This is a genomic window from Hymenobacter segetis (assembly GCF_038448715.1).
Taxonomy (GTDB): Bacteria; Bacteroidota; Bacteroidia; order Cytophagales; family Hymenobacteraceae; genus Hymenobacter; species Hymenobacter segetis.
The window spans coordinates 225,691-270,429 of the sequence record NZ_JBCEVZ010000001.1; the positions used below are offsets into that span (position 1 = coordinate 225,691).

Consider the following 44,739-nt stretch of genomic DNA (forward strand, 5'->3'; position numbering starts at 1 on the left):
AATAGCGTGTAAACGAGGGTTATACGGAGCAATTTATCTCTGGGCCAACCCGACTTGGTTCGGCCGCAAGGATGATTTGTGGGTCCAATATAATCTATTTTAACTGCTACTTTGATGAAGTTGGCAAAAAATAACTGACCAGCTTAGCCCGCTGCTTTGCGCAGCCCCGGCCTGCTAGCGCTTTTTCACCGTCCGCCAAAGCCCTTATTCTTCGGCGTTCACCTTGGTGCGCAGGAAGCCCACCAGCACCTCCAGCCCGCGCTCAAAATGGCGGTTGTTGGGAATCACGATGTCGGCGTAGTGCTTGTAGGGCGCGATGAACTGCTCGTAGGTGGGCGCTACGTGGTGCGTGTAGCGGTAGAGCACGTCGGCTAGGTCGTAGCCCCGCTCGTCGCGGTCGCGGATGATGCGGCGGTGCAGCTTCACGTGCTCCTGGGCATCGATGTACACCTTCAGGTTGAGCAGCTTGGCTATTTCCTCGAAATGAAACACGAAAATGCCCTCCACCACCACAATGGGCGCGGGCCGGAACACCAGCTCCTGCGGCGTCACAGCCGCATTATTGAAGGTGTATTCCTTGCGGCGCACCTCGTGGCCCTGGCTGATGCTGAGCACGTCGGCGGCATAAGCGGCGGCGTCGATGCTGGCGGGCAGGTCAAAGTTTTCCACCCCCATGTCGTCGCGCAGCTGCTTTTCGCGCGGGTGGTAGTAATTGTCCTGCGAGATGAGGCAAATCTGTTCCTCCGGGAATGCTTCCAGCAGCCGGCGCAGGAAGGTGGTTTTGCCAGAAGCGCTGCCGCCGGTAATGCCAATTAAGTAGGGGGTCTGCATAGCAGGCAAAGGTAGTTTGGGGACGGGGAATATGAGATAGGGGAGATAGCAGGTGCTAAGACGAACGTCATGCAGAGCGTAGCGAAGCAACTTTACCGGGGCGAGTAATCCAATCGACAGGATTAGTGACTGCGGGCAAGATGCTTCGCTGCGCTCTGCATGACGTTCATGCCTGCGTGTTCCTATTCCTCATTCAAAAAAGCCACCAGCCCGGCCACGGCCCGCGCCCGGTGGCTGATGCGGTTTTTTTCGGTCCCGCTCATTTCGGCGAACGTGCGGCCATCGCCCTCAGTGGGCGCAAACACGGGGTCGTAGCCGAAGCCGCCGGTGCCCCGCCAGTCCTCCGTAATAAGGCCCGCCACTTCGCCCGCAAACTCGTGCATGGTACCATCGGCCCCGGCCAGCGCCACCACCGTGCGGAAGCGCGCCGACCGGTCGGGCTGGCCGGCCAGTTCCTGCAGCAGCTTGGTTACGTTGTCTTCGGCCAGGCGCTGGGGGCCAGCGTAGCGGGCCGAGTACACGCCCGGCTCGCCATTCAGCGCCGTCACTTCCAGCCCGGTGTCATCAGCGAAGCAGGCCACGCCGTAGTGCTGGCGCACGTATTCGGCTTTCTGGCGGGCGTTGCCTTCCAGGGTGTCCTGGGTTTCGGGCAACTCTTCTTGGCAGCCGATGTCGGCCAGGCTCAGCAGCTCAATGCTGGCCGGCAGCAGCGGGCGAATTTCATCGAGCTTGTGGGCATTATTGGAAGCGAAGCAGAGGCGCATTGCAGGAGATTCGTGAAACAAGACAGATGAATAGCAAAGCACAAAAGAACGTCATGCTGAGCTTGGCGAAGCATCTCTACCGCGCAATTAATCCTTCCGATTGGATTACTACTACGTTAGAGATGCTTCGACTTCGCTCAGCATGACGTTTTGAATTAGCCCGTTCTGATTAAGAAGCAACCTACCGGAACATCGACTTAATAGTGCCCCAGGAGCGCTGCACGGCGCTGGGCGTGCCGGCCAGCACGGTGAGGTAGCTTTGGTCGGCCCCGGGGCCGCGCACGGTGAGGCGGTAGGTGTAGGGGCCATTGCCGGCTGACGGCGGCGCGGGCGTGGTGCCGCCGGTGGTGCGGTACACGTTGGCGTCGAGGTACTGGTAGTGCCGCATGCCGGTGGCAGCGGTGGTATTTACTATAGTATAACTGGCTTCGGTGGCACCCTTGCGGGCCAGCTCGAAACCGGTGACGTCGGTTTCAGAATTCACTTCCCAGTCAATCCGCACGAGGGTGCCGGAGTAGGCGGCCGTGAAAACCGTGAGCGTGGCCGCGTACACTACGGCCGCGCTCCACAGCACCAGCAGCAGCGCTACGGGGCCGGAACGGCGCAACAGACGGCGAACGAGTACAGATTTCAGCACACGCAACGGGCCGGCCCCGAGTGTGGGCCGAATTCAAATGTACAACCTTTTCAGAAAGTCAACAAGCTCAGGCGCACGGGGTGGCGCGGCCGGCTGTGGCGAAAATATTGGACGCAGAGTTGGGTATTTCCGAGCTAAGCCGTACTTTTGCAGTCCCTTCCGCAAAATCGGCAGGGTTCAACCGGTAAAACCGACCTCTCGATATGAAAAAGGACACCCACCCCGAGTACCAGGAAGTCGTATTCCAGGACTCCTCTTCGGACTTTAAGTTCATCACCCGCTCGACGATGAAGCCGACCGACACCATCACGATGGAAGACGGCAAAACGTACCCGCTGGTGAAAATCGAAGTAAGCTCTGCTTCGCACCCCTTCTACACGGGCAAAAACATGTTCATCGATACGGCCGGCCGCGTGGAGAAATTCCGCAGCCGTTACGCCAAGAAGGAGCAGAACAGCGCCAACAAAGAATAGCTTTTATCAGCTGTTAGCTTCCAGCTAATAGCCGTTAGCTTTTTAAGAACTCCTTTCGGTTTCGCCGGAAGGAGTTTTTTATTGGCCCTCGGCCAAGCCGCTTGCCGTAAATTTGGGCCTGTTTCAAAAGAAGCTAACAGCTAACGGCTATTAGCGAATAGCTTAAGAAAAATGCACGTTCTCCTCTTCGACGACCCGGCCATTCGGCCGCACCTGCTGCCTTTCACCTTCACCCGGCCCGTGGGGGCGCTGCGCTGCGGCATCCTCACCATTGCTGAGAAGTGGCAGCGGCATCTGGCCGCGCCCACCGTGGGCTACCTCACGCAGCCGTACCTGCAAGCCAAGTTCCCGGTGTGCGCCGATGGCGTGGTGACCGGCCCGGCGCTGGTTATCAACGGCGCGGTGTGCCCCGATGCGGTGCTGGTGAAGCAGGTGCTGGCGCTGCAGCCCGGCCAAGGCCTGTATTGCGACGAGCTGCTGGTGGCGGCCCACCTCGCCGATGCCTCGCTGGTAGCCGAGCTGGTGCAGGATGGGTTGAAAGAAGAAAAGCAGGTGGCCGAGCCCGTGACGGTGATTGACCGGCCGTGGCAGCTGTTTCTGCGCAACGGCGTGGAAATTCGCCGCGACTTCGCGCTCCTCACCAAAGGCCGCACCTCGCAGCCGGTGAATGACGCGCACACCATTGTGTACGGGGCCGAAAATATTTTCATTGAAGAAGGCGTGAAAATCCGCGCCGCCATTCTCAACGCCGAGGACGGCCCGATTTACCTGGGCAAGAATTCGCAGGTACACGAGGGTGCTATCATCAAAGGGCCGCTGGCGCTGTGCGAGGGCTCGCACATCAACGCCGGAGCCAAAATGCGCGGCGACAACACCGTGGGGCCGTTCTCGAAAGTGGGGGGCGAAGTGGGCAACAGCATCCTGCTGGGCTACTCCAACAAGGGCCACGACGGCTACCTCGGCAACTCCGTCATCGGCGAGTGGTGCAACCTGGGGGCCGATACCAACACCTCAAACCTCAAAAACAACTACGCGCCCGTCAAAATCTGGAGCCACGCCGCCAAGCGCTTCGTGGACACCGGCCAAACCTTCTGCGGCCTGATGATGGGCGACCACAGCAAGTGCGGCATCAACACCATGTTCAACACCGGCACGGTGGTGGGCGTGGGGGCCAATATTTTCGGGGCCGGCTTCCCGCGCACCTTCATCCCGAGCTTCAGCTGGGGCGGTGCGGCGGGCTTCGAAACCTTCAAGCTGCCCAAAGTGAACGAGGTGGCTGAGCGCGTGATGGCCCGGCGTGGCCTGCCGTATGATGCGGTTGAGCAGGGGATTATGAAGGTAGTATTTGAGGCGACGGAAGAGGACCGGGTTTGGGAGAAAGCCAAAGCATGACCTTCGCTGATATCCCCAACCAGTCTGCCGTCAAAGCCCTGTTGCGCCAGTCGGTGCAGCGGCAGCACGTGGCGCACGCCCAGCTTTTCCGGGGGCAGGAGGGCGGTGCGGCACTGGCGCTGGCCCTCGCCTATGCCCAGTTTCTGAACTGCGAGGACCGCGCCGCCGATGCCGAGGATAGCTGCGGCCACTGCCCGGCCTGCACCAAAACGGCCAAGCTGGCGCACCCGGACCTGAACTTCATCGTGCCCGTAACCACCACCAAAACGGTGACCAAGGACGCGGTGAGCAGCAAGTTCATGGCCGAGTGGCGAGCATTCGTACTCGACAACCCCTATCAGGGCCTCAACGACTGGATGCAGCACATCGGGGCCGAAAACAAGCAGGGCAACATCAGCAAGGACGAAGCCGTGCAGATTCTGAAGCTGGTGAGCCTGAAGGCCTTCGAGGCCCGCTTCAAAATCGTGATTCTCTGGCTGCCCGAGCTCATGCACCCCGCCGCCGCCAACGCCGTGCTGAAACTGCTGGAAGAGCCGCCGCCCGCCACCATTTTCCTGCTCGTCAGCCACGCGCCCGAGCAGCTGCTGCCCACCATCATTAGCCGGGTGCAGCCAGTGGTGGTGCGCCCGTTTTCGGAGGACGACATCACCGCCTACCTGCGCGATGAATACCAGGTGCCCGAAGTGAAAGCCCGCCAGGTAGCCCAGCTGGCCGAAGGCAGCCTCGGCGCGGCCATCGCCAGCCGTGATGCCAACGCCGACCACGATTACTTCGAATTCTTCCGCGACTGGATGCGCCTGTGCTTCAGCTACGGCAGCAAGGCGGCCGATATTCTCAAGAAAAGCGAGGAATTCCAGAAGCTGGGCCGCGAAAACCAGAAGGAGTTGCTGAGCTACTCACTGGGTTTGGTGCGCAAGGTGCTGCTGTTCGGCATCGACCCAAAATTCGTCCCGCATCTGGCCAATGGTGAGCAGCAGTTCGTCACGGGCTTCGCCAAATTTGTGACCCCGCGCAACGCTGATTTATTAACCAAAGAGCTGACCGACGCCCACTACCACATCGAGCGCAATGCCAACGCCAAAATGGTGTTCGTGGATAGCTCGCTGCGGTTAGGCGGTTTTTTACGAGTTTGAGTGAATAAAACCACGGTCATGCTGAGCGCAGTCGAAGCATCTCTACCGCGCAACTAAATCAATTTTGGTGTAACGAAGCGGTAGAGATGCTTCGACTGCGCTCAGCATGACGTTCCAAATAACAACTGCCTGATTATGACCATTCGCCTCGCCACTCGCGCCAGCCGCCTTGCCCTTTGGCAGACGGAACACGTCGCCCACCTGCTGCAAAAGGCCGGTTTCGAAACCGAAATCGTGCCCATGCAAACCACCGGCGATGCTGTGCAGGACCGCAGCCTGGCCAAAATCGGCTCTAAAGGCGTGTTCACCGAAGAGCTGGAAGCCAGCCTGCTGCGCGGCGAAACCCACCTCGCCGTGCACTCGGCCAAGGACGTGCAAAGCAGTATTCCGCGCGAGCTGGAGCTGCTGGCCTTCCTAGAGCGCGAGCGGGTGAACGACGTGGTACTGAGTTTCGACGAAAAATTCTCGCTTGATAAGCCCGGCATCGTGCTGGGTACCAGTAGCACTCGCCGCAAGGCCCAGCTGCGCCGCTTCTACCCCAACGCCACCACTGCCGAAGCCCGTGGCAACCTCCAGACCCGTCTGCGCAAACTGGAAGAGGGCCAGTTTGATGCGCTGGTGCTGGCCTTCGCCGGCGTGCACCGCATGGGCTACGAGCACCTGGTGCGCCACACGCTGCCGGCCCACCAGTTTGTGCCCGCCACCGGCCAGGGCAGCATCGCCATCGAGTGCGCCGCCGACCTGGACGAAGCCCTGAAAGCCCGCCTCAAAGCCGCCCTCGACCACCCCGCCACCCACACCTGCCTGCTGGCCGAGCGCGCCTTTCTGCACACCATGGAGGGCGGGTGCAGCATTCCCTCCTTCGCCCTCGCTACCCTTGATGGCGGCCGCCTGCGCCTGCACGGCGGCCTCATCAGCCTCAACGGCGAGGAGTACGTGGAGGAAATCCAGACCGTCGAGACAGCCGCTGACGCCCGCGCTTTGGGCATATCGGTGGCCGATGCCGTGCTGGGGCGCGGCGGACGCGAAATCCTGGCCAGCATCCGCGAGCACCGCGGCTAAAGCGCTTGGTTGCGGCCTGCAAATCCATGTAGTTTTGGGGCATTGTTCCCGTTATTCCTGACGTTGTTCTTATGAAATCCTTTCTTTTTTCCTGGGCTGGCACCGTATTTCTGGCCCTGTTGTGGCTGACCTCTCCCACGTTCGCGGCGGATAAACCGGCCAAACATGCCAAGCATAAAAGCAAGGATGAGGTCGTGACCATCACCACGGCCCAGGGCGTTATTCGCCTGGTTTTGTTCGATGACACGCCCCTGCACAAAGCCAATTTTCTGAAGAAAGCCCAAAGCGGATTCTACAACGGCACCTCATTCCACCGCATCATCGAAGGGTTCATGATTCAGGGCGGCGATGCTAATTCCAAGGATGCCGACCCCGGCAACGACGGCCTCGGCCAGCCCAACGAAGGCACCATTCCCGCCGAGCTCGCGCCCGGCCACCAGCACAATTACGGCTCTGTGGCCGCCGCTCGCATGGGTGGCCCGGCCGGCACGCCCAGCAGCATCACCCAGTTTTATCTGGTTGAAAACCACGACGGCGCTCATTTTCTCGACGGCCAGTACACCGTTTTCGGCCAGGTAATCCAGGGCCTCGACGTGATTGATAAAATTGCCAAGCTCCCCAAAGACGGCCGCGACCATCCGCTGGGCGATGCCAAAATGACCATGAAAGTGGAGAAGATGAAACGCAAGAAAATCACGAAGGAATACGGCTACACCTATCCGTAACCGATTGCAAAGGCGCACTGCATGAAAATCCTTCTCACGGGTTCCAATGGCCTGCTCGGCCAGAAGCTGGTGGCCCTGTTGCGGCAGCAGCCTGATGTAGAGCTCGTGGCCACGTCGCGGGGAGTCAACAAGTTGGCCGGCCTCTACTCCGATGTTCGCTTCGTGCAGCTGGATGTGAGCGATGCCGCCCAGGTGCAGCAGGTGCTGGCCCGGGAGCAACCCACGCACCTCATCCATACCGCCGCCATGACCAATGTGGACGAGTGCGAACTCAACCGCGAAGCCTGCTGGCAGCACAACGTGACGGCCGTCGAAAACCTGGTGGCGGCCTGCGCCCGGCAGCATATCCACCTCACGCACCTCAGCACCGACTTCATTTTCAGCGGCGAAACCGGTCCATTGGCCGAGGACGCCGCTCCGGGGCCAGTCAATTTCTACGGCGAAAGCAAGCTGGCTGCCGAGCAGGCCGTGCAGGCCAGCGCCGGCCCCTGGGCCATTGCCCGCACCGTGCTGGTGTACGGCGTGGCCCACAACTACGGCCGCACCAACATCGTGCTCTGGGTGCGCGACTCGCTGCGCGCCGGCAAGCCCATCAAAGTAGTGGCCGACCAGTGGCGCACACCCACCCTGGCCGAGGACCTGGCCCAGGGCTGCTGGCTGCTGGCCCACCATAATGCTCAGGGAATCTACCACATCAGCGGCGCGGAAATGCTCACGCCCCACGCCATGGCCCTGCGCGTAGCCGAACATTTTGGCCTCGATGCAGGCCTGATTGAGCGGGTAGATGCCAGCACCTTCACACAGCCAGCCCGCCGGCCCGCCCGCACCGGCTTCCTCATCGACAAAGCCCGGCACGACCTCGGCTATCAGCCCCATACCTTCGCCGAAGGCATTGCCCTGGTGAGCGCCCAAAACGAAACCACCGCCAGCTAGCGCCCGGCTCGTTTAGCCAAGGGCTGATGGCTTGGGTATAGGACAAAAAAAACCCGCCGGGGCAGACGGCGGGTTGAAACTCAGCCGGGGTAGCCGGTGAGCGGTAGATACTGGATTATGGGTAGAATATTATACCAGATGCAACAGGGTAATTAAGAGCTGGAAATTAAAAGAGGGAAAGGCGGAATAGCAGCGAAAACGCAGGCCTAAGCCTGGGGCCATACTCCAACCAGAAGCCCTCCTACCAAAACAGCGGTGCGGCCCAGTAGCGCCGCTTCACCCAAAGCCCGGGGCACTACCATTCCGTCAGGGGTGACGAAATCGATGCCTACGGAAATGGGACGAGCGGCTTCTTTCGGGGCTTTCGGCCGGCGAGGAGTGCTTAATGACGGATAGATGAGCAGGTACATAAGGATATAGATAAAACGGTGGTAGAAAAAGAAGCGCTACCTGGGGAGAGCAACGAGGGTTTTTATTAAAAGCAATACAATGTTACGGCCACTACACTGCCGATAAAAGGACATAATGGCCCTGATTGTGACATCGAAAAAGTAGCGTGGTGGAATGATTTATATCAATTATTGATTGGTAAAATCATATATGAAATAAATAATCACAGGCTGATTTTATTATAAGCAACTGTTTATTAGCGTTGTGTAATTTTTTATGTTGAGCTATTATTATTATAAAAAAACCGAATTTGTGACATAGCATCAACTGCTCAACTTCTTCTGAAGCATTAAATAAATCCCACCTATACTTGCCAAAGGCTAAGTTCTTGGATTTAATAAGCGACTTAGGGTATTAAGGCTTAATATGCTCATGGTAAGCAGCAATGAAGGGAATAATAGAACCCACCAAGCGCTGGGCTCACTGCGCACGGTGGCGAGCAGCCGGCCCCAACTAGCTACCTCCGGGGGCAAGCCAATGCCCAGGAACGACAAGGTGCTTTCCAGGCCCAGCAGGCCCGCGATGCTCAGCGGCAAGGCGGTGCGAAGCGGGTGCAGGGCATGGGGCAAGGCGTGCCGAAACCACACTTGCCCCTCCGAAAGGCCGGCTGCCCGCGCAGCTTCTACAAACGGTAAGTGGCGGACGCGCAGCATCTGGGCCCGCACCAACCGGGCCATTGGGGGCCATGTAGTGAGCACCAGCACTGCCAGCAAGCCGGGGACCGAAAGCCCGATACTGGCCACCACGGCCACTACCACAATCAGGCGCGGAATGGTGTCGAGGGCCGTGGCCGTACCCATTACCAACGCATTGACCGGCAGGGGGCAAGTAGGCAGCGGGCGGCTTCGTGAAGTTGCACTTACCGCTAGGATTGCGCCAATAAGTATTAGCCCCATCCCCAGCGTTGGAATGGGCAGCTGCAAGCCCCACCACACGCTGCCCGCACCCATCAGCCAGTAGGACAAGGGGGCCCGGGCGGTATTTCCCCAAAAGCCGGCGGCGGCCCCGGCAAGGCCCCCAACGAGTGCCGCCAGCAGGGCGGCCGGCAATGTGAGCAGCACGGCCGTGCGGGTGCCATACACCAGAATGCTAAGCACATCGCGCCCCTGCGGGTCGGTGCCGAGCCAGTGGCGGGTGGCACTAAACGGTGGCACGGTCATGTGGGCCAAATCGGGGGTGCCGGGCGGGTAGGGCAGGGGCAGCAGGGGCACTGCTGCGGCCACCAGCACCAGCAGGCCCAGCCAGCCTAACGCCAGCCGCTGCGGCCAGGTGGGGCGAAAGGAGGTCAGGACTGCCAACGGATGCGGGGGTCGGCCCAAAAATAAGAAAGGTCGGCGAGGAGCAATGCCAACAGGCGAACCGCGCCGGTGAGCAGCACGCCGCCAATGAGCACGGGATAGTCGCGGGCGGCGGAGGCTTCGGCCAGCAGGCGGCCCATGCCGGGCAGGGCAAACACCACTTCCACCACCACGGCCCCGGCCACGAGGGCCGGTAGGAATTCGGCAATCTGGGCGAGGGTGGGAAGCAAGGCATTGCGCAGCGCGTGATGCCGGACCACGGCTGCTTCGGACAGGCCTTTGGCGCGGGCCGTGGTGGCGTAGGCGGTGCCCAACTCCTGCTGCAGGGCGGCGGTGAGCTGAAGCGTGAGCTCGGGCAAGGCCGTAATGACCAAGGCTAATACCGGGAGAATCAAATGCAGAAAAACATCGGCCAAATGCTGGCCGGGGCTCGTGCTCGTTTCATCTAGTTGGCCGAAGCCGTACGCGGGCAGCCAGTCCAGCACATCAGGATTGGCAAATACCAGCAACAGCACCAGGGCCACCACAAACAGTGGGAGGCCGTGTACCACAACCAACACTACGCGCACAGGACGCTGCCACCACCAAGACGTGGCCAGGCGCTGCGCCAGCGCCAGGGCAATCAGCACCGCGAGAACGGCCGCCGTGCCCGTGAGCGGCAGCGTGAAAGCTAGGGCATGGCGCAGACGTGCGGCCACGCCCTCGCCCGTCCGAAACGAGGTGCCCAAATCGCCGTGCGCCAGGGCCCGCAGCCACTGGTGGTACTGGTTGTGGAGGCCGTGCCAGTGCCAGGACTGCATTCCGGCAGGCGAAGCCGGCTCGTGGCTCACGTAAAAAACGGGTAAATCGAGGCCGAAGCGTTGGCGCAGAGCTTGCAGCGCAGCCTGCTGGCCTTGGGGTAGCAGGGCAGGGCTGGAGCCTGTCTGGCTGGTGGCATCGGGCAGGGATAGGCGCAGGGCGGTGTCGAGGTCGTGGCGGCTCAGTAGGAACACGGCCGAGGCCAGGGCCCAGATTGCGAGGAAAGTGCGGGCCAGACGTCGGAAGATAAAACGGGCCATGCGCTATGCCACACCAGAATTTAAGGTTCAACCACGATTTCGCGTGAGACGCAGTGGCTGGCTACGCAGGCATTGGAGCCGTAGCCGCGCATGCTGAAGCGCACCGAATACGTGCCGGGCCGACGGAAAACGTGCTGCGCCGTGCGGGCCTGCACGATAGTGCCATCGCGAAAATCCCAGACGAACTGCACGTTGCGACAGGTGAGGAGCTGGGCCTCGGGCGAATCGAAGGACACGGACTGGCCCACGCGCACGCGGGTGGCCGAGGCGGTGAAATCGACGATGTCCTGCTGCACGAGGTTGACGGGGATGTACTTCTGGCCGCGCCGGATTTCGCCGGTTTTGTCCACGATGACATCGAGCTCGACCACGTAGTTTTTGCGCTCTTTGTAGCAATGGCTCACCGTAGGGCCGGTGAGGGTGGTGCCGTCGCCCATATGCCACTGGTAGGTGAAGGGGCCGGCCGGCTCGTCGATGGACGGGCGGCCGTCGAGGTCGACGCACAACATGCGCGGCAGGGGCGGGCCGCAGCCTACGCTAGTGGTATCGCCGGCCTGCTGGGCCTGGGCGGCCAGACCCGCCAAGACGAACAGGGCCGCTAGTAGCGAGGATTTAATGGAAGAAAAAGCTACTGGAAAGCGCATATTAGAGGATTAGGCGAAGAAAACGGCGCGGCGGCTAGAATTTATTAAGGCGCTGCATGACCTCGCGCAGGTAGGTCTGGCCCACGGGAATGTGCTTGCCTTCCACGATGACCGAGTTGTCTTCGAGGGCCTGAATGCGGTTGAAATTGACGATGAAGGAGCGGTGCACACGCACGAAGCGGTTGCTGGGAAACTTCTCTTCCACCGCCTTCATGGTGCTATACACGATGAGCTTGCTCTGGCCCGTGACGATGTGCACGTAGTCGCCGAGGGCTTCCACGTAGCGCACTTCGTCGAAGCTGACGCGCACGAGCTTGTTGTCGACTTTCACGAAGGTGAAATCGGCGTCAGCGTCGGACGTTTCGATGGCATCGGGGCCGGCTGCGGCGGCGCGGCGCTCGGCCATTTCCAGGGCTTTTTGGGAAGCTTGCAGGAAACGGGCGTAGCTCACAGGCTTCACCAGGTAGTCGACCACGGCGTGCTCGAAAGCCTGCACCGCGTAGTCTTTGCTGCTGGTGATGAGCACGACTAAGGGCGGATTCTGGAGCATTCCCAGCAGTTCGATGCCGGAGAGCAGCGGCATTTCCACATCGAGAAACAGCAGGTCGACGGGCGCGGTGCGCAGGGACTCGGCGGCTTCGATGGGGTTGGTGAAGCTGCCGACAGCCGTCAGAAATGGCGTGTTGTTGATGCAATTGAGCACTATCTGAACCGACATTGGGTCGTCATCAACCACTAAGCAACGCAGATTAGAAACAGCCATAAGAAAGCGAAACGGTGGGAGTTTTGGTAACGAATGTAGGGCCCACGGTTCAGTTTTCAAGTTCCGGCCCGCTCCTCCAGCTGCGGGTACAGCTCGGCCAGCTGCTGGCGGATGGTGTCGAGCAGCGGCTCGCAGTAGGGCAGGGCCGGGTGGCGGGCGGCCCGTTCCAACTCGTCGAGCTGGGTGTGCAACACCGGCACACCAAAATAGGCCACTTGGCCCTTGAGCTTGTGGGCGGTGCTGGCCAGCGCGGCGGGGTCACTGGGGCAGGTGGCGGCCATTAATGCCTCCAAGGCCGGGGCTTCGGTGAGGAAGGTGGTGATGATTTGACGCAGGAAGCCTTCATTTCCGCCGGCCAGCTCTTCCAATAGGTGCCAGTCGGGCTTGAGCGTTGGTGGGTTGGTGGATTGGTGGGTTGGCGGGTTGGCGGGAATATGTTCTTCGTTGGAGGTGATGGCTGCTTCGGCACCGGCGGTGCCCCGGCCGGTGAAATGGGCAATGCGGGCGTAGAGCACGGCCGGCTCGAAGGGCTTGGCGAGGGTATCATTCATGCCGGCGGCCAGGGCCAGGGCGCGGTCTTCGGGCAGCACGGAGGCGGTGAGGCCGATGATGGGTAACTGGCCGGCATCGGGAAAGTGCTGGCGGATTTCGCGGGTGGCCCCATAGCCGTCAAGCTCGGGCATTTGCACATCCATCAGGATGGCGTCGAAGGGCTGGGTGGCGCCGGTGATGGCCTCCACGGCCAGGCGGCCGTTATCGGCGATGACGACCTGCACGTTCCAGGCTTCGAGGGTTTTGCGGGCCACGAGTTGGTTGAGGGCGTTGTCCTCTGCCACCAAGATGCGCAACGCCGGCTCGAAGGGCGTGAGCAGGCCAGCGTGGGCGTCGGGGCGGGCGGCGCTGGCATCGGCCACTTCGTAGGGCAGCTCGAAGAAAAACTCGGAGCCTTGGCCTTCCTCGCTGGTCACGCCGAGCTGGCCGCCGTGCAACTGCACGAGGTTGCGGGCAATGCTCAGGCCCAGGCCAGTGCCGCCAAACTCGCGGGTGGTGGAAGTGTTGGCCTGCGAAAAATCCTCGAAAATGGCCCCCAACTTGTCATTTGGGATGCCAATGCCGGTGTCACGCACGGCGAAGCGAACGAGGGCGTGGCCGGCTGGGTCGGGGGCTGAAACAGTTTCTACCGTAACCGTGACGCCGCCGGCGCGGGTGAATTTGATGGCATTACCCACCAGATTCACCAGCACCTGATTGAGGCGCACGGGGTCGCCGAGCACGGCGGCGGGCACGTTGTCGGCCACGTTTACGGCCAGAAAGAGGCCTTTGCTTTCAGTGGCAAACTTGAACATGGCCCCGAGGCGGCGCACGGCTTCGGGCAGGCGGAAGGGTACCTGCTCCAGCGTCAGCTTGCCGGCTTCCATCTTCGAGCTGTCGAGGATGTCGTTGATAATCACCAGCAGGTTTTGCGACGACGACTCGATGGCCGTGAGGTATTCGGCCTGCTCGGTGTTGGGACGGGTAGCTTGCAGCAGGTTGGTGAGGCCGATAACGGCGTTCATCGGCGTGCGGATTTCGTGGCTCATGTTGGCCAGAAACTGCGCCTTGGCCCGGCGCGAGGCCTCGGCCGCGTCGCGGGCCACCACCAAATCGGCGTTGATGTCTTCGATGTGGGCTTTCTGCTGGCGCAGCTCGGCGGTGCGCTCGCGCACAGTGCGCTCCAGCACAAACTGGGTGCGGCGCAGCGTGCGCTCGCGGAAGCGCACCAGCCCATAAGCCAACCCGGCCAGCGCCAGCAACGCAAACGTGCGGAACCACCAGGTACGCCACAGCGGCGTAGCCACGCCAAAAGTGGCGGCCACCACCGGGCTCCACGGCCCACTGTTGCCGCGCCGCACCCGCGTCTCAAACACATACTGGCCAGCATCGAGGCCCGGAAACTGGGCTTCGCCGGCAGTGCTGGGGCGGCTCCACTCATCGGAGAGGCCGCGCAGGCGGTGCTGGTAGGTGAGGACGGCACCGGCATTGAGGCTGATGCCCTGAAAGGTGAAATTGACGCGGTGGCGGGTGGCGGATAGCCAGCCCAGCGCATCCAGGGCGCGGGCTTCGCCGTCGACTTCGACCCCGGTAATGGCCAGGCCGGGCCGGCGGGTGGTGGCGAGGCGGCGGGTAGTGGCTACGTCTACGCGGAGCAGGCCGGTGCGGGTGCTCAGCCACGCTACCGCGCCGGTGCGGGGGCCTGCAGATAGGGCGGCGGGGCCGAGGCAGTCGCGCACCAGCGGGTTATCGGTGGCGGCGAGGGGCGTGAAGACGCGGGTGCGGCAATCCAGCAGCGTGAGGCCCTGGCGATGCACCAGCAGCAACTGCGGACCGGCGGGGCCGGGCAGCGGCAGCATTCCATAGGTATAGTCGGAAGGCAGCTGGCTGGCGGCGGTGAGCTGTTGCCACTGGCCGGAACGCTGGCGGCAATAGATGCTCTGGCCCTCGGTGCCCACCCAGATGCGGCCGTCGGCATCCTCGGCTAGGCTGCTGGCATCAAGGCCCACGGAGCCGAGGCGGTAGTGCACGAATTCGTCCATCACAGGGTCGTAGGCGGCGATGCCGGTGCCGTGCGTGGCCACCCAGACGCGGCCGGTGTGGTCGGCCAGCAGGGCGTAGGTGGTGTTGTGCAGCAGGCCGTTGGCGGTGGTGAAATGGCGAATTCGCTGCGAAGAATCGGCGGGCAGGAGGTAGAGGCCATCAGCGGCGGTGCCTACCCAGAGGCCGGAGCCGGGCGTGTAGGCCAGGGCCGTGATATTGAAATCGGTACTATTGAAACCCGGTACAGCCTGCGGAATATGACCGGGCGCGGCGGCTGTGTAAAGGCCGGTGGACGTGCCGACCCAGAACCCGCCGCCCAGCCGCGCCGGGCGCGGCAGCAGCGCTTTCACCGAACCGCCGCGCAGAGCCGGAGCTACGAAATCGCCTTGCTGAGCAGGCGCAAGGCCATTAGCATGAAGCCGGAAAAAGCGGTTGCCGCCGAAAGTAGCCCAGGCTTCGGCCAAACCTTTTTGGTGCACCGTAGCCAGCGCCGGCAGTTGATTGGCCGAAGCGAGGGGGTATGCTTCCAGCCTCAAATGCCGGTCCGAATGGCGCAGCAGGCCCTGACCGGCGGTGCCCAGCCAGGCGTTGCCTTCGCGGTCCTCGAGCAGGCAGGTGGGTTCGGTGCCTTCGGGCAGGCGCAGGTGGTATCGGCGCAGGTAGCGGCCGATGGCGGCGGTATCGACGTGCGGGGGGCCGTCGGCGGGCAGGCGCAGGCCGACGGGGACGGCACTACGCTTGGCCGGGCTGAATGAACTGGTGGCGGTTTGCTTCACCGAAATGCCGCCTTGGTAGTGGCCTACCCAGAGCCGGCCGGTAGTGGGCTCCTCGCACAGCGACACCACAAAATCCTCGGCTAGGCCGTCTTTCTGAGTAAAGGCCACGAACTGGGTGCCGTCGTAGCGAATAAGGCCTTCGCCAGTGCCTAGCCAGAGGTAGCCCTGCCGGTCCTGCAGCAGCGCGTACACGAAAGCCGGCCGGAATCCCTCCGTTGGCCCAAACTGGCGCAAATAGGCCTGCTGGGCGCTGGCCGGCCGCATCCAAAGCAGCAGCCCAAGCAGCGCCAGCAGCATCAGGCCCAGCCGACGGATATAGAGAAAGCGGAGAAGTAGTTTCAAGCGGAAAACACCACCTGCCGGATTGGGCAGTTGTTTGACGCTGCAAGGTAGAACGGGCCGTTGAGCGGCGGGCCGACTTTACGGTTATCGAAGTGCAGAACCCGACGAATACAGCGTTTTGCCCGATAGTAGCGCGGGCTTTTATCCTAACCCGAGCCGTCACGCGCGGACTAAAAGTCCGCGCTACTTACTTGGCCGTCACCTTGAACTCGGTGCGGCGGTTGAGTTGGCGGTTGCCTTTGCTGGTGTTGGGCACTTCGGGCCTGGTTTCGCCGTAGCCCATGGCCGTGAGGCGGGCGGCGGCGATGCCGTGCTGGGTCAGGTAACTCACCACGGCCTGGGCGCGGCGCTGACTCAGGTCCTGGTTCATGGCGGCTTCGCCCACGTCGTCGGTGTGGCCAGCCATTTCCAGCTTCAGGGCGGGCGTTTCGGTGAGGAGCTTTTGCAGGCGCTCCAGCTCGGCGGTGCTTTCGGGGCGCAGGGTCGCCTTGCCGGTATCGAAAAAAATGTTGCGCAGCACGATGGTGGTGCCGATTTCCAGCTTCTTCATGGGGATGTCCTTCACCACTTCGGCGAAGGCCGCGCCGGCGGGTAGGTCGAAGTTTTCGGAGTGAAAAAGGTAGCCGTCCTGCCGCACCACGATGCCGTAGTTAGTGCCCGAAGGCAGGCTCACCAGGTAGCGGCCCGAGGTGGCATTGCTGCGGAAATTGGCGATGGTCTGCCCGCTGGTGTTGTCGATGAGGTCGATGGCCGCGTCGAGTGGCTGTTTGGTGGCGTCATCGGTCACGGTGCCTTTCAGGATGGTGACCTGGGCCGTGGCCACCGCCACCGCCGGAGCCAGCACCGTTTGCTTGATGGGCACGAGGCGCGAGGCCAATAATTGGTCCTCTTCGCTCAGCAAAGGCTGTTTCTCCGGCCCGAGAAAGGTGATGCGGTAGATGTCCTTCGCGCCCAGCCCGCCGGGCCGGTCGCTGCTATAATAGCCGTGCCGCCCCGAGGCCGAGGTCACGAAAAATACGTCATCATCGGGCGTATTAATGGGCCAGCCCAGGTTTTCGGGCGTACTCCACTTGCCGTTTTCAAACACCGATTTGAAGATGTCGTAGCCGCCCATCGAGTTGTGGCCTTCGGAAGAAAAGTACAGCGTCTTGCCATCGGGGGCCATAAAGGCACCCTCCTCACCATAAGCCGTGTTGATGGCCGGGCCCAGGCTCACGGGCGTGTTTTTGCCATCGAGGTCTACTTTGTAAATGTCGGAGCTGCCCGCGCCGCCTTCGCGGTCGCTCACGAAATAGAGGTAGCGGCCGTCGGGCGAGTAGCTGGCCGAGGTTTCGTGGGCGTTGGTGTTGATGCGGCTGTTGAGGCGGCGGGGCTTGTCCCAGGCCGTACCGCCGAGGGTGGTTTCGAGCAAATCGCCGCCGTTGGTGCCCACGTACACCAGCATGCGCTGGCCGTCGGGGGCCAGGCCCACGGTGGCGTTGTGGTCGTCGGTGTTCACGGGCGCGCCCAGGTTGGTGGCGCGGCTCCAGGCCTTGCCCTTCCAGGTCGATTGGTAAATGTCTTCAAAATAGCCGTTACCCTCCGGGTCCTTCTTGCCGCCCGTCGAGCCCTCCCGGCGCGAAGTAATAAGGATAGTCGACTCATCAGCCGACACCACCGGACCGTAGTCCGAGGCCTGCGAGTTTAGCTCCGGCCCGGCGTTATCAATGAACACGCGCGTGGGGTGGGCCATCAGCTGCTGGCCGTTGCGGCACTCCTGAATGCGGCGCTGCAAGTCGTTGGGCGTGATGGTGCCGGCGTCGCCGTTGCGGGTGTTGCTGCCCACGGGCGTGGCCAGCTGGTATTCGGCCATGGCCTCGCGCCATTTGCCACTTAGGTGCAGGGCACGGGCCAGCAGGTAATGGGTGCGGGCATCGGCGGTGGCGTCGAGCTTGGCCGCTTTTTGCAGGTAGGGCAGGGCGGCGGTTTTGGTAGCCGAGTTCAGGTAGCAGTCGCCGATTTTAACATTCAGGGCCGCGTTATTGGGGTTGAATTCCTGGGCCGCCAGAAAGTGCGGCAGGGACTGGGCGTAGCGCGGCGGGTCGGCGCGGTAGTCATCGTCGCCGGCTTTCAGCTCGCGGTTGGCTTCGCGCAGGCCTTCTTTATTATCGCCAAAGTTGTCTTTGGTAAAGGCCACGCTTTGGGCCGCGGCAGGCAGCGCGGCGCTGGCGAGGAGCAGGAGGACTAGCAGGCGAATAGGAAAGGACATAGCAGAATGGAATAATATTGGTCGTCATGCAGAGCGCAGCGAAGCATCTTTACTGCTCAATGCAATTCAATCGAAAGGATTTAGTGACTGCGGGCAAGATGCTTCGCTGCGCTCTGCATGACGTTCTTTTTGTGTGATATTCTCAACTACTTGGCCGCTTCGCCACTACTCCGCCGCCTCGCCCGCGCAACCAGCCGCCGCCGCGTAGTTATTCCCCACGGCAATGCCCAGCTCGGCGGCTTTGCGCCAGTCCTGGCAGGCCTCATCGGCTTGGCGGAGCATTTCGCGGGCGTGGCCCCGGTTGAGGTAGGCCTCGGCGTAGTCGGGTTTTAGCTTGAGGGCGGCGCTGGCATCGGCGGCGGCATCGGCGTATTTTTCCAGCTTGAGCTGAGCGGCGGCGCGGTTGTTCCAGGCGTAGGCGTACTTCGGGTCGAGCTGGAGTGCCTGGCTGAAATCAGCAATGGCCCCGGCGTAGTCCTTGTTTTCGAAGCGGGCACTGCCCCGGTTGTTGTAGGCCAGGGCGTTGTCGGTTTTCTTGGCTAGGTAGGCGTCGTAGTCTTTCAGGGCCTGGGGCAGCTGGCCGGTGTGGCGCTCGGCGGTGGCGCGGTTCAGCAGGGCCGAGAGCAGCTCGGGCTGCAAGGCCAGCGCTTCGGTATAGTCCAGGGCGGCGGCGGCGTAGTTGCCGAGCTTCTGCTGGGTGCTGGCGCGGTCGTGGTAGGCGTAGGCCAGCTTGGGGTCGGCCTTGATGGCCCCGTCGAAATCGTCGCGGGCAGCTTGGTATTCGCCTTTCTCGAAGCGCAGCACGGCGCGGCTGTACCATGCCGGCGCGTAGTCGGCCTTGGCCTTCACGGCTTCGGAATAGTCGGTTTCGGCCTCGCTGGGCTGGTTCTGGGCCTCGTGGGTGCGGCCGCGGCCGAAGTAGCCGGCGTAGTTGCCGGGCTCCAGCTTCAGGGCTTGGTCGTAGTCGGCCAGCGCCTGCGGGTATTCTTTCAGCTCGTAGCGGGTGGCGGCGCGGTTGGTGTAGGCAGCCGCAAAATCGGGCTTGGCGGCAATGGCCTGGTCGAAACTGGCCAGCGCCGCCGGGTAGCTCTGCTTACTGAAGCTGACGAGGCCGCTGTTGTAAGCCTTTTCGGCCAGCTGCGGGCCGGGCAGGGTGCTGGCCCGCACGGTGTCGACTTGCGCCCAGCCAGCCAGCGGCGCACCCAGCAACACGAAGAAAAACAGACTCTTTTGTATCATAGCCAGATGCTAAGTCGAAAGGAAAGCGTGGATAGCGAAGATATTGGATTTTTTGGTTTGAGCTAATAATGAAGAATGTCTTGCTATTCCTTCTTCGCTGTCTTCACTTTCCCGAAAATGCTCTTGGGCAAAATCATGTGCGCCCCGCGCGTACCGTCCACCACCTGCGTCACGTCGAGGTCGCCGGCCACGCTGCACAGCATATAGGCATCGTCGCGGCTGAGGTGCTTTTCGGCCACCAGAAAGGCAATCATTTCGCGTACTGCGTCCTTAGCGGCGAGGGTCAAATCCTCGTTCAGGCCCATGCTGATGTAGGCGGTGGGCGTTTCGGCGCGGGGCAGGGTTTGGTGCAAATCCTTGCGCACGATGAATTGCAGCGTGCCCGTGAGCGAGGTTTCCAGTGCCGTAATGTCGACTTCGCCGTTGCCTTGGCCAGCGTGGCCATCACCCACGAAAAACAGGCCCCCCGCCGCGTGCACCGGCAGATAGAGCGTGGTGCCGGCCACCAGTTCCTTGTTATCGAGGTTGCCGCCGTGGATGCCGGGCGGCGCGCTATTGATGCGGCCCGCCGCGGCCGGCGGGGCCACGCCCATGCTCCCGAAAAACGGCCGCAGCGGCACGTCGATTCCCGGCAGAAAATGCGCCACCATCTTCTTCGCATCGAGCGGGATGATGCGCATTTTGGCGTAGCCGAAATCCTCGGGGATGAAGCCGCTTTTGGCCCCGAAAGCATTGTAGGCGTAGGGAATGGCCAAATCGATGGACTGAATGCGGACTTCCAGCACGTCGCCGGGCTCGGCCCCTTCCACGAAAATGGGGCCGGTGAGGATGTGCCCGCCCGGCCCTTTGTTGGTCACATGCTCGGTGATGTCACGCAGGTTGGGCTCAACTTGCGCGGCGGGCAGGCCCGCGCCTTCCAGCCGGGCCGGCGTGGAGGTGATGAGCGTGTGCACCCGCACCGTTTCGCCGGATTTGATGCGTAGCACGGGCGGCGCGGCGGCATCATAATAGCCCCACGCGGCGGTGGCCGGCGTGATGGGCAACTCGTGCAGGGCGGCTTTCTGGGCCTGGGTGCGGGGCGGCGGGCCGAGTAGCAGCGCCGCCAGGGCAAAAAGCGGGAAGCAAACTTTCATGGCGGTAAGTTCGCTCCGGGGTAGCGGTTGTCAGGCAGACTGCTTGGATGTGGCTCGGTGAGGGGTGGCCATAGGATGCGGCCTGCTGTTGCCTAATGGTCGAAAATAGTCGGTATCAATTGAAAATCAGGTCTGTAATATCATTTTATTATTATGTTAAGCAAAATAAACTTGTAAAAACCCGCTTGTTACTTGCCCGTGGTTTTGCCTGATTCGGCAAATGTAGGGTAGCAATCAGGCTGCATGCAATGGCTTGGTGGCAGCGCTGGCTGGCGGAAAGCCGTAAGCGCAACGCCGGCTAATGGACGGCATTCACCCGAAGTTTGCAGTCGGATTGCCGCCAATTGCCCCGGCCCGCTGTTTAAATGAGCCGACGCACTGCGCCAAAGCGCCAAAACCCCGCTACCCCAATGCCCCCCGCCACCGCCCCGCTCTCCGCCGCCGAAACCAACCGCTACAGCCGCCACCTGCTGCTGCCCGAAATAGGTGCGGCCGGCCAGCAAAAGCTTAAAGCGGCCTGCGTGTTGGTGGTGGGCTGCGGCGGGCTGGGCTGCCCCGTGCTCCAATATCTTGCCGCCGCCGGCGTGGGCACGCTCGGCCTGCTCGACTTTGACACAGTGGACGACAGCAACCTGCAGCGCCAGGTGCTCTACGCCACCGCCGACGTGGGCCGCCCCAAAGCCGTGGTGGCCGCCGAAAGGCTGCGCGCCCAGAATCCCTTCATCGAACTGCAACCGTACCAAGTGGTGCTTTCGGCAGCCAATGCGCTGGCGCTGTTCGCGGAGTACGATTTGGTGGTAGACTGCTCCGATAATTTTGCCACCCGCTACCTCGTCAACGATGCCTGTGTGGTGCTGGGCAAGCCGCTGGTATTCGGGGCCATCTTCAAGTTTGAGGGGCAGGTTTCGGTGTTCAATTACCAGAATGGCCCCACCTACCGCTGCCTGCATCCGGTGCCGCCCGCTCCCGGCGATGCCCCCAATTGTGCCGAAATCGGCGTGCTGGGCGTGCTGCCCGGCCTCATCGGCACCATGCAGGCCAACGAAACCCTGAAAATCATCCTCGAAATAGGGGAGGTGTTGAGCGGCCGTCTGCTGCTAGTCGATGCCCTCAGCATGCGCTTCCAGACCATCGGCTTCCGGGCCGTGGCGGCCAACCAGCACCTCACCACGCTGGCCCCCGACTACGCGGCTTTCTGCGGCGAAGCGCCGCTCGAAGCCGCCACGGCCCGCGCCCCCGAAATCTCGGCCGATGAGTTGAAGGACTGGCAGGCCAGCGGCCGGCCGCTCCAGCTGATTGATGTGCGCGAGCCCCACGAGCACGCTCACCGCAGCATCGGCGGGCAGCTGATTCCGTTGGGGCAGCTGGCGACTCAGTTGGCCGAATTAACCCCCAAAGTGCTAGTGGTGGTGCATTGCGCCAGCGGCGTGCGCAGCCAGAAAGCAGCGCAATTGCTACTCAGCAATGGCTTCGCAGAAGTGTACTCGTTGCGCAACGGCCTGGCCGATTATTAAGCCGTCGCCGGGCTGGGCCAAGCGGCCAGGCGGGCGCGGATATGGGCAAGCCGCGCTTGTTTGGGGGCGGCGCGCAGGGCCAGGGCCGTGGCCGTCCAGTACTGGTGGCCGGTCAGGAAACGCTCCTGCAGCTGAAACCAGGCGTGTTCGCTGGCGATGAGCTGGCGGGCCGTCAGCTCGCGGAACAGGCTGGTGGAAATGGGCACGAAATCGGGACGGCCGAGGTAGTCGAGGTCGGCATCGCAGAGAATCTGGGCCAGGTGGCAGCGGGGTTCCTGCGGATACTGGGTGGCAATAATCAGGGCGCAAATCTTCTCAACCTGGCCTGGCGAATAGCCGAATTCCGGCAGCGTGCCGCGCACTATCTCGCATCCCCGGGCCTCGTGGCCTTCATACGTGTGCAGGAAGCCCGCATCGTGGTACAGGGCCGCCGTGCGGAGTAGGGTGAGGGTTTCGGCATCGGTCACGCCTTCGGCGGCGGCCAGCGTCTGGGCGGCCTGGGCCACGTCAAGCGTGTGGGCCAGGCTGTGGTAGTAGAGGGTGGGGGCCAGGCCCCGGCGCAGCTCGCGCACGATAAACGCTTCGGCAGGTAGGGCTCGCATACGGCAGGAACGGACGCGGTGAGATGATGAAACCCGGCGGGGCACGACGGCAAAAAACAGAGAAAAAGCAAAACTTAGGAAGCAGCCAGCAACTACTACGCCACTTTCAATAAATTGAAATGCTGCGATAAATCGAGATATGATTTATCGCACAACAGGATTATTCGCTACCTTGATTAGCCATCGCACTCGGTTCCCTTTATTATGAGGCCGTGTACTGCCTGCTGACAATGGATTTGCGGAAGGCTAATTTACTGAAAATTAAGGTAAATGTTCTATTTGTTGGTGTCAATTATAAGGGAATTGGAGTAATTAATTCATCTTTACGCGGACAAAGGAAACCGGCGCGTAGCCGGGGCCCGGCGATGCTGGCTGGCCCGGCAGTCTGGCCGTAATTTTACCTGTTTTCCACTCGCTTCTACCCGCGATGATGCCCCATCAATCCCACCGCTTTTCGTGCCGGCCGCCAGTGTCGTGCTCTGGAATGCGGTATGCATGGGCCACTTATTTCCCCGTCGCCGCCAAGACCCAGCTTTGCCCATGAGATGGATTTTTACGGTGCTGATTTTCTGGGCGATGGGCGGGCCGGTGGTTGCCCGCCAGCACTACTGGGAGGCCGATTATGATTCGCTGACCCGTGTCCTGCCGCAGCAAACTTCTGATACTGCCCGCCTGCGGGTGGTGCAGCACCTGCTCGACCTGCACCCCACCAACGTGCAGGCCCTGCCCTTGCTCGACCAGTTGCTGCGCCTCAATAAGCAGCTGCAAGTGCTGGACGCAGCACCCTACCGCCACCTGCGCAACGGGCTGGTACTGTGGCAGCAGGGCAATGCCGACGCGGCCGCCCTGGACACCATTAAGGTAGCCGTGACGGAGTTTGACCGCCTGGGCCGGCCAATTCCGTGGCTGCTGATTGACCTGGTGACGCTCTACAACCGGCTGAACCAGATGGATGCCCGCAAGCGCTACTACGAGGAAAAGCTGGCGTACTACCGCCTGCGCAGGGCCACCGAGAACGTGGCCGCCTGCTACGTGTCGGAGGGCGGCTACTACCGGCGCATGGGCGACTATAATCGCACCCTCAACAGCGTGCTCCGCGCCGCCGACCTGGTGCGGGCCTACGACCGGCCGCTCTACGTGCGCGAGCTGCTGGTGGCCGGGGACGTGTATGCCGACTGGGGCAACCGCGCCAAAGCTGTGCAGTACCTGGGCCAGGCCCTGCGCCTGCCCGAGTTCCGGCGCATTCAAGGCCTGGAGCGGGTGTTTACATTCTTGGCTTTGTCGCGCCTGTATGCCGAGGGCGACCATCCCACCACCGCTCTGCACATGGTGGATTCGGTGCTGACCGCTCGCGGCGGCGATGCCGCCGAGCGCAAGCTCAGCCAGGCCTACGCGCTGGTGCAAAAGGGCCGGGTGCTGCTGCAAATGCAGCGCGTAGGGCCGGCGGGCCAGCTGTTGGAGCGTGCCCAACAGCTCGGGGATTCGCTGCGCATTCCCATGTCGGGCCGGCCGGGCGAGTTTGAGCTGGATGCCGCCTGGGCCTGGTACTACACGGCCCGGCACGACGATGCCCGCGCCGAAAGCCACTGGCTGCTGGCCTACCGCAAAGCCACTGCCGCCCGCATCGAGCGCCTGCGGCCCGAATATTTGAAGCAGCTCATCGCCTTTTATGATGCCCGCAACCGGCCGGCCGAGGCCCAGCGCTACTCCCGGGCCTACATCGCCCTGACTGATACGCTGAATGCTGCCCAGAATACTTTCCACGTAGCCCAGTACGAAAGCGAGCGGATGGAGCAAGCCCAGAACGCGCAGATTGCCAGCTTGCAACAGGCGCAGGCGGTGCAGGCCGTGCGCCTGCGCCTAGGCCAGTGGCTACTGCTGGGCGCGCTGCTGACGGTGCTGGTGGTGTCGTGCCTGGGCGCGTTCATCTACCGCCAGCTGCAGGTGAACCGGCGCACCCTGGCCCAGCTGCGCCAAACGCAGAACCAGCTGGTGCAGGCCGAGAAAATGGCTTTCCTGGGCGAGCTCACGGCCGGCATTGCTCACGAGCTGCAGAATCCGCTCACCTTCATGAAAAACTTTGCCGAAGTCAGCACCGACCTTGTGGAGGGCATGAATGGTGACGGCGACGGCCAGGCCCCGGCGCTGGAAACCGAGATTCTGGCTGGTCTGAAGCAGAATTTGCAGCAAATCAGCCAGCACGGTCAGCGGGCTTCATCCATTATTAAGGACATGCTGGAGCACTCGCGCTCCGGCACCGGCCAGCCTGTGCCCAGCGACCTCAATGCCCTGGCCGCCGATTCGCTGTCGCTGGCCTACCAGGGCCTGCGCGCCACCGATAAGGACTTTTACGCCACCCTGAGCAAGGAGCTGGACCCCCGCCTGGGCCCGGTGGCCCTGGTGACGCAGGACATGGGCCGCGTGCTGCTGAATCTGTGTACCAATGCCTTGCACGCCGTGCGCCAGCGCCAGCGCGACCTGGCGCAGCAGGGCACCAGCGGGCCGGCCAGCTACCAGCCCACCGTGACAGTGCGCACCCGCCGCCCCACCGACAGCCCGGTGGTGGAAATTCTGGTTTCGGACAATGGCACGGGGATGCCGGCGCAGGTGCGGGAAAAAATCTTCCAGCCCTTCTTCACCACCAAGCCGCCCGGCGAGGGTACCGGCCTGGGCCTATCGCTGAGCTACGACATCGTGACTAAGGGCCACGGCGGCACCCTCACCGTGGAAACCCGCGAGGGCGAGGGCACCGAATTCCTCATTACCCTGCCCGCCTGAGCTGTGGAAAAGCCTGCTAACTGGACGGGGCGCGCCGCCGCCACCCACTGGGCCTTGGGCTTGCGCCGCACGGTGCTGGGCTGGGGCCTGCGCGGGGCCATAGCCGGCGGCGTGCTGCTGAGTGCGTTCGCGCCCGTGCAGGCTCAGCCTCAGGCCCAAACCCGGCCCCAATCCATCGACCGGCTGCGAGCGGCCCTGCGCGCCCACCCGCAGCCTGATGCCGGGCGCGTCAATAGCCTTAACACGCTGGCGCTGGAGCTGCGCAACAAGGCTCCCAATGAGTCGGCGGCGCTGTTTGAGGAAGCACGCCAGCTGGCGCAGCTGCTGGGCTACACCGCCGGCGCGGCCGAGGCCGAGCTGGGCCTGGGATTTCACTACCGCCACCGCAGCGAGTATACCCTGGCCGAAAGCTTTTCGGAGCAAGCCCGGCACGACTTTGAGCTGAGCGGCGACCGCCTGGGCCAAACCCGCAGCCTCTACAACCAGTCGAGTGTGTACTCGGAACAGGGCCTGTACGCCAAGTCGTTGCAGGCCAACCTGCGCGGCCTGGCCCTGGCCAAAGCGGCTCACAGCCAGAAGTGGCTGGCCTTTCTCAACACCCAGCTGGGCATCACCAGCACCTACCTGCACGAGTATGACAATGCCCGGCGCTACCTCACGCAGGGCCTGCGCTGGGCCCGGCGCTCGGGCGACCAGAACGGCATCGGCCACGCCTACGCCGGGCTGGGCAACCTCTACCGCACTCAGGGCCAATGGGCCAAAGCTCAAGCTAATTACGAGCAGGAAGCTAATGTCTTCAGGCAAACCAATGACGAGGGCGGGCTGGTTTTCGAAGAAATCAATATTGGCGACATGGAAGAGCGTCAGGGCCATTACGCCGAAGCATTTGCCAACGTGCGCAGCAGCCTGCGGCGCGCGGCGCGCCTGCAAGTCGTGGGCGAAGTGCCCCGGGCGCAACTGGTGCTGGCCCGCACCTTCCTGCACACCGGCCGCCCCGACAGCGCCATCATCTACGCCCAGCGCAGCTTGCAGGCCACGCGCCGCAGCGGCGACCGCCCATCCAGCCGCGACGCCAGCCAGGTGCTGGCCCAGGCCTCGGCCCGGCGCGGCGATTTCGCGGCCGCCTACCGCTACGAGGAACTGTTTGGCGCTTACCGTGATAGCCTCAATAGCAGCGACTTGCAGCGCCAAGCCGCCGTGCTGGAATACCGCGCCGAGCTGGCCAAAAAACAGGCCCAGATTGGGATGCTCACCAGCACCAGCCGGCTCATCCAAACCCGTAACCGCCAGCAGGGCTGGCTGCTGCTGGGGGCCCTGCTGGGCCTGGGGGCGGTGGGCACTCTGAGCGCCGTGCTCTGGCGCAACAACCGCGAAAAGCAGCGGGCCTACGCGCTGCTGACGCAGCAGCAGGACGAGCTCCGCGCCGCCCAAAGCCAGCTGGTAGCGGCCGAGAAATGGGCCTTCGTGGGCGAGCTGTCGGCCGGCATTGCTCACGAGCTGCAGAACCCGCTGGCTTTCATGAAAAACTTCGCCGATGTGAGCGTGGGCCTGCTCGACCACAGCCCCACCGCGCAGCCTGCCGGCCTGGAGCAGGAAATAATGGCCGGCCTGAAGCAGAACCTGCTCAAAATCAGCCAGCAGGGCCAGCGGGCTTCCGCCATCATCACCGACATGCTGGCCCATGCTCGCACCGGTGCCGGCCCGCGCGTGCCTACCGAGCTAAACGCCCTGGTGGCCGAGGCCCTGGCGCTGGCCTACCAGGGCCTGCGCACTCAGGATGCCGCCTTTCATGCCACGCTGGTGCAGGATTTTGCCCCCAACCTGGCCCCGGTGCCCGTGGTGGCCTCCGACCTCACCCGCGTACTGGTAAACCTGTGCACCAATGCCTTGCACGCCGTGCGCCAGCGCCAGCAGGAAGGTGCCGCTGCCATTGCCTACCAGCCCACCGTGACGGTATGCACGCGCCAGACCGCCACCGGCACCATCGAAATTACCGTGCACGACAATGGCACAGGGATGCCGGCGCAGGTGCGGGAAAAAATCTTCCAGCCCTTCTTCACCACCAAGCCGGTGGGCGAGGGCACGGGCCTGGGCCTGTCGCTCAGCCACGAGATTGTGACCAAGGGCCACGGCGGCACCCTGGCCGTGGAAAGCGTGGAGGGCGAGGGCACCGAATTCATCATTAGCCTGCCGCCGGCCGGCAAAGCATAACGGCCGGGGCAGTACATTTCCAGCCGTTTGGGCAGGGCCGAAACCAGATACGAAGAAAATTCAGCCGAACTGCCCAACTTTGCGGCGGCCCGCGCGCCGTTTTTTGCTCTACATTCTTGCTTCTGCGCTCCTTCCTCTATGGCTCACTCGGCTGGTTACGGCGACCTTTTTTACCTGGCCCCGATGGCGTACGGCATGGCGCGTGGCCTGAGCCGGTTTCTGGACCTGCCGCAACGGCTGCCCCGCTGGCACCGGGCGCTGAACTACATCTGGGTGCCGGCGGCGGTGCTGATTGTCATTTCCTTGGCGTTTAGTTTCAAGTCGCCGATTTTGGGCGATGTGTACTGGCTGCTGGTGCTCTTTGCGCTGCTGGGCGTGCTGCTGGCCCTGCGGCACTACCGCCCGGCGCGCACGCTGCTGTTTGCCACGGCCCCGTTTGTGGTGTATAAGGTGCTCGAAATCATCATTGAAGACTCCAATGGGAAGATTCCCAAGAGCTTCGATGCCTTTCTCGATACTACGCAAGGCTTCGTTATCATCTGGCTGATTACGTTCATTTTCATTGCCCGCAGTCAGAAAAAGCAGCTCGAAAAAGAACGGGTGCTGCGCGAAGAGGAGGAAAAAGCCAAGCGCCTCATTGAGGCCCAGAACGTAGAGTTGGAGCGCCTGGTGGCCGAGCGCACCGCCGCTCTCACGCACCAGGCGCAGGAGCTGAGCGGTGCCCTGGTGGAGCTGCGCACCACCCAGGCCCAGCTGGTGCAGTCTGAAAAAATGGCCAGCCTGGGCGAGCTCACGGCCGGCATTGCCCACGAGATTCAGAATCCGCTCAACTTCGTCAACAACTTTGCTGACGTGAGCGCCGAGCTCATCACCGAGCTGGAAGAAGAGCAGCTGAAACCCGACCGCGACCTGGAGCTGGAAGCCGAGCTGCTGGCCGACCTCAAGCAGAACCTGCTCAAAATCAGTCAGCACGGCGGGCGGGCGGCCAGCATTGTGCGGGGCATGCTGGAGCACTCGCGCACCAGCTCCGGCGAGCGCACCCCCACCGATATCAACCAGCTGGCCGACGAGTACCTGCGCCTGGCCTACCACGGCCTGCGGGCCAAGGACAAAACCTTCAACGCCACGCTCAAGCCCGATTTCGACCCCGCCCTGCCGCCCGTTGAGGCCATTGCCCAGGACCTGGGCCGGGTGCTGCTCAACCTGCTCAGCAACGCTTTTTATGCCGTGCGCCAGCGGCAGATGCGCGGCGGCGAGGCCGGCTACGCGCCCACCGTGGGCATCAGCACCCGCCGGGTGGGCGACAAGGTAGAAATCCGGGTGCGCGACAACGGCCAGGGCATTCCCGAAGCCGTGCGGGCCAAAATCTTCCAGCCCTTCTTCACCACCAAGCCCACCGGGGAGGGCACCGGCCTGGGCCTGTCGCTGAGCTATGATATTGTGACCCAGGGCCACGGCGGCACGCTTTCCGTCACGTCGCAGGAGGGCAGCTTTACCGAGTTTCTGATTAGCTTGCCTATTAATCAAGCCGGCTAACTGCCGCCGTTGTCTCTTTCTGGTTCTACCACCAGCCACCGCCGCTAAGCCGCTGAACTATGGCGCATACTTAGCGGTTAGGGCTGGGCTTTGGCCTGTTGCTTAAGTGAATAAGCGCCGGCTTTTTTTACTTTGTTTCCCTTAGAACCAGTTCGTTGATTTCTATTATTACCCGGGTTTCAGCTCTTCGCAGGCTTGGCTGGCTGGGCATAGTGCTGGCCGTGCTGCTGGCGGGCCCGGGGCCGGTGGTGGCCGGGCCGCGAGCGGCCGGAACGCCAACGCCGGGCGCGGCCGTGGACAGCCTGCGCCACCTGCTCACGCTGCCCCAAACCGACTTCGACCGGGTAACGCTGCTCTGCCAAATCAGCGACCAGCTCTGGACCCAGCACACCGACTCGGCCGCCGTATACGCCAACAAAGCGCTGGCCCTGGCCCGCCGCATTCACTACCAGCAGGGCGAGGGTGCGGCCCTCAACCGCCTGGGGGCCGCCCTGCGCGAGAGCAACCTGGCGCGTTCGCTGGAGGTGTTTCAGCAGTCGCTGCGCATCGCCGAAACCACCCACGACCAGGGCTTGATAGCCCAGAACCTGCGCAGCATCGGCATCATTTACGTGTACCTACGCGACAAGCGCCAGGGGCTGGCCTACTATTTCCGCGCCCTGAAAATTGGCGAGCAGCTGCACGACGAGCACCGCACGGTGATTGAGCTAAGCAACATCGGGCTGGCGTATGACTTGTTTGGTCAGATTGATTCGTCCCGGATTTTTCAGGAGCGGGCCTACGCCTTGGCCCGCCGCCTGCACACTCCTACCAACTACATTCTGTACGGCCTGGGCAACGTGGCCCGCAAAAGCGGCCAGGTGGCGCAGGCCCGCACCTTCTACCACCAGAGCATTGCCGAATCGAAGAAGGTGCACCACTTGCGCAGCCTCAATTTTGCTTACGTAGGCTTGGCCGAATTGTATCAAAAAATCGGCCAGCCCGATTCCAGCATTTATTACGCCCGGCTGGGTTGCCAGGCAGCCCAGACCAACGGCTTCCTGCGCGGCGTGCTCAATGCCAGCACCCTGCTCACCCAGGATTTCAAGCAGCGCGGCCGCCCCGACAGCGCCCTCAAATACCAGAGCCTCATGCTGGTGATGAAGGATACGCTCTTCGGCCAGGAGAAGGTGATGCGCCTGCAAAGCCTCAACTACCGCGAGCAGCAGCGGATGCAGGAAGTGGCCGCCAGCCAGGCCGCGCTGCGCGCCCGCTACCGTACCGCCGGGCTGGTGGCCGGCCTGGTGGGCCTGCTGGTGCTGGCCGTAATTCTGGCCCGCCACGGCCGCCAGGAAGAGCGCGCCCGCCGGGCGCTGGAGCAGTCGCTGGCCGAGCTCAAAACTGCTCAGGACCAGCTGGTGCAGCGCGAGAAAATGGCCTTCCTGGGCGAGCTCACCGCCGGCATTGCCCACGAGCTGCAAAACCCGCTCAACTTCGTGAAGAACTTCGCCGAAGTGAGCACCGAGCTGGTGGACGAGATAAACGGCGACCCCCACAACCCCGCCCGCGACACCACCTTAGAGCGCGAAATCCTCGACGGCCTGAAGCAGAACCTCAAGCAAATCAGCCAGCACGGGCAGCGGGCCACGTCCATCATCAAGGGCATGCTGGAGCACTCACGCACCGGCACCAGCCAGCGCCTGCCCACCGACCTCAACGCCCTCATCGAGGAAAGCCTGCGCCTGGCCTACCAGGGCCTGCGCACCAAGGACAAGGACTTCACCGCCGAACTCATCACCCAGCTCGACCCGGCGCTGCCGCCCGTATCAGTAGTGCCGCAGGACCTGAGCCGGGTGCTGATTAATCTGTTTACCAATGCCTTCCATGCCGTGCAGCAGCGCCAGCGCCAGCAATCCGGCCCCGATTATCAGCCGGCCCTCACGGTGAGCAGCCGGGTGACGGCGGGGCAGGTCGAAATCAGCATTCGGGACAACGGCACGGGCATGTCAGAGAAGGTGAAGGCCAAGGTGTTCCAGCCTTTCTTCACCACCAAGCCGGTGGGCGAGGGCACGGGCTTGGGCCTGTCCATGAGCCACGAAATTGTGACCAAGGGCCATGGCGGCACCCTGGCCGTGCAAAGCCGGGAGGGCGAAGGCACCGAATTCGTGATTAGCTTGCCGGGATAAATCCCAATTTTAACCGGGAATAATTCTGGCCACGAGAAGTAGTTCGCTGCGTGGTGATTCGCTGTTGCCTATGCGTCACTTTCTACTGCTTGTGGCCTTGGGGCTGCTTCTGCTGCTGAGCGGCCCGCTGGCCGCCCAGCCTACGCCCAGCCGCCGCTACTGGGATACCAATACCGACTCGCTACGCCGGGTGCTGGCCACCCAGCGCGCCGATACCGCCCGCCTGCGCACGCTTCGCCACCTGGCTGATTTGGAGCCTATTAGTGCTCGGGATGCCGAGCTAACCGAATTGGTGGCCCTAACCGGGCGGTTGCACCGCCCCGATTACCGTCCTTACCGCCGGCTGCTGGGTGCTATCCGGCTACCGGATAATCGCGCAACCCTACCCGCAGTCCTCGACAGCTTGCAGGCGACGGTGACGGCATTCGATTCGCTGGGCCATCCCGCGCCCAACCTGCTCATCGGAATTCGGGTGCTGTTTAACCAGCTCAACCGGCAGGAGGCCAAGCACGCCTATTACCAGGCCAAGCTGGCCTTCTATGAAAAGCGCCACGCCACCAAAAACATGGCCGCCTGCTGCCACGCGCTGGGCGGCTACTACGCCTACCGGGGCGACTACAACCAGTCCATCAGCTACTACCTGCGCTCGGCGGAGCTGTTCCGGCCCTTCAGCCCCTTTTTCTATTACAACGAGGTGGCTGTAATCGGGGCTTCCTACGTGCAGTGGGGTAATTACGACCGGGCCATGCCCTACCTGCGGCAAGCCGTGGGCTGGGCGGGAACCAGTGCCGGCAACTGGGGATTTTTGAACCGGGCCATTGCCGACGCCTACCGCCGGCAGCACCGCTACCCGCTGGCCATGCGCTACGCCGACCGCGCCCTGAGCCCTCAGTCACCGCGCGACACGGTGCCGCCCTTTCAAAAAGCATATGGGCTGGTGGTCAAAAGTGCCGTGCTGCTGGGCCAGGGCCGGGTGGCCGAGGCCGGCCGGCTGCTGCCCCCGGCCCAGCGCCTGGCCGACTCCCTGCATCTACCCGTAACTGGTCCGGCGGGCAACTTTGAGCTGAATGCCACCTGGGCGCGCTACTATGCGGCCCGCGGCGAGCCGGTCCGCGCCGAAACGCACTGGCTGGCCGCCTACCGCCAGGCGCAGGAGTCACGCTCCACGCCCCTGCGCCTGGCCTACCTGCGCGAGCTGGGCCGCTTCTACCAGCAGCGTGGCCAGTCCGCCCCAGCCGCCCGCTACGCCCTGGCCGCCACCGCCCTGGCCGACTCGCTCGAAACCGCCCAGGGCCAGTTTCACGTGGCGCAATATGAGGGCCAACAGGCCGAGCGTGCCCAGAACGACCGCATTGCGGGGCTGCGCCAAAAGCAAACCCTGGCCGCCGCCCGCGACCGGCAGCAGCGCATCGTGGGCGCGTTTCTGCTGAGTGGCGTGGTGATGCTATTGGTGCTAGCCGCCGTGTTCTACTACGCCTTCCGCCGCTCCGAGCGCCTCAAACACCTCGTCACGGCCCAGAAGCAGGACCTGCAAATCCAGCGCGACCAGCTCGATACCTCCCTGACGGAGTTGCGGTCCACGCAGGCCCAACTCATCCAGAAGGAGAAGATGGCCAGCCTGGGCGAGCTTACCGCCGGCATCGCCCACGAGATTCAGAACCCGCTCAACTTCGTCAACAACTTCTCGGAAGTGAGCACCGAGCTGTTGGAGGAACTGGAAGAGGAGCAGGCCAAAGGCATGCGTGACGTGGCGCTAGAGGCCGAGCTGGTGAGCGACCTGCGGCAGAACCTGGGCAAAATCAGCCACCACGGCCGGCGGGCGGCGGCCATCGTCAAGGGCATGCTGGAGCACTCGCGCACGAGCACCGGCGAGCGCGCCCCCACCGACCTGAACCAGCTCACCCATGAGTACCTGCGCCTGGCCTACCAGGGCCTGCGGGCCAAAGACAAGTCCTTCAACGCCGCGCTGAAAACCGACTTCGCGCCCGGCTTGCCGCTGGTCGAAGCTGTGGCCGGCGACCTGGGCCGGGTCTTGCTCAATTTATTCAGCAACGCCTTCTACGCCGTACAACAGCGCCAGCAAGCGGGCGAAACCGGCTATGCCCCGACCGTGAGCGTGTCGACGCAGCGCGTGAACGGGCACGTGGCCATTCGGGTGGCCGACAACGGCACGGGCATGGCGGCCGAGGTGCAGGCGAAAATCTTCCAGCCGTTTTTCACGACCAAGCCCACGGGCGAGGGCACGGGCCTGGGCCTCTCGCTTTCGCACGACATCATCGCCCAGGGCCACGGCGGCACCATCGCGGCCGAAAGCCAGCCGGGGGAGGGTGCTACGTTTACGATTTGCCTACCCGCCTAACTCTCTTGCTTTTATGTCGACCCCTACGCTGCGCCGGCTGAAACACGCCGGCTTCTTGGTGGGCCTGCTGGCGCTGCTCCTGGCAGGTGGTCCGGTAAGGGCCCAACCCTTTCCGCACCGCTATTGGGCCGCTTCGCCCGACTCGCTGCGCCGGGTGCTGGCGGCGCAGCGGACCGATACGGCGCGGCTGCGCACCCTGCTGCACCTGATAGATTGCTCGCTGTACTCCCTAGACCCGGTTATGTCCGACATGGCGACGGTCGTGGTGCTTACGAAGCGCCTACGCCGCCCGGAACACCGCGCCTACCGCCTGCTGCTCGCCGGAGTACAGGCCAACGGAGTGGCGGCGCTCGACAGTCTGCAAGCGGCCGTGACGGCTTTCGACCGGCTGCACCGGCCGGCGTCTTGGCCGCTCGCCCGCCTACGCGAGGCCTTCAGCACCCTCAACCGCGAAGGTGCCCGGCTGGCGTATTACCAAGCCAAATGTGCCCAATACCTCCGCAGTGGCGATACTATCAGCCTGGCAGTGTGCCATCACGCGCTGGGGGGCTCCTACACCTATCGTGGCGATTATAACCAAGCCACCAGCCAGTACCTGCGGGCCGCCGCGCTGGTCCGCCCGGTTTCGTCTTCCCTCTACCGCATCTTTCTATTGAGTGCGGGAGCCAGCTATGGGAAGTGGGGCAACTACGCCAAAGCCTTGCGTTACCTGCACTTGGCAGAGCCTGGCCTGACCAGCGCTTCCCAACGCGTGGCCCTGTTTCGCGCGCTTGGCAATGTTTACCTGCAGCAACAGAACTACCCGGCCGCCCTGCGCGCGGCCGACCAGGTCCTAAAAAACTCCACCGTCGTCTCAGGACCCGTACCGCTGGGCATGCTACGTATCAGGGCCTTTGCCTGGGTGCTGAAAAGCCAGGCGCTGCTCGCGCTGGGCCGGGTAGCCGAAGCCGGCGTGCTGCTACAGCATACCCAGCCCCTGGCCGATTCGCTAAAGCTGCCGCTGGTCATCACGGCCGCTCCCCTGGAACTGGACGCGGCCTGGGCGCGCTATTACGAAGCCCGGCGCAAGCCGGCCATCGCCGAAACCTACTGGCTACAGGCCTACCGCAAAGCCGTCGATGCCCACAGCACGCCGCTGCGCCTGGCCTACTTGCGCGCCTTGGCCCGCCACTATCAGGCACGCGGGCAAATGGCACCCGCCGCCCGGTATTATCAGGCCGCTACGGCTTTGGCCGACACGCTGAGCGATGGCCAAGGCGCCCTGCAGGTGGCGCAGTTTGAGATTGAGCAGGCCGACCGCGCCCAAACGGCCCGCATCGCCCGCTTGCGCGAAAGCCAGCAGCAGGACGTGGTGCGGGCCCGCCGCCAACGCTGGGTGCTCGGGGCCGTGCTCACGGTGCTGGCGCTGATTGGCGGGTTCTCGTTTTTGCTCTGGCGCAGCAACCGCCGCCAGCAGCGGGCCAACGCGGCGCTGAGCCTCCTCAACGAAGCCGTGACTGCCCAGAAGCAGGAGCTGCAAACCCAGCGCGACCAGCTCGACCAGTCCCTGACGGACCTACGGGCCACGCAGGCCCAGCTCATCCAGAAGGAGAAGATGGCCAGCCTGGGCGAGCTTACCGCCGGCATCGCCCACGAGATTCAGAACCCGCTCAACTTCGTCAACAACTTCTCGGAAGTGAGCACCGAGCTGTTGGAGGAACTGGAAGAGGAGCAGGCCAAAGGCATGCGTGACGTGGCGCTAGAGGCCGAGCTGGTGAGCGACCTGCGGCAGAACCTGGGCAAAATCAGCCACCACGGCCGGCGGGCGGCGGCCATCGTCAAGGGCATGCTGGAGCACTCGCGCACGAGCACCGGCGAGCGCGCCCCCACCGACCTGAACCAGCTCACCGACGAGTACCTGCGCCTGGCCTACCAGGGCCTGCGGGCCAAGGACAAAACCTTCAACGCGAAGCTGGAAACTGACTTTGCGCCCGGCCTGCCACTAGTCGAAGCCGTGGGGGCCGACCTGGGCCGGGTGCTGCTCAACCTGTTCAGCAACGCCTTCTACGCCGTGCAACAGCGCCAACAGACGGGTGAAGTGGGTTATCAGCCCAGAGTCACGGTGAGCACCAAGCAGGTGGGTAAGCAGGTTGAGGTCCAGGTTTCCGACAATGGCACGGGAATTCCCGCCGATGTCAGGGCCAAGATTTTCCAACCCTTCTTCACCACCAAGCCCACGGGCGAGGGCACCGGCCTGGGCTTGTCGCTGAGTTACGACATCATCACCAAAGCCCACGGCGGCACGCTGGCCGTGGCGAGCGAGCCCGGCAAGGGCACCAAATTTCTCATTGGCCTACCCGCCTAAGCCGGGCCGTAACCTACCTTTGGCCCGACTAATTTTCCCCGCCTCCGCCCCATGCAAATTCTGGTTGTTGACGACGAAACCGATGTGCGCGACCTATTTCTGCAGCGCTTCCGCCGCGAAATCCGTAACGGCGAAATGAGCTTCAGCTTCGCCTTTTCGGGCGAGGAAGCCCTGACCTACCTGCGCGCCCACCACTCCGAAGTCCTCATCATTCTCTCCGACATCAACATGCCCGGCATGAGCGGCCTCGACCTGCTCGGCCACGTCAAGGAGGAGTTCGAGATGCCGCCCACCACCATGATGATGATTACGGCCTACGGCGACAACGCCAGCTACCAGCAAGCCATGAGCCTGGGGGCCAATGATTTCCTGACCAAGCCCGTAGATTTTGCCGTGCTAAAGGAGAAATTGCAGCACCTGCTGCCCTAAGGCGGCGTAGAAAAACGAGCGATAATCTGAGCGCCATCCTTTTCTGACGTATTTTCGTCCAATTATTCGCCTTCTGCCAATCCTATGAAAACCAAAATTCTGGTGGTCGATGACGAAGCCGACCTCGAACTGCTTATCAAGCAGAAGTTTCGGCGCAAAATCCGGGAGAGCACCTACGAGTTTCTCTTCGCCACCAACGGCCAGGAAGCCCTGGAGCGCATCACCGAACACCCGGATACCGACGTCATTCTCAGCGACATCAACATGCCGGTGATGGACGGCCTCACGCTGCTCACGCGCACCCACACCGAGCACCCGGCCATGAAAACGGTCATCGTGTCGGCCTACGGCGACATGGGCAACCTGCGCACGGCCATGAACCGGGGCGCGTTCGATTTCGTGGTGAAGCCCGTCGATTTTGCCGACCTGGAGCTGACCATCGAAAAAACCGCCGACCAGGTGCGCCAGCTGCGCGACACCCTCCGCGCCATCCAGGAAAACAACATCCTGAAGATGTACGTCGACGAAACCGTGCTCAATTTCATGACGCGGCCCGACTTCGAAAACCGCCTCCTGGCCTCCGAAACCGTGGAAGCCACCGTAGTTTTTCTCGACATCTGCGGCTTCACCGCCCTAGCCGAAAAGATGCCGCCCACCGACGTAGTGAGCCTGCTCAATACCTATTTCGACCTGGTGGTGAAGGAGTTCATCGCCCAGGGTGGCCACGTCGATAAGTTCATGGGCGATGCCGTGATGGCCGTGTTCCGGGGCGAGCACCACCTCGACCGCGCCATCGACGCCGCCCTCTCCGCCCGCACCGCCCTGCAACAAAGCCAGGCCCCGCTGCCCGCTGGCTTTGACTACCGCCCCCAAGTCAGCATCGGCGTGAACACTGGCGAAGTCGTATCCGGCAACATCGGCTCGGCCTCCCTCAAACGCCTGGATTACACCGTGATTGGCGACGTGGTAAACATGTCGCAACGCCTGCAGTCCGCCGCCAAAGCCGGTCAGATTATAATCAGCGAAGCCGTGTACGAACGGGTGAAAGAGTCCTTCCACTGCCAGTTCGTGAGCGAGGTAACGCTGAAGAACAAGGCGCTGCCGGTGAAGATTTACGAGGTGGTGGAGTAGCGTGTAACGTGGACTCTGAGAGTCCGCGCCTTGCTGGCTGCGGAAGGCTCGTTCAGGCGCGGATTCTCAGAGTCCACGCTACGGCTGCTCATCCCGCCAACTCCCGCATCTTTTCATTCTGCGTGCGAATCCGCTGGCACAGCATGCGCAGGATATTGCGCAGCACCTCGCCGCGTTCCTCCATCACGTCGTAGAAATCCTCTTGGTCGATGCGGAAGGCGAGCACTTCGCTCAGCGCCGCCGCCGTGGCCGAGCGCGGCTCCGCATCGAGCAAAGCCAGCTCGCCAAAAAAGTCGCCCGGTCCGAAAGTAGCCAGCTGCTGCGGGCCGTTGAAAACGCCCACCTGCCCATCGTGCACGATGAAAAGCGAGGTGCCAATGTCGCCTTTGGCAAAGATTTCCTCGCCCTCCCGGAACGTCACTTCCTTCATGATGGGCACGATGCTGCTGAGCACGTTTTCGGGCGTGGTGGCAAACAGGGCGGTGCTTTTGAGCACCACCACCCGCTCCAGGGCGGAGATTTTAGACTCGGCGGCGTGTGAATGGCTCATGGCGGGAAGATTGAGGGCGGATAAGGGCTGGCCCCGGTGGGCAGCCAGCGCGGCGGCGGCTAGTTGGGCGCTATCGCGCAACAGCAGGTAAGGCGAAGTGAAGTAGGGGCGCAGTAGGGCCAGCGCATCGGGTTCGGTGGGCTGCCAGTGGCGCAGGGCCACGCTCAGCGTCCAGGAGGTGAAGGCGACGTGGCCGCGCCGCAGCAGTAGCGTGGGCAGGGCTTCGGTGGTAAGTGGTAGCTCGGCTACCAGGTGCGGCGGCGGGGCCACCGCGCTGCCAGCGGCTGAGGCCGCGCCCATTGCCACCATCGGGTGCGGACGGGCCGGCGCGCTATGCGCCGTAAGGCTAGTGAACAGTCGGGCCTTTTCGGCCACGGGCGAGTCATCGAGCAGCGCCTGAAGGCCTTGGTAAATGGGCCGGGGAATAAGATTGTCGAGGATTTCGAGGGCGTTGGCCTGGCGCTCGCGGGCGGCGTGGGCCACGTTGCGCTGGGCCGTGGCCACCAGCTCGGCATCGAAGAGCTGGGCCAGCAGGCCGAACACGCGCTGGTGCAACAGCGTCAATTCGTAGTCGATAGCAGCAGTGAAGTCTGTGCCGCCCGTCGTCACCAGCCCGTGCAGCAACTGCGCGGCCAGGGTGAATTCTTCGCGCAGCAATTGTTCAAATACCGGCCGGTCTGCCTTGCGGGCCGGGAAGCGGCGAAGTGCCCGCAGCGCCACCCCGCGTGAAAACAGGTGCGGGTGCTTGGCCAACTCCACCAGTGCGGCACGGCTGGCCCTGTTATCGAGACGTTCCAGCACCGAGGCCAGGCGTTGCGGGTGGGCGGGCTCGGCGTCGCGCAACAAGGCTTCGCGTACCAGCGGCACCACGGCCGGGCCCAGCGCCACGAGGCTATCAGCGGCCGCCTGCCAGCGGTGCTTATCGCCGAGGGCGGCCAGCAAGTGATGGGCCAGTTCCAGATGCCCCACGGTGCCGATAGCGCGGAGGGCGGCCTCGGCTACTCCCGGCTCGGCGCTGGCAAGATGGCGCTCAATCAGCTCATTTTGAATCTCAACCGGAAAAAGTGGAAGCAGGGTCAGAGCGGCCAGTTCGGCGGTGGGGGCCGGGTTGTGGCCGGTGGTGGGCAGCAGCAGATACAGGCTGTGCTGCGCGGCTTGGTGCTGAGGCTCAGTTTCCAGGCTGCCCCGAATGGCTCCCTGACGGGCGGCCAGGTCGTCGCCGGCGAGTAGTGCGGCCACGGCCGGCGCGTCGGGGATGGCGGCGGCCAGCTGGTGGGCAGCGGCTTCGCGCACAGTAGCGGCGGGGTCGCGCAGGGCCAGGGCCTGGAGGGCTTCCACGGGCAGCGGGTGTGCTTCGGGCGTGGCCAGCAAGGCCAGGCGCACCCGTTCGTCGGGGTGTTCGAGCAGGCGCGGGGCGTGTTCGGGGAGGGCTTGCGGCTCGTGCTTGCGCAGCCAGGCCACGGCATTTAGCACCTCGGTGGGGTGGGGGCTGAGCAGGTGGGCCAGCACTACGTGGCGGGCCGCATCGGGCAGGGCCAGGTCGGCGGTTTCGGCGAAGCGGCGGCCCAAGCCTTCCTTCAATTCGGCCAGATAATTCAGATAGGTGCGGCGCAAAAAAAGCAGGGATAATATCAGCAGTGCGCCCATCCAGAAGAAGGGCAGGCTGCCATCGAGCAGGCCCGAGGAGCGCAGCGCGAAGAACAGTACACCCGTCAGGGCCATGCCTGCCGGCTCATAAAAACCTTTGGCCAGCGTGTGGGCGGCCAGCCGTTGCGGCGGGGCCAGCGGCTGAAACAGCACCAGAAACACGGGGTCGAACACGGTGCGGCGCAGCACTTCGAGCAGCAAATACAAGCCGCAGTAAAAGGCTAATTGCCCGGTTTGCGAATAGCCGCTGGCCACTTTGTAGCCACCAAACACGGCCAGTGCCACCAAGGCCACCACCGGCAGCAGCCGCAGCGACCACTGTACGCCGTAGCGTTCCAGCGCCTGCCGGCTCACCAGCAGCTTGAAGAACGTGGCCGCTAAGTACGTGGCCGCCAGCAGCCAGCCCACCGACTGCATCACATCCTCCGACTCATGAAACTTGTGCTTCACGTTCAGGAAAAACATGTATTCCACGGCCGTAATCACGCCCGCGATGGTCACCAAGCTCAGGCACATGGCCAGCACCAGCTGGCTGCCGCCGAAGAGCTGCTGCACCAGTTTCTTCTGGGGCCGCGCCACGGCCCGTACTGGTCGCGCCGTGGCCTCGACCACGTGCGAGCTGAGCGTGGCGCGCAGCGTGAACAACGCCCCGAGGTAGGCTACAAACGACACGCCCAGCAACACCGGCAGCTGTGCGTCGCCGTGAATAAGAGCCGCCAGCACTGCCCCCAAGGCCTTGGCCGGCATGTCGCCCGAGCTGATGATGCTGAACAGGCGCTTGCTCTGCCGCACATCAAATACCACCGCCGAAATGCCCCAGAATTCGAGATTCGTGAGGAGATAAATGACGCGGTAGCCGGCCATAATGGCCACGGCTGCCGCCACCGAATGGCCCACGGCCACCAACACGCCCAGCACGCCTACTAGCGCCACCACGGCCAGCAGCACGCGCACGGCCAGCTTTTTTAGCAGGTAGTGATGCTCGAAGTGGGTGTAAACCTTGCCCACGGCCATCATAGCCAGCGCGCCCACGATGTAGCCCAGCGGCAAGCTATGCTCGGGATTGTGCTCGAGCAGCAGCACATTGGCCGCCACATACACCAGCACCGAACCGATGCCGAGCAGGAAATTATGCAGCAAAAACAGCCCCACAGTGCGGGTTTCGCTGGCTTTGATGCCGAAGAGGCGTTGCAGAGAGGTGGCCGAAATCATGCGGAAAGGGAGCCGGGCCAGGCGGCACGGCCGTAGCCAAAGATACACGGGATGGTATGTAGCGTGAACTTTTAGTCCGCGCGTAGCGGAGTCCGACTGGTCGGTCTGTTCACTCTTCACCCGCGTATCCCTTTACTCGCGGACTAAAAGTCCACGCTACACCACGCTACAGCGTTATCCGCTCCGTTATCGGTTGGAGAGTAGACGTATTCAGGCCCTTGAACTCGATGTACTTCACATTCGGCACCCAGAAGGTGCCCCCCTCGATGCGCAGAAATACGCGCTCCAGCTGAATCTGCTTGCCGGCGATGGTGGTGTAGACGTGGAGAGCCTTATCCGTCGGCGAGCGCAGCAGGAAGAACCGGACTTTATTGTAAGCCGCGAATTTCAGCTCGTATTTATCCGTTGCCAGCTTTTCGGCCGTGAGGCCGTAGGCAAATTTGCGCTGGATGAAGTTTAAATCCTTGCGCTCGCCGTGCTCGTCGTAGCGAATCCAGAACACATTCACGGGCTCGTCTTCGTTGAGGTGGCCGGCGCGGTCCACGTTCAGCTGGTAGATGACGGTGTTGGTATTCGGGTCGCGCTGCAGGTAGAACAGTTGGTTGCTCACGCCGCTCGGCACCGGGAATACGGTGGCCGGTTTCGGGGCCGACGGCAGGGCGAAGAGCAGGTTGAAAAGCAGTAGGAAGGTCGTTGCCGACATTGTTTTCGGGGGCGTGAATTGGTCCGCAAAGGTACGCCCGCCTGTAGCGTGGACTCTGCGAGTCCGCGAGTGAGCGCAGCGAACAACCGGGACCTCACCATACGCTCGATGCTCGCTGCGCTCGCTCGCGGACTCGCAGAGTCCGCGCTACTTCATCTGCCGGAACTTCCGCTGCATTACCTCCTGCACCGGCACGTTCGAAATCTTGCTTTCCAGCCACGACACGATATCCAGATACAAAAACGGCCGGCTCTCATAAGGTGTGGCGGCGATGACGATGAGCTTGTCGCGCAGCCGGATAAACGCCTCGCGCACCTGGTGCGGCGCGATGCTACCCACCGTGCGCAGAAACCGGAAAATCTCCACCTGCATGGGCTGCTGGTCGTCCATCTTGCCCAGGAAATGGTACACCGAGCGAATCTGATAGTCCAGGCTGGCATCGTCGCCGGCCTCATAGTGAGCAATCAGGTTCAGGATGCGGGCGAAGCATTGCAGGTCCTCGCGCAGGCTCAATTCCTTGTGCTGAATAATCAGGTTCAGGTATTCGATGGCCTTCACGAACTCGCCGCTGCCGAAATACAGACTGGCGATTTTGTAGTACAGCACCAGCGTGCGGTGCAGGTCGAGTTGCGGCTTGTAGCGCTCCAGTTGCTCCAGCAGGTCCGGGATGATTTCCAGGCCCTCAGTGAAGCGGCCTTCGAGGAAATAGGCGTTGATGCGGTTGGTGTAGAGGTACTGGAACAGCAGGATTTCGGTGTTGGGGCTGCTGCGGCGGGTCTGGTTGGCGGCAAATTCTTCCAGGATATTCAATACCTGTTTGAATTTGCTGTAGTACAGCAGATTGTAAAGCGAAGCCAATAAGTTGTGCAGGCCCTTGATGTAGAGCATCGTCTGCAGCTCCTTCATGTGCGGCGCGGCCTCAAACAAATCAACCCACTTCTGGGCGTAGCGGTAGCCGGCCCGGAAATCCTGGTCGAGCGTGTGGTACCACACGTGCGCTTGGTAGAAGTACAGCTTCTCAAAAAAGCCGCCATTATTGGCCGGAACCACCGGCATGTTCTCCCGAAAAAACGCCGTGATGCGCTCGTGGTCGGCCCGGTTGCGGGCGTGTCCGGCCTTGAGGTACAGTCCGTAGAGGCGTAGCGAGGCGTTGCTGAGCGCGTGCTGGTTGGCCAGGTGCGCCACGGTATCGGTGGCCTCGGCGGTGAGGGTATCGGCCCGGTCCTTCAGGCTGCGGGTGATGTACTGGCTTTCGATGAGCTTCTCGAAATCCAGCGCCAGCAGCACGATGTGCGGCATTTCGGCCTGGCGTGCGCCCTGCTTCACCTTCTCCAGCATGCGCAGGGCCTGCTGGTAAAAGCCTTTGTTGTAGAGCACGCGGGCGTAGTCGAGCTGCTCGTGCAGCTGAATATCAGGGTTCTGGCCGGCGTGGTACACGCGCAGGCTGGCTAGTAGCTGCCGGTAAAGGTTGGCCTTGAGGTTGGCCAGCTGCGCGCGTTTCAGGCTGGGCACCTGGGCCAGCACGGCCGCGTCGTCAGCCGTTTCCAGTGCGTCGAGGGCATCAAAAAGTAAGAGGAATTTCAGGTCCTCGCTCGCGCCCGGCCGGTTGGTAAACAGCCGGAAATGGCGCTTTTCAGTCCGCGTCAGGGACTTTATCAGCTGAAATACAGGCTCCGGGTTTTTCGTAGGCATTGTATGAAATAATAAAACAAGTACCTGATAAATAAATGATTAATGGATGAAGGCCGGCTTTTGGAAATAGTAGAATTTCCAAAAGCGTGGTTTTGCTGCGCTGGCGCGGGGTAGTTCTTGCCGACCTATTCATAACCGCAGCCCACCGATTCCGGGCGATTATCGCATGGCAACCCAGCAAATTCAAATCTTCGATACCACGCTCCGCGACGGCGAACAGGTGCCGGGCTGCAAGCTAAACCGCGACGAGAAGCTTCTCATTGCCCGGCAGCTAGAATCGCTCGGCGTCGATGTCATCGAGGCCGGCTTTCCGGTGTCCAGCCCCGGCGATTTTGCCGCCGTGCAGGCCATCGCCGCCCAAACCCGTGAAGCTACCGTCTGCGGCCTCTCGCGAGCCGTCGAAAACGACATTCGTGTGGCCGCCGAGGCCCTGCGGCCCGCTCGTTACCCGCGCATCCACACCGGTATCGGCACTTCCGATGTCCACATTCAGCACAAGCTCTGCACCACGCGGGAGGATGTGCTGGCCCGCGCCATCGCCGCCGTGAAGCTCGCCAAAAGCTTTGTGGAGGACGTGGAATTCTACGCCGAAGACGCTGGCCGCACCGACAACGTGTTTCTGGCCCAGGTGTGCGAGGCCGCCATCCGGGCCGGGGCCACCGTCCTCAACATCCCCGACACCACCGGCTACTGCCTGCCCCAGGAATACGGCGCGAAAATCAAATTCCTGCACGAAAACGTGCGCGGCATCCATACTGTGCGGCTTTCCACGCATTGCCACAACGACCTCGGCCTGGCTACCGCCAACTCCATCGCGGGCGTGATGAACGGGGCCCGCCAGATTGAATGCACGATAAATGGCGTGGGCGAGCGCGCCGGCAACACGGCCCTCGAAGAAGTGGTGATGATTCTGCGCCAGCACCCCTACCTCGACCTGCACACCAACATCAACACCCGCCTGCTGGCCGAAACCTCGGCCATGGTGTCGCACCTGATGACCATGCCCGTGCAGCCCAACAAGGCCATTGTGGGTGCGAATGCCTTTTCGCACAGCAGCGGCATTCACCAAGACGGCATCATCAAGCACCGCGAAACCTACGAAATCATTGACCCCAAGGAGGTCGGCGTGGCCGATTCGTCCATTGTGCTTACGGCCCGCTCCGGCCGCGCCGCGCTGGCCTACCGCCTTCAGAAACTGGGCTACGATTTTGAGAAAGTCGCTTTGAATAAAGCTTATGCACGCTTTATGGAACTGGCCGACCGTCAGCGCGAAGTAGTTGATGAAGACCTGCATGTGCTGGTCGAACAGGAAAAACTTATAACTGCTAATTGATTAAAAATTAACATTATGGCTGCCAACGAAGCAATTTACACCACTCTCACCGCTTCCA

31 protein-coding genes are annotated in these 44,739 nt (G+C 62.7%); 16 read left to right on the top strand and 15 right to left on the bottom strand.

The genetic code is table 11. The annotated features are described in order from the left end of the window. Window positions 1–204: 204 nt before the first annotated feature. The 3 genes from AAFH49_RS00920 to AAFH49_RS00930 all read right to left on the bottom strand — a co-directional run bounded on the left by AAFH49_RS00920 (window position 205) and on the right by AAFH49_RS00930 (window position 2,202). The gene (locus AAFH49_RS00920; protein ID WP_342295278.1) at window positions 205–831 is read right to left on the bottom strand and encodes a uridine kinase family protein; all 627 of its coding nucleotides are present in this window, start codon (window positions 829–831) and stop codon (window positions 205–207) included. Window positions 832–1,013: 182 nt separating this feature from the next. Next, window positions 1,014–1,595: an RdgB/HAM1 family non-canonical purine NTP pyrophosphatase gene (gene rdgB / locus AAFH49_RS00925; RefSeq protein ID WP_342295281.1), complete on the bottom strand. Its 582-nt coding sequence runs from the start codon at window positions 1,593–1,595 to the stop codon at window positions 1,014–1,016. A gap of 181 nt (window positions 1,596–1,776) precedes the next feature. Further along, the gene (locus AAFH49_RS00930; protein ID WP_342295283.1) at window positions 1,777–2,202 is read right to left on the bottom strand and encodes a hypothetical protein; all 426 of its coding nucleotides are present in this window, start codon (window positions 2,200–2,202) and stop codon (window positions 1,777–1,779) included. A gap of 233 nt (window positions 2,203–2,435) precedes the next feature. Here AAFH49_RS00930 and AAFH49_RS00935 point away from each other — a divergent pair, with 233 nt between their 5' ends. The 6 genes from AAFH49_RS00935 (at window position 2,436) to AAFH49_RS00960 (ending at window position 7,950) form a co-directional block, all read left to right on the top strand. Then, window positions 2,436–2,705, top strand: coding sequence for a type B 50S ribosomal protein L31 (locus AAFH49_RS00935; RefSeq protein ID WP_196294405.1), 270 nt, complete (start codon window positions 2,436–2,438; stop codon window positions 2,703–2,705). Window positions 2,706–2,876: 171 nt separating this feature from the next. Then, complete coding sequence (locus tag AAFH49_RS00940; protein ID WP_342295287.1) at window positions 2,877–4,097, top strand: GlmU family protein; 1,221 nt, start codon at window positions 2,877–2,879, stop codon at window positions 4,095–4,097. Further along, entirely contained in the window at window positions 4,094–5,230 is a 1,137-nt protein-coding gene (locus AAFH49_RS00945; RefSeq protein ID WP_342295289.1) for a DNA polymerase III subunit, read from the top strand. Before AAFH49_RS00940 ends, AAFH49_RS00945 begins: the two co-directional genes overlap by 4 nt. Window positions 5,231–5,365: 135 nt before the next feature. After that, on the top strand, window positions 5,366–6,292 hold the full coding sequence (hemC, locus tag AAFH49_RS00950) for a hydroxymethylbilane synthase (protein WP_342295291.1): 927 nt from the start codon (window positions 5,366–5,368) through the stop codon (window positions 6,290–6,292). A 71-nt stretch (window positions 6,293–6,363) separates the two neighbouring features. Then, window positions 6,364–7,017: a peptidylprolyl isomerase gene (locus AAFH49_RS00955; protein WP_342295292.1), complete on the top strand. Its 654-nt coding sequence runs from the start codon at window positions 6,364–6,366 to the stop codon at window positions 7,015–7,017. A 21-nt stretch (window positions 7,018–7,038) separates the two neighbouring features. Continuing rightward, on the top strand, window positions 7,039–7,950 hold the full coding sequence (locus AAFH49_RS00960; RefSeq protein ID WP_342295294.1) for an SDR family oxidoreductase: 912 nt from the start codon (window positions 7,039–7,041) through the stop codon (window positions 7,948–7,950). Window positions 7,951–8,720: 770 nt separating this feature from the next. On the opposite strand, the gene AAFH49_RS00965 is transcribed toward AAFH49_RS00960, so the two are convergent. From AAFH49_RS00965 to AAFH49_RS01000, 8 genes are all read right to left on the bottom strand, one after another. Beyond that, on the bottom strand, window positions 8,721–9,698 hold the full coding sequence (locus AAFH49_RS00965) for an ABC transporter permease (protein WP_342295296.1): 978 nt from the start codon (window positions 9,696–9,698) through the stop codon (window positions 8,721–8,723). After that, the gene (locus tag AAFH49_RS00970; protein WP_342295298.1) at window positions 9,686–10,756 is read right to left on the bottom strand and encodes an ABC transporter permease; all 1,071 of its coding nucleotides are present in this window, start codon (window positions 10,754–10,756) and stop codon (window positions 9,686–9,688) included. The genes AAFH49_RS00965 and AAFH49_RS00970 overlap by 13 nt, the downstream gene beginning before the upstream one ends. A gap of 20 nt (window positions 10,757–10,776) precedes the next feature. Next, window positions 10,777–11,400, bottom strand: coding sequence for a PKD domain-containing protein (locus AAFH49_RS00975; RefSeq protein WP_342295300.1), 624 nt, complete (start codon window positions 11,398–11,400; stop codon window positions 10,777–10,779). A gap of 34 nt (window positions 11,401–11,434) precedes the next feature. After that, window positions 11,435–12,163, bottom strand: coding sequence for a LytR/AlgR family response regulator transcription factor (locus tag AAFH49_RS00980; protein WP_342295301.1), 729 nt, complete (start codon window positions 12,161–12,163; stop codon window positions 11,435–11,437). A gap of 56 nt (window positions 12,164–12,219) precedes the next feature. After that, entirely contained in the window at window positions 12,220–15,855 is a 3,636-nt protein-coding gene (locus tag AAFH49_RS00985) for a hybrid sensor histidine kinase/response regulator (protein ID WP_342295303.1), read from the bottom strand. Between the two features lie 187 nt (window positions 15,856–16,042). Beyond that, on the bottom strand, window positions 16,043–18,103 hold the full coding sequence (locus AAFH49_RS00990; RefSeq protein ID WP_342295304.1) for an OmpA family protein: 2,061 nt from the start codon (window positions 18,101–18,103) through the stop codon (window positions 16,043–16,045). 165 nt (window positions 18,104–18,268) lie between these two features. Next, the gene (locus AAFH49_RS00995) at window positions 18,269–19,342 is read right to left on the bottom strand and encodes a tetratricopeptide repeat protein (RefSeq protein ID WP_342295305.1); all 1,074 of its coding nucleotides are present in this window, start codon (window positions 19,340–19,342) and stop codon (window positions 18,269–18,271) included. A gap of 83 nt (window positions 19,343–19,425) precedes the next feature. Then, window positions 19,426–20,475: an acetamidase/formamidase family protein gene (locus tag AAFH49_RS01000; protein WP_342295307.1), complete on the bottom strand. Its 1,050-nt coding sequence runs from the start codon at window positions 20,473–20,475 to the stop codon at window positions 19,426–19,428. A gap of 410 nt (window positions 20,476–20,885) precedes the next feature. On the opposite strand from AAFH49_RS01000, the gene moeB reads away from it, so the two are divergent. Beyond that, the gene (moeB, locus tag AAFH49_RS01005; RefSeq protein ID WP_342295309.1) at window positions 20,886–21,989 is read left to right on the top strand and encodes a molybdopterin-synthase adenylyltransferase MoeB; all 1,104 of its coding nucleotides are present in this window, start codon (window positions 20,886–20,888) and stop codon (window positions 21,987–21,989) included. Here moeB and AAFH49_RS01010 read toward each other — a convergent pair. Further along, a complete protein-coding gene (locus AAFH49_RS01010; protein ID WP_342295311.1) occupies window positions 21,986–22,591 on the bottom strand; it encodes an HD domain-containing protein in 606 nt (201 codons plus the stop codon). The two genes, moeB and AAFH49_RS01010, sit on opposite strands and share 4 nt — an antisense overlap. Window positions 22,592–23,131: 540 nt before the next feature. Between AAFH49_RS01010 and AAFH49_RS01015 the strand changes: the two genes are divergently transcribed. The 8 genes from AAFH49_RS01015 (at window position 23,132) to AAFH49_RS01050 (ending at window position 37,544) form a co-directional block, all read left to right on the top strand. Continuing rightward, on the top strand, window positions 23,132–25,369 hold the full coding sequence (locus tag AAFH49_RS01015) for an ATP-binding protein (protein ID WP_342295315.1): 2,238 nt from the start codon (window positions 23,132–23,134) through the stop codon (window positions 25,367–25,369). 3 nt (window positions 25,370–25,372) lie between these two features. Then, window positions 25,373–27,580: an ATP-binding protein gene (locus AAFH49_RS01020; RefSeq protein ID WP_342295316.1), complete on the top strand. Its 2,208-nt coding sequence runs from the start codon at window positions 25,373–25,375 to the stop codon at window positions 27,578–27,580. Window positions 27,581–27,718: 138 nt separating this feature from the next. Further along, complete coding sequence (locus AAFH49_RS01025; RefSeq protein WP_342295319.1) at window positions 27,719–29,116, top strand: ATP-binding protein; 1,398 nt, start codon at window positions 27,719–27,721, stop codon at window positions 29,114–29,116. 155 nt (window positions 29,117–29,271) lie between these two features. Then, a complete protein-coding gene (locus AAFH49_RS01030; RefSeq protein WP_342295322.1) occupies window positions 29,272–31,281 on the top strand; it encodes a tetratricopeptide repeat-containing sensor histidine kinase in 2,010 nt (669 codons plus the stop codon). Between the two features lie 70 nt (window positions 31,282–31,351). Then, a complete protein-coding gene (locus AAFH49_RS01035; RefSeq protein WP_342295324.1) occupies window positions 31,352–33,640 on the top strand; it encodes an ATP-binding protein in 2,289 nt (762 codons plus the stop codon). Between the two features lie 13 nt (window positions 33,641–33,653). Then, window positions 33,654–35,984 carry an ATP-binding protein gene (locus tag AAFH49_RS01040; RefSeq protein ID WP_342295327.1) on the top strand — a complete coding sequence of 777 codons (2,331 nt, stop codon included), beginning with the start codon at window positions 33,654–33,656 and terminating at the stop codon, window positions 35,982–35,984. A gap of 51 nt (window positions 35,985–36,035) precedes the next feature. Then, window positions 36,036–36,413: a response regulator gene (locus AAFH49_RS01045; RefSeq protein WP_342295329.1), complete on the top strand. Its 378-nt coding sequence runs from the start codon at window positions 36,036–36,038 to the stop codon at window positions 36,411–36,413. Window positions 36,414–36,497: 84 nt separating this feature from the next. After that, complete coding sequence (locus AAFH49_RS01050) at window positions 36,498–37,544, top strand: adenylate/guanylate cyclase domain-containing protein (protein WP_342295332.1); 1,047 nt, start codon at window positions 36,498–36,500, stop codon at window positions 37,542–37,544. An 88-nt stretch (window positions 37,545–37,632) separates the two neighbouring features. Here the strand turns inward: AAFH49_RS01050 and AAFH49_RS01055 are convergent, their stop codons facing one another. From AAFH49_RS01055 to AAFH49_RS01065, 3 genes are all read right to left on the bottom strand, one after another. Then, entirely contained in the window at window positions 37,633–41,001 is a 3,369-nt protein-coding gene (locus AAFH49_RS01055; RefSeq protein WP_342295334.1) for a cyclic nucleotide-binding domain-containing protein, read from the bottom strand. Between the two features lie 118 nt (window positions 41,002–41,119). Then, a complete protein-coding gene (locus AAFH49_RS01060) occupies window positions 41,120–41,656 on the bottom strand; it encodes a DUF4833 domain-containing protein (RefSeq protein ID WP_342295336.1) in 537 nt (178 codons plus the stop codon). Window positions 41,657–41,803: 147 nt separating this feature from the next. Then, on the bottom strand, window positions 41,804–43,348 hold the full coding sequence (locus AAFH49_RS01065) for a hypothetical protein (RefSeq protein ID WP_342295338.1): 1,545 nt from the start codon (window positions 43,346–43,348) through the stop codon (window positions 41,804–41,806). Between the two features lie 166 nt (window positions 43,349–43,514). Between AAFH49_RS01065 and AAFH49_RS01070 the strand changes: the two genes are divergently transcribed. Then, a complete protein-coding gene (locus AAFH49_RS01070) occupies window positions 43,515–44,681 on the top strand; it encodes a 2-isopropylmalate synthase (RefSeq protein ID WP_342295339.1) in 1,167 nt (388 codons plus the stop codon). Window positions 44,682–44,739: the final 58 nt, after the last annotated feature.

Coding starts and splice junctions, on each gene's coding strand:
- AAFH49_RS01035 (WP_342295324.1), top strand. CDS start 31,352: ATGCGTCACTTTCTACTGCTTGTGGCCTTGGGGCTGCTTCTGCTGCTG.
- AAFH49_RS00955 (WP_342295292.1), top strand. CDS start 6,364: ATGAAATCCTTTCTTTTTTCCTGGGCTGGCACCGTATTTCTGGCCCTG.
- rdgB (WP_342295281.1), bottom strand. CDS start 1,595: ATGCGCCTCTGCTTCGCTTCCAATAATGCCCACAAGCTCGATGAAATT.
- AAFH49_RS01040 (WP_342295327.1), top strand. CDS start 33,654: ATGTCGACCCCTACGCTGCGCCGGCTGAAACACGCCGGCTTCTTGGTG.
- AAFH49_RS00940 (WP_342295287.1), top strand. CDS start 2,877: ATGCACGTTCTCCTCTTCGACGACCCGGCCATTCGGCCGCACCTGCTG.
- AAFH49_RS00945 (WP_342295289.1), top strand. CDS start 4,094: ATGACCTTCGCTGATATCCCCAACCAGTCTGCCGTCAAAGCCCTGTTG.
- AAFH49_RS00920 (WP_342295278.1), bottom strand. CDS start 831: ATGCAGACCCCCTACTTAATTGGCATTACCGGCGGCAGCGCTTCTGGC.
- AAFH49_RS01025 (WP_342295319.1), top strand. CDS start 27,719: ATGGCTCACTCGGCTGGTTACGGCGACCTTTTTTACCTGGCCCCGATG.
- AAFH49_RS01015 (WP_342295315.1), top strand. CDS start 23,132: ATGAGATGGATTTTTACGGTGCTGATTTTCTGGGCGATGGGCGGGCCG.
- AAFH49_RS00975 (WP_342295300.1), bottom strand. CDS start 11,400: ATGCGCTTTCCAGTAGCTTTTTCTTCCATTAAATCCTCGCTACTAGCG.
- AAFH49_RS00935 (WP_196294405.1), top strand. CDS start 2,436: ATGAAAAAGGACACCCACCCCGAGTACCAGGAAGTCGTATTCCAGGAC.
- AAFH49_RS00980 (WP_342295301.1), bottom strand. CDS start 12,163: ATGGCTGTTTCTAATCTGCGTTGCTTAGTGGTTGATGACGACCCAATG.
- AAFH49_RS00990 (WP_342295304.1), bottom strand. CDS start 18,103: ATGTCCTTTCCTATTCGCCTGCTAGTCCTCCTGCTCCTCGCCAGCGCC.
- hemC (WP_342295291.1), top strand. CDS start 5,366: ATGACCATTCGCCTCGCCACTCGCGCCAGCCGCCTTGCCCTTTGGCAG.
- AAFH49_RS00970 (WP_342295298.1), bottom strand. CDS start 10,756: ATGGCCCGTTTTATCTTCCGACGTCTGGCCCGCACTTTCCTCGCAATC.
- AAFH49_RS01010 (WP_342295311.1), bottom strand. CDS start 22,591: ATGCGAGCCCTACCTGCCGAAGCGTTTATCGTGCGCGAGCTGCGCCGG.
- AAFH49_RS00995 (WP_342295305.1), bottom strand. CDS start 19,342: ATGATACAAAAGAGTCTGTTTTTCTTCGTGTTGCTGGGTGCGCCGCTG.
- AAFH49_RS01000 (WP_342295307.1), bottom strand. CDS start 20,475: ATGAAAGTTTGCTTCCCGCTTTTTGCCCTGGCGGCGCTGCTACTCGGC.
- AAFH49_RS01070 (WP_342295339.1), top strand. CDS start 43,515: ATGGCAACCCAGCAAATTCAAATCTTCGATACCACGCTCCGCGACGGC.
- AAFH49_RS01060 (WP_342295336.1), bottom strand. CDS start 41,656: ATGTCGGCAACGACCTTCCTACTGCTTTTCAACCTGCTCTTCGCCCTG.
- AAFH49_RS01065 (WP_342295338.1), bottom strand. CDS start 43,348: ATGCCTACGAAAAACCCGGAGCCTGTATTTCAGCTGATAAAGTCCCTG.
- AAFH49_RS01050 (WP_342295332.1), top strand. CDS start 36,498: ATGAAAACCAAAATTCTGGTGGTCGATGACGAAGCCGACCTCGAACTG.
- moeB (WP_342295309.1), top strand. CDS start 20,886: ATGCCCCCCGCCACCGCCCCGCTCTCCGCCGCCGAAACCAACCGCTAC.
- AAFH49_RS00960 (WP_342295294.1), top strand. CDS start 7,039: ATGAAAATCCTTCTCACGGGTTCCAATGGCCTGCTCGGCCAGAAGCTG.
- AAFH49_RS01045 (WP_342295329.1), top strand. CDS start 36,036: ATGCAAATTCTGGTTGTTGACGACGAAACCGATGTGCGCGACCTATTT.